General features: G+C 71.4%; 42 protein-coding genes and 1 riboswitch (1 of these 43 running past the window's edge). Of the genes, 26 read left to right on the top strand and 16 right to left on the bottom strand.

Features of this window, described 5'->3' with window-relative positions:
* Together guaB and ACFWV8_RS27250 are read left to right on the top strand one after the other, a co-directional pair.
* On the top strand, positions 1 to 718 hold the end of the coding sequence (gene guaB, locus ACFWV8_RS27255) for an IMP dehydrogenase (RefSeq protein WP_384209018.1). It extends 785 nt beyond the left edge of the window; 718 of the gene's 1,503 nt are visible here — the last part of the coding sequence; the start codon falls outside the window, past its left edge; the stop codon is at positions 716 to 718.
* A gap of 139 nt (positions 719 to 857) precedes the next feature.
* Positions 858 to 1,982: a GuaB3 family IMP dehydrogenase-related protein gene (locus tag ACFWV8_RS27250; protein ID WP_329382954.1), complete on the top strand. Its 1,125-nt coding sequence runs from the start codon at positions 858 to 860 to the stop codon at positions 1,980 to 1,982.
* A 74-nt stretch (positions 1,983 to 2,056) separates the two neighbouring features.
* Here the strand turns inward: ACFWV8_RS27250 and ACFWV8_RS27245 are convergent, their stop codons facing one another.
* Both ACFWV8_RS27245 and ACFWV8_RS27240 read right to left on the bottom strand, forming a co-directional pair.
* Positions 2,057 to 2,545: a hypothetical protein gene (locus tag ACFWV8_RS27245; protein ID WP_384209015.1), complete on the bottom strand. Its 489-nt coding sequence runs from the start codon at positions 2,543 to 2,545 to the stop codon at positions 2,057 to 2,059.
* A 115-nt stretch (positions 2,546 to 2,660) separates the two neighbouring features.
* On the bottom strand, positions 2,661 to 3,923 hold the full coding sequence (locus tag ACFWV8_RS27240) for a nucleotide sugar dehydrogenase (RefSeq protein WP_384209010.1): 1,263 nt from the start codon (positions 3,921 to 3,923) through the stop codon (positions 2,661 to 2,663).
* Between the two features lie 256 nt (positions 3,924 to 4,179).
* On the opposite strand from ACFWV8_RS27240, the gene ACFWV8_RS27235 reads away from it, so the two are divergent.
* From ACFWV8_RS27235 to ACFWV8_RS27205, 7 genes are all read left to right on the top strand, one after another.
* Positions 4,180 to 5,886 (top strand): glycerol-3-phosphate dehydrogenase/oxidase, encoded by a 1,707-nt coding sequence (locus ACFWV8_RS27235; RefSeq protein ID WP_384209005.1) that lies wholly within the window; start codon positions 4,180 to 4,182, stop codon positions 5,884 to 5,886.
* 445 nt (positions 5,887 to 6,331) lie between these two features.
* Entirely contained in the window at positions 6,332 to 8,329 is a 1,998-nt protein-coding gene (locus tag ACFWV8_RS27230; protein ID WP_384209001.1) for a serine/threonine-protein kinase, read from the top strand.
* A 340-nt stretch (positions 8,330 to 8,669) separates the two neighbouring features.
* A complete protein-coding gene (locus tag ACFWV8_RS27225) occupies positions 8,670 to 11,831 on the top strand; it encodes a protein kinase (protein ID WP_384209035.1) in 3,162 nt (1,053 codons plus the stop codon).
* A 179-nt stretch (positions 11,832 to 12,010) separates the two neighbouring features.
* Positions 12,011 to 13,801, top strand: a complete 1,791-nt coding sequence (locus ACFWV8_RS27220; RefSeq protein ID WP_384208996.1) for a serine/threonine-protein kinase — start codon at positions 12,011 to 12,013, stop codon at positions 13,799 to 13,801.
* 109 nt (positions 13,802 to 13,910) lie between these two features.
* Positions 13,911 to 15,635, top strand: a complete 1,725-nt coding sequence (locus tag ACFWV8_RS27215) for a serine/threonine-protein kinase (RefSeq protein WP_384208991.1) — start codon at positions 13,911 to 13,913, stop codon at positions 15,633 to 15,635.
* Between the two features lie 68 nt (positions 15,636 to 15,703).
* Complete coding sequence (locus ACFWV8_RS27210) at positions 15,704 to 17,308, top strand: succinic semialdehyde dehydrogenase (protein WP_384208987.1); 1,605 nt, start codon at positions 15,704 to 15,706, stop codon at positions 17,306 to 17,308.
* Positions 17,309 to 17,326: 18 nt separating this feature from the next.
* Positions 17,327 to 19,189 (top strand): GMC oxidoreductase, encoded by a 1,863-nt coding sequence (locus ACFWV8_RS27205; RefSeq protein WP_384208984.1) that lies wholly within the window; start codon positions 17,327 to 17,329, stop codon positions 19,187 to 19,189.
* 653 nt (positions 19,190 to 19,842) lie between these two features.
* Here ACFWV8_RS27205 and ACFWV8_RS27200 read toward each other — a convergent pair.
* Positions 19,843 to 20,139 carry a chorismate mutase gene (locus ACFWV8_RS27200; RefSeq protein ID WP_384208980.1) on the bottom strand — a complete coding sequence of 99 codons (297 nt, stop codon included), beginning with the start codon at positions 20,137 to 20,139 and terminating at the stop codon, positions 19,843 to 19,845.
* Positions 20,140 to 20,448: 309 nt separating this feature from the next.
* Here ACFWV8_RS27200 and guaA point away from each other — a divergent pair, with 309 nt between their 5' ends.
* The 6 genes from guaA to ACFWV8_RS27170 all read left to right on the top strand — a co-directional run bounded on the left by guaA (position 20,449) and on the right by ACFWV8_RS27170 (position 26,262).
* Entirely contained in the window at positions 20,449 to 22,029 is a 1,581-nt protein-coding gene (guaA, locus tag ACFWV8_RS27195; protein ID WP_384208977.1) for a glutamine-hydrolyzing GMP synthase, read from the top strand.
* Positions 22,030 to 22,143: 114 nt separating this feature from the next.
* A complete protein-coding gene (locus ACFWV8_RS27190; RefSeq protein ID WP_384208974.1) occupies positions 22,144 to 22,764 on the top strand; it encodes a Uma2 family endonuclease in 621 nt (206 codons plus the stop codon).
* Between the two features lie 55 nt (positions 22,765 to 22,819).
* The gene (locus ACFWV8_RS27185; RefSeq protein ID WP_384208970.1) at positions 22,820 to 23,416 is read left to right on the top strand and encodes a Uma2 family endonuclease; all 597 of its coding nucleotides are present in this window, start codon (positions 22,820 to 22,822) and stop codon (positions 23,414 to 23,416) included.
* A gap of 52 nt (positions 23,417 to 23,468) precedes the next feature.
* Entirely contained in the window at positions 23,469 to 24,227 is a 759-nt protein-coding gene (locus ACFWV8_RS27180; RefSeq protein ID WP_384208965.1) for an SAM-dependent methyltransferase, read from the top strand.
* A 93-nt stretch (positions 24,228 to 24,320) separates the two neighbouring features.
* On the top strand, positions 24,321 to 25,586 hold the full coding sequence (locus ACFWV8_RS27175) for a hypothetical protein (protein ID WP_384208962.1): 1,266 nt from the start codon (positions 24,321 to 24,323) through the stop codon (positions 25,584 to 25,586).
* Between the two features lie 157 nt (positions 25,587 to 25,743).
* Positions 25,744 to 26,262: a DoxX family protein gene (locus ACFWV8_RS27170; protein ID WP_384208959.1), complete on the top strand. Its 519-nt coding sequence runs from the start codon at positions 25,744 to 25,746 to the stop codon at positions 26,260 to 26,262.
* A gap of 156 nt (positions 26,263 to 26,418) precedes the next feature.
* Here the strand turns inward: ACFWV8_RS27170 and ACFWV8_RS27165 are convergent, their stop codons facing one another.
* Positions 26,419 to 27,729 carry a PspC domain-containing protein gene (locus tag ACFWV8_RS27165; RefSeq protein ID WP_384208956.1) on the bottom strand — a complete coding sequence of 437 codons (1,311 nt, stop codon included), beginning with the start codon at positions 27,727 to 27,729 and terminating at the stop codon, positions 26,419 to 26,421.
* 320 nt (positions 27,730 to 28,049) lie between these two features.
* Between ACFWV8_RS27165 and ACFWV8_RS27160 the strand changes: the two genes are divergently transcribed.
* Complete coding sequence (locus tag ACFWV8_RS27160; protein WP_384208953.1) at positions 28,050 to 29,294, top strand: PspC domain-containing protein; 1,245 nt, start codon at positions 28,050 to 28,052, stop codon at positions 29,292 to 29,294.
* A complete protein-coding gene (locus ACFWV8_RS27155; protein WP_384208950.1) occupies positions 29,291 to 30,004 on the top strand; it encodes a LuxR C-terminal-related transcriptional regulator in 714 nt (237 codons plus the stop codon). Before ACFWV8_RS27160 ends, ACFWV8_RS27155 begins: the two co-directional genes overlap by 4 nt.
* A 13-nt stretch (positions 30,005 to 30,017) precedes the next feature.
* Here the strand turns inward: ACFWV8_RS27155 and ACFWV8_RS27150 are convergent, their stop codons facing one another.
* From ACFWV8_RS27150 to ACFWV8_RS27140, 3 genes are all read right to left on the bottom strand, one after another.
* Positions 30,018 to 30,410, bottom strand: a complete 393-nt coding sequence (locus ACFWV8_RS27150; protein ID WP_384208948.1) for a hypothetical protein — start codon at positions 30,408 to 30,410, stop codon at positions 30,018 to 30,020.
* A gap of 81 nt (positions 30,411 to 30,491) precedes the next feature.
* Positions 30,492 to 30,956: a hypothetical protein gene (locus tag ACFWV8_RS27145; protein ID WP_384208945.1), complete on the bottom strand. Its 465-nt coding sequence runs from the start codon at positions 30,954 to 30,956 to the stop codon at positions 30,492 to 30,494.
* 44 nt (positions 30,957 to 31,000) lie between these two features.
* Positions 31,001 to 32,053 carry an NlpC/P60 family protein gene (locus tag ACFWV8_RS27140; protein ID WP_384208942.1) on the bottom strand — a complete coding sequence of 351 codons (1,053 nt, stop codon included), beginning with the start codon at positions 32,051 to 32,053 and terminating at the stop codon, positions 31,001 to 31,003.
* A 273-nt stretch (positions 32,054 to 32,326) separates the two neighbouring features.
* Between ACFWV8_RS27140 and ACFWV8_RS27135 the strand changes: the two genes are divergently transcribed.
* Positions 32,327 to 33,727: a hypothetical protein gene (locus ACFWV8_RS27135; RefSeq protein ID WP_384208937.1), complete on the top strand. Its 1,401-nt coding sequence runs from the start codon at positions 32,327 to 32,329 to the stop codon at positions 33,725 to 33,727.
* 15 nt (positions 33,728 to 33,742) lie between these two features.
* Here the strand turns inward: ACFWV8_RS27135 and ACFWV8_RS27130 are convergent, their stop codons facing one another.
* The 4 genes from ACFWV8_RS27130 to ACFWV8_RS27115 form a co-directional block, all read right to left on the bottom strand.
* A complete protein-coding gene (locus ACFWV8_RS27130; protein WP_384208934.1) occupies positions 33,743 to 34,534 on the bottom strand; it encodes a MerR family transcriptional regulator in 792 nt (263 codons plus the stop codon).
* Between the two features lie 15 nt (positions 34,535 to 34,549).
* On the bottom strand, positions 34,550 to 35,311 hold the full coding sequence (locus ACFWV8_RS27125) for an ABC transporter permease (protein ID WP_384208930.1): 762 nt from the start codon (positions 35,309 to 35,311) through the stop codon (positions 34,550 to 34,552).
* Positions 35,312 to 35,322: 11 nt separating this feature from the next.
* Positions 35,323 to 36,120, bottom strand: a complete 798-nt coding sequence (locus ACFWV8_RS27120) for an ABC transporter ATP-binding protein (RefSeq protein ID WP_384208927.1) — start codon at positions 36,118 to 36,120, stop codon at positions 35,323 to 35,325.
* 94 nt (positions 36,121 to 36,214) lie between these two features.
* Positions 36,215 to 37,396, bottom strand: coding sequence for an NlpC/P60 family protein (locus tag ACFWV8_RS27115; RefSeq protein ID WP_384208922.1), 1,182 nt, complete (start codon positions 37,394 to 37,396; stop codon positions 36,215 to 36,217).
* Positions 37,395 to 37,556: riboswitch (cyclic di-AMP (ydaO/yuaA leader) on the bottom strand. Its footprint overlaps the gene before it by 2 nt.
* A 214-nt stretch (positions 37,557 to 37,770) precedes the next feature.
* Between ACFWV8_RS27115 and ACFWV8_RS27110 the strand changes: the two genes are divergently transcribed.
* The gene (locus ACFWV8_RS27110; protein ID WP_384208916.1) at positions 37,771 to 40,296 is read left to right on the top strand and encodes an ATP-dependent DNA helicase; all 2,526 of its coding nucleotides are present in this window, start codon (positions 37,771 to 37,773) and stop codon (positions 40,294 to 40,296) included.
* Between the two features lie 67 nt (positions 40,297 to 40,363).
* On the opposite strand, the gene ACFWV8_RS27105 is transcribed toward ACFWV8_RS27110, so the two are convergent.
* Both ACFWV8_RS27105 and ACFWV8_RS27100 read right to left on the bottom strand, forming a co-directional pair.
* Entirely contained in the window at positions 40,364 to 41,953 is a 1,590-nt protein-coding gene (locus ACFWV8_RS27105) for a peptidoglycan DD-metalloendopeptidase family protein (protein ID WP_384208907.1), read from the bottom strand.
* Between the two features lie 316 nt (positions 41,954 to 42,269).
* Entirely contained in the window at positions 42,270 to 43,181 is a 912-nt protein-coding gene (locus ACFWV8_RS27100; RefSeq protein ID WP_384208900.1) for an esterase/lipase family protein, read from the bottom strand.
* A gap of 227 nt (positions 43,182 to 43,408) precedes the next feature.
* On the opposite strand from ACFWV8_RS27100, the gene ACFWV8_RS27095 reads away from it, so the two are divergent.
* Entirely contained in the window at positions 43,409 to 43,822 is a 414-nt protein-coding gene (locus ACFWV8_RS27095; RefSeq protein WP_384208894.1) for a cobalamin B12-binding domain-containing protein, read from the top strand.
* On the opposite strand, the gene ACFWV8_RS27090 is transcribed toward ACFWV8_RS27095, so the two are convergent.
* Both ACFWV8_RS27090 and ACFWV8_RS27085 read right to left on the bottom strand, forming a co-directional pair.
* The gene (locus ACFWV8_RS27090; protein ID WP_384208888.1) at positions 43,819 to 45,450 is read right to left on the bottom strand and encodes a DUF5691 domain-containing protein; all 1,632 of its coding nucleotides are present in this window, start codon (positions 45,448 to 45,450) and stop codon (positions 43,819 to 43,821) included. The genes ACFWV8_RS27095 and ACFWV8_RS27090 overlap by 4 nt on opposite strands.
* Positions 45,451 to 45,529: 79 nt before the next feature.
* Entirely contained in the window at positions 45,530 to 46,912 is a 1,383-nt protein-coding gene (locus ACFWV8_RS27085) for an SWIM zinc finger family protein (protein WP_384208886.1), read from the bottom strand.
* A gap of 118 nt (positions 46,913 to 47,030) precedes the next feature.
* Between ACFWV8_RS27085 and ACFWV8_RS27080 the strand changes: the two genes are divergently transcribed.
* From ACFWV8_RS27080 to sucD, 5 genes are all read left to right on the top strand, one after another.
* Positions 47,031 to 48,179, top strand: coding sequence for an AAA family ATPase (locus ACFWV8_RS27080; RefSeq protein ID WP_384208883.1), 1,149 nt, complete (start codon positions 47,031 to 47,033; stop codon positions 48,177 to 48,179).
* Positions 48,176 to 50,626: a DUF5682 family protein gene (locus tag ACFWV8_RS27075; RefSeq protein ID WP_384208881.1), complete on the top strand. Its 2,451-nt coding sequence runs from the start codon at positions 48,176 to 48,178 to the stop codon at positions 50,624 to 50,626. Before ACFWV8_RS27080 ends, ACFWV8_RS27075 begins: the two co-directional genes overlap by 4 nt.
* Before the next feature lie 74 nt (positions 50,627 to 50,700).
* Positions 50,701 to 51,882, top strand: coding sequence for a VWA domain-containing protein (locus ACFWV8_RS27070; protein ID WP_384209032.1), 1,182 nt, complete (start codon positions 50,701 to 50,703; stop codon positions 51,880 to 51,882).
* Between the two features lie 251 nt (positions 51,883 to 52,133).
* A complete protein-coding gene (gene sucC / locus ACFWV8_RS27065; protein WP_384208878.1) occupies positions 52,134 to 53,309 on the top strand; it encodes an ADP-forming succinate--CoA ligase subunit beta in 1,176 nt (391 codons plus the stop codon).
* 20 nt (positions 53,310 to 53,329) lie between these two features.
* The gene (gene sucD / locus ACFWV8_RS27060; RefSeq protein WP_384208874.1) at positions 53,330 to 54,214 is read left to right on the top strand and encodes a succinate--CoA ligase subunit alpha; all 885 of its coding nucleotides are present in this window, start codon (positions 53,330 to 53,332) and stop codon (positions 54,212 to 54,214) included.
* Between the two features lie 120 nt (positions 54,215 to 54,334).
* Here the strand turns inward: sucD and ACFWV8_RS27055 are convergent, their stop codons facing one another.
* The gene (locus tag ACFWV8_RS27055) at positions 54,335 to 55,684 is read right to left on the bottom strand and encodes a helix-turn-helix domain-containing protein (RefSeq protein WP_384208872.1); all 1,350 of its coding nucleotides are present in this window, start codon (positions 55,682 to 55,684) and stop codon (positions 54,335 to 54,337) included.
* 116 nt (positions 55,685 to 55,800) lie between these two features.
* Here ACFWV8_RS27055 and ACFWV8_RS27050 point away from each other — a divergent pair, with 116 nt between their 5' ends.
* Complete coding sequence (locus ACFWV8_RS27050) at positions 55,801 to 57,573, top strand: DUF6350 family protein (protein ID WP_384208868.1); 1,773 nt, start codon at positions 55,801 to 55,803, stop codon at positions 57,571 to 57,573.
* Positions 57,574 to 57,671 lie beyond the last annotated feature (98 nt).

Raw genomic sequence — 57,671 nt, 5'->3', positions numbered from 1 at the left:
CAACGCGCTGAGCTGGATGTCCAAGATCAAGTCGAGCGTTCCGGTGGATGTCATCGGCGGGAACGTGGCCACCCGTGACGGCGCCCAGGCACTGATCGACGCGGGCGTGGACGGTGTGAAGGTCGGTGTCGGCCCCGGCTCGATCTGTACGACGCGTGTCGTCGCCGGCATCGGCGTCCCCCAGGTCACGGCGATCTACGAGGCCGCGGTGGTCTGCCAGGCGGCGGGCGTCCCGGTCATCGGCGACGGCGGCCTCCAGTACTCGGGCGACATCGGCAAGGCTCTCGCGGCCGGCGCGTCCACGGTGATGCTCGGCAGCCTGCTCGCGGGCTGCGAGGAGTCGCCGGGTGAGCTCCAGTTCATCAACGGCAAGCAGTTCAAGTCGTACCGCGGCATGGGGTCACTGGGTGCGATGCAGTCGCGCGGTCAGGGCCGTTCGTATTCGAAGGACCGCTACTTCCAGGGCGAGGTGTCCGCGGACGACAAGCTGGTCCCCGAGGGCATCGAGGGCCAGGTGCCGTACCGCGGCCCGCTGAGTGCCGTGCTGCACCAACTGATCGGTGGTCTGCGGCAGACCATGGGGTATGTGGGCGCGGCCTCCATCGACGAGATGGAGCGCAAGGGCCGGTTCGTCCGGATCACGGCCGCGGGTCTCAAGGAGAGCCACCCGCACGACATCCAGATGACGGTCGAGGCGCCGAACTACACCAGGCGCTGACGTCCGGCCCGTCGATGAGGGGCGGCCCCCGCTCGATCAAGTCCTGTCAGCCGGACAGGGCCCGGGGCCGCCCCTCACGGGTGCGCCGGGGCGGGTCGGGGATACTGAAGCCGCAGACGCAGAGGAAAGGCCATACATCGTGACTGAGATCGAGATCGGCCGCGGCAAGCGCGGACGCCGCGCGTACGCCTTCGACGACATCGCCGTCGTCCCCAGCCGGCGCACCCGCGACCCGAAGGAGGTCTCGATCGCCTGGCAGATCGACGCCTACCGCTTCGAGCTGCCGTTCCTGGCCGCCCCCATGGACTCCGTGGTCTCGCCGAGCACGGCGATCCGCATCGGTGAGCTGGGCGGTCTCGGCGTGCTCAACCTCGAAGGTCTGTGGACCCGTTACGAGGACCCGCAGCCGCTGCTGGACGAGATCGCCGAGCTGGACCGGGCGACCGCCAACCGCAGGCTCCAGGAGATCTACGCCGCGCCGATCCAGGAGGAGCTGATCGGCCGGCGCATCAAGGAGGTGCGCGACTCGGGCGTGGTCACGGCCGCCGCGCTGTCGCCGCAGCGAACCGCCCAGTTCTCCAAGGCGGTTGTCGACGCCGGGGTGGACATCTTCGTCATCCGGGGGACCACGGTCTCCGCCGAGCACGTCTCTGGCGCGGCCGAGCCGCTGAACCTGAAGCAGTTCATCTACGAGCTGGACGTCCCGGTCATCGTCGGCGGCTGCGCGACCTACACCGCCTCGCTGCACCTGATGCGGACCGGCGCGGCCGGTGTGCTCGTGGGCTTCGGCGGCGGGGCCGCGCACACCACACGTAACGTGCTGGGCATCCAGGTGCCGATGGCGACCGCCGTCGCCGACGTGGCCGCGGCGCGGCGCGACTACATGGACGAGTCCGGCGGGCGGTACGTGCACGTGATCGCCGACGGCGGCGTGGGCTGGTCCGGAGACCTGCCCAAGGCCGTCGCGTGCGGCGCGGACGCGGTGATGATGGGCTCCCCGCTGGCGCGCGCGAGCGACGCGCCGGGCAAGGGGCGCCACTGGGGCATGGAGGCGGTCCACGAGGACGTGCCGCGCGGCAAGCTGGTGGATCTGGGCGTCGTCGGCACGACGGAGGAGGTCCTGACCGGCCCGTCGCACAGTCCGGACGGCTCGATGAACTTCTTCGGCGCGCTCAAGAGGGCGATGGCGACGACCGGTTACAGCGAGCTCAAGGAGTTCCAGCGAGTCGAGGTGACGGTCGCGGACTCGCAGCACAGCCGCTGAAGTCACGAAGGGTGCCCCGGACCGTACGCGGTCCGGGGCACCTTCGTGTGCGCGGGGCGGCAACCGCCCCGCGATCAGGCCTTCTTGGCTGCCGAGACGGCCGCGAACGCGGCGAGGGCGAAGAAGAGGAACGTCATCGCTTCCTTGCCCTGGTTCCACGCCTCGGTGAGGAGGCTGAAGTGGTCGAAGAGCATCTCCGTCGTCGACAGACCCAGCTCCTCGGCCCCGATGATCGCGATGCCGAAGATCTGGCCGAGGTAGACGGCGGCCAGGGCGAACACGGCGCTGGCGACGGCGAGGATCGGGTTGCGGCCACCGACCTTGCCCGCGACCAGACCGATGACGAAGCCGACAGCGATGGCGGCGAAGCCGATCTCGCTCTCGATCGCACCGGCGATGCCGCCGTAGATCGCGGCGGCGGCGATCGCGGTGACGGCCGCCGCCCCGAGCCCGAGGCCCACGTTGTCGCGGACCGGCGGGGCCGGCGCGAAGGGGTTGCCGGGGCCGGGCGGGACGGGGCCGCCGCCGAACGGGTTTCCGGGCGGCTGGAATGACTGGCTCATGAAGAATCCCCCAAGGAAAGCTCGCACCGTTGTGCGAGCGCCCTGGACCATAGCAGGCCGGTACGACACCGCCCCAGGCAATTGCCCGGCTGCGGACGGGGGGTGGGCCGACGTCTCAGAGCCGGTGCGCCGCGCCCGCCGGGCTCGCTCCCCGGGTGTCGAGCAGCAACTGCGCCTTCACGGCGAGCCCTTGGAGGTCGTACGTACGGTGGTGCTGGAGCAGCACCGTCAGATCGGCCTGCGCCGCGGCCTCGTAAAGAGAGTCGGCGCGCGGGACGGGCAGATCGCGTACGCGCCAGTCGTGGACGTACGGGTCGTGGTAGCTGACGGTCGCGCCCAGGTCCATCAGCCGGCAGGCGATCTCGGTGGCCGGTGAGCTCTCCTGGTCGGCGTGGTCCTGCTTGTAGGTGACGCCGAGCAGCAGGACGCGGGCGCCCCGCGCGGACTTGCCGTGCTCGTTGAGGAGCGTGGCGCAGCGCTGGATGACGTACTGCGGCATGCGCGTGTTGATCTCCTGGGCGAGGCCGACCATGCGCAGCGGGTGGCCGGGGGTGCGGCCCGCGTGCGGCAGATAGCTGGGGTCCATGGGGACGCCGTGGCCGCCCACGCCGGGGCCTGGGCGGAAGGCCTGGAAGCCGAACGGCTTGGTCTCGGCACATCGGATGACGTCCCACAGGTCGACGCCGAGGTCGTGGCAGAGCACGGCCATCTCGTTGACCAGGGCGATGTTGACGTGTCTGAAGTTGGTTTCGAGGAGCTTGACGGTCTCGGCCTCGCGCGGCCCGCGCGCGCGGACCACCTTGTCGGTGAGGCGTCCGTAGAAGGCGGCGGCCGATTCGGTGCAGGCGGGGGTGAGTCCGCCGATCACCTTGGGGGTGTTGGTGAGGCCGTGGGTGCGGTGGCCGGGGTCGAGACGGCCGGGGGAGTACGCGAGGTGGAAGTCGCGTCCGGCGCGCAGGCCCGAGCCCTCTTCCAGGATCGTGCGCAGGAACCCCTCCGTGGTGCCGGGGCCCGCCGGTGATTCGAGGAGCACGGTGGTGTGCGGGCGCAGCCGGGCGGCCAGGGCGCGCGCGGCCTCGCCGACGGCGGTGAGGTCCAGCGTGCGGTCGGGCCCGAGAGGGGTGGGCGCGCAGATGACGGCGGTACGGACCCGGCCCAGTTCGGTCGGGTTGGTGGTGGGCCGGAAGCCGCCGGAGAGCATACGGCGCACGTCGGAGGCGGTGAGCGAGCCGTCGACCGGGGTGCGGCCCGCCGCCAGTTCGGCGACGGGCCGTGGATCGGAGTCGTAGCCGATGGTCTCGATGCCGGCGGCCACGGCGGCCTGGGCGAGGGGGAGGCCGAGATGGCCGAGTCCGATGACGGCGAGGTCTGCGGGCATGTGAGCCGTCCTTTCCCTTAACCGGAGGAGACAGAGGGCGCAACCCCTGTGGACAGAACGAGCGAGTGCAATGTCAGACTAGGCGTAAATATGACCGATATGCGTCATTACATGGCCGGACAATGAGTGACATGTCTGGCGATTTATCAGGTCCGATCCGATCTTCAGCCGGTGTTGTCCACAGGCGGTGGCTGAAGTCGGTGAGGGCGGACAGAATCGAAGAGCCCGAACAACACGGGGGGCGAGGGAGGCAGCGGTGAGGACAGCGACACTGGGACCGGAGGAGCGCGCCACGGCTCTGGCGGAGATGGCCGAGCGTGAACTGGACGTGTTGGTCGTGGGCGCGGGTGTGGTCGGTGCCGGGACCGCGCTCGACGCCGTCACGCGGGGGCTCTCGACCGGGCTCGTCGAGGCGCGTGACTGGGCTTCGGGCACGTCGAGCCGGTCGAGCAAGCTGATCCACGGGGGCCTGCGCTATCTGGAGATGCTCGACTTCGGCCTCGTCAGGGAGGCTCTCAAGGAGCGCGGCCTGCTGCTGGAGCGGCTGGCCCCGCATCTGGTGAAGCCGGTGCCGTTCCTCTACCCGTTGCGGCACAAGGGGTGGGAGAGGTTCTACGCCGGATCGGGCGTCGCGCTGTACGACGCGATGTCGTTCTCCTCGGGCCACGGCAGGGGTCTGCCGACGCACCGCCATCTCTCCCGCCGCCGCGCGCTGCGCGTGGCGCCCGCGCTCAAGAAGGACGCGCTGGTGGGCGCGTTGCAGTACTACGACGCGCAGATGGACGACGCGCGCTATGTGGCCACCCTGGTGCGTACGGCCGCGAGCTACGGCGCGCATCCCGCGAGCAGGGCCCGCGTGGTCGGCTTCCTGCGCGAGGGCGAGCGGGTCGTCGGGGCCCGGGTGCGGGACGTGGACGGGGCAGGGGAGTACGAGATCCGGGCGAAGCAGATCGTCAACGCGACCGGGGTGTGGACCGACGACACCCAGGCGCTGATCGGCGAGCGCGGACAGTTCCACGTGCGGGCGTCGAAGGGCATCCATCTGGTCGTCCCCAAGGACCGCATCCACTCCTCGACCGGGCTGATCCTGCGGACCGAGAAGTCGGTGCTGTTCGTCATCCCGTGGGGCAGACACTGGATCGTGGGCACCACCGACACCGACTGGGACCTCGACAAGGCGCACCCGGCCGCCTCCAGCGCGGACATCGACTATCTCCTCGAACACGTCAACTCGGTCCTCGCCGTACCGCTGACGCGTGACGACGTGGAAGGGGTGTACGCGGGGCTGCGCCCGCTGCTGGCAGGCGAGTCCGACGCGACGAGCAAGCTGTCGCGCGAGCACACGGTCGCGCACCCGGTGCCGGGGATGGTCGTCGTCGCCGGCGGCAAGTACACGACCTACCGGGTCATGGCCAAGGACGCGGTGGACGAGGCGGTGCACGGCCTCGACCAGCGGGTGGCGGGCTGCGTGACGGAGGACATCCCGCTGCTCGGCGCCGAGGGCTACCGCGCTCTGTGGAACGCGCGGGCGGGGATCGCCGCGCGGACCGGCCTCCATGTGGTGCGCGTGGAGCATCTGCTGAACCGGTACGGGGCGCTGGTCGAGGAGCTGCTGGAGCTGATCGCGGCCGACCCGGGGCTCGGCGAGCCGCTCGGCGCCGCCGAGGACTATCTGCGGGCCGAGATCGTGTACGCGGCGTCGCACGAGGGGGCACGCCATCTGGACGACGTCCTGACGAGGCGGACGCGTATCTCGATCGAGACGTTCGACCGGGGGACGCGCTCCGCGCGGGAGTGCGCGGAGCTGATGGCGCCGGTCCTCGGCTGGGACACGGACCAGATCGACAAGGAGGTCGAGCACTACCGCAAGCGGGTGGAGGCGGAGCGCGAGTCGCAGCGGCAGCCGGACGACCTGACGGCGGACGCGGCGAGGCTCGGGGCGCCGGACATCGTGCCGCTGTGAGATGCCCGGCTGCCCGGGGTTGTTCGGGTGCTCGCGTGTCCGGGTGCCCCGGGTCCCCCGGGTGACTTCCGGAGTGGGGCGCCCGGGGTGGGCCGGGGTGTCCGGGGGGAGTTGAGGCTGGTGGGGCGCCTGTGGCGGCCCTGAGACAGATGTCTCAGAGCGGCTTGTTCGAGCCTCGAACAGGGGCATGACCAGCGACGCCGTCCGCCGGGCCCCGCCCAACGGCCCCGCGCCGGAGTCCGCTTGGGACCTGGGCCCGGCCGACCTCGGACCCGGGAGCATCGCATGCGCCGGAGTGAGGGACAATGGGGGCTCTGTCAGGGCGCGTTACCGCGCCGCGCGCGGGCAGGCGCCAGGGGGATGTCTTCGAACTGGCCCCGCCCGCAGGGCCGACGGACGACAGCCCTCGGGCGCGGGCGGACACCAGGGATCGCAGAGGGGACGCATGGCGGAGGCGGAGCAGTCGCGGGACACGGCGCGGGACCCCGGGAACGACACGGACGACACGGAGCGCGAGACCGAATCGACCCCCGAGGCCGGATCGACCTCTGACGCCAAGGCGGTCTCCGAAGGGCGCCTGCTCTCCGGGCGGTACCGGCTCGGTGAGGTGCTCGGCCGCGGTGGAATGGGCACGGTCTGGCGGGCCGTCGACGAGACGCTGGGCCGTACGGTCGCCGTCAAGGAGCTGCGCTTCCCCAGCAGCATCGACGAGGACGAGAAGCGCCGCCTCATCACGCGCACCCTGCGCGAGGCCAAGGCGATCGCCCGTATCCGCAGCAACGGGGCGGTCACGGTCTACGACGTCGTGGACGAGGACGACCGGCCGTGGATCGTCATGGAACTCATCGAGGGCAAGTCCCTCGCCGACGTCGTCCGCGAGGACGGGATCCTCACCCCGAGGCGCGCCGCCGAGGTCGGGCTCGCGGTCCTGGACGTGCTGCGCTCGGCCCACCTCCAGGGCATCCTGCACCGGGACGTGAAGCCGTCCAACGTGCTGATCTCCGACGACGGACGCGTCGTCCTCACCGACTTCGGCATCGCACAGGTGGAGGGCGACCCGTCGGTCACCTCCACCGGCATGCTCGTCGGCGCCCCCTCGTACATCTCGCCCGAGCGCGCCCGTGGCAAGAAGCCAGGCCCCGCCGCCGACCTGTGGTCGCTGGGCGGACTGCTCTACGCGTCGGTCGAGGGCTGCCCGCCGTACGACAAGGGGTCGGCCATCGCGACCCTCACCGCCGTCATGACCGAGCCGCTCGACCCGCCGAAGAACGCGGGCGCGCTGGAAGAGGTCATCTACGGCCTGCTGGCCAAGGATCCGGCGCTACGGCTCGACGAGCCCGGCGCGCGGGCCCTGCTCCAGGACGTCATCGACGCCCCCGACCCCGCGGAGCAGCCAGAGCCGGCCGCCGACGCGACCCGGGTCGTGCCGCTGCCACCGCTCCCCCTGGTGCCCGAGCCCCGGTCGAAGGGCAAGGCCAAGGAACCTGCCCGCGGCGCAAGCACCGCCGGGGCCGGCGCCGCAGGTACAGGCGGGGCGGGCACGGCAGCCGCGTCGCCGTCCGCACCCGCCACACCCGCACCGGGCGGCAACGCCGCGTACACCCCGGTCACGCGGGCGTCCCTCACCGATGTCGTCCCGCGCCGCACGCTGGCGATCATCGCGGGCGTCGTCGTGCTGGCGATCCTCGCCGTCGTCCTGGCCGTCGCCCTGAGCGACGACTCGGACAAGACGGCCGGGGGCGGCACGGGCAAGGACGACACCGCCGCGTCGGCCGGGGCCACCGCCGGTGACGACGCCAAGGGCGGCGCCGACGACACGGCGGGCAAGGACAAGCAGCAGGATTCGGCCAAGGCGGACGCTGAAGGCAACGCGTCGGACGACCCGGCCTCGAACGGCTCAGGCACGGACAACTCGGGGCCGGGCTCCGGCGATTCCGACTCCGATTCGGATTCCGGCTCCGACTCCGGTTCGGACGGCAAGGGACTGCCCGACGACTTCAAGACGATCACGGACAAGCAGTTCCGCTTCTCCATGGCGATGCCCGACGACTTCCGGCGCACCGGTACGGCGGGCCAGAGTTCGGGCGGGATCTACAGCGAGAACGGCGGATTCCCGCGTATCCAGGTCGACTTCAACGCGAAGCCGACCGACGACGCGAAGCGCGCCTGGGAGCAGCTCGAAGCCCAGATCAAGGGCACCCTCGGCAACTACAAGCGCCTGGGCCTCAAGTCGGTGGAGTTCAACGGCTATCCGACCACCGCCGACTGGGAGTTCGAGCGCGACCAGAACGGCGAACGGGTGCGCGTGCTGAACCGCGGCTTCAAGGCCGACGCCACACACGGCTACGCGATCATGATCACCTGTGAGGCGGGCGAGTGGGACGACGACGAGTGCCGGACGCTCCGTGAGACGGCGTACAGCACTTTCAAGCCGTCGGACTGACGGCGGAGCGCGGCGTGAACGCGTCGCGATGGCGTGAACTCGTGGGCGATACCACCCGTTCCGGTGATTGATGCGACCGTCTGTGGAGCGGCGCGCAAGATGACCGGAACGGGCCACGGCGGTCAGTGGCACGGTGCGCCGGGGCGTACGGGCGCAGGTTGCCGGGAAGGTTAAGACCTGTGTTGCGGCGACCCGGCGGCATATTTCTGTGCGGCCACGTATCGTGAGAGCTCGCGGACCGTACGCAGTCACAATGGGCCGGTAAACGACCGGAATTGGCGGTTTCGCGGGGTCTCCGACGATCCGGAGGCCGAGGGACAGCGCGGGTGTGGGAGGCGTCGTGGACGACTACGCGGGACGGGTACTCGCCGACCGCTACCGCCTTCCCCTGCCCCCGTCCGACGAGTTCGACCTCGTCGAGACGCGTGCGTTCGACACCTACAGCGCGCAGGAAGTCCTCGTCAGGCAAGTGCCGTTGCCTGAGGTCGTGGACGCCGAGATGGTCGACCCGGACGGCGCAGCCGCCACCCGGCGGGTCTCGGGCCGTACGACACGCAGACCCACCGACCCCGCGGTGCGCCGCGCCATCGAGGCCGCGCAGAGCGCCGCGCAGATCCCCGACCACCCCCGGCTCGACCAGGTCTTCGACGTCTTCGCCGAGGGCGGCTCGCTGTGGATAGTGAGTGAACTCGTCGCGGCCAGACCGCTGGCCGCCCTGCTCGCCGAGAAGCCCCTCAACCCTTACCGCGCCGCCGAGATCGCCTCGGACGTGCTCACCGCCGTGCGGGTGCTGCACGCCCACGGCTGGACCCACCGGAACATCACCATCCGCACGGTGCTCGTCTGCGACGACGGGCGCGTGGTGCTCACCGGCCTCGCCGCCGGCGCGGCCGAGGAGGCGCTCTGCGGCTACATGCCGGTGCCCGCTTCGCCCGAGGAGGGCGGTTTCGAAGCCGGTCACCGGCCCGTCGGCGAGATTCCGGGGCCCGTTCCGGGCACCGAACAGGCAGCCGCCGGCATCCCCGCGGGCCGTACGGGCACCTCCGAGGCGCTGCCGCCCGGCACGTCCGCCCTGGGCGTCCCCGTCGGGCCCGCGTCCCCCGGACGCGCGGCGCTGGAGACGGCCCGCTCGGCCGACGGTCCGTACGGCGAGGCGACCTACGGTGACGGTTCGTACGGCGGCCGGTCCTTCGGCGAAGTCCCGTACGGCCAGGGCCCGTACGGAAGCGACGCGTACCGGACCGATCCCTCCGGCCGCCCCGTCGCCCAGGGCGACGCCGACGGCCCTGACAGCCCCGGCGGTACGGGCACGGGCGCCGACAGCGGTACGGGAGCGGCCCCCGTCCTCCCCTACACCGGCAGGCCCGCCCTGCCCGCCAACCCCTCGCGCGGCGGCCCGGCGGACACCCGCGCCGCGCGCGCCGGAGCCATCGCCGCCTACCGCGCGGGAGCGCGCGCCGCCGCCCGGGTCACCGAGGACCAGCAGCGCGACAGTGGCACCGTGCCCGCACAGCGTCCCGTGCCCCTGTCGGACCCCTCGGCCCCCGCAGGCCGCGGCGGCTCCCCGGAGGGCCCATCGGGCGCTGCCGGAGCGGCCGGGCCTTCGCAGAGCGACAACCGCGACCCCGACTGGTGGGCCATGCCGCCCCGCGAGATCGACACCGGGCGCGGACGGTACGAGGACGACGGCGACGACCCCGGCACGGACGACGACGAGCCAGGCCCGCCCCGCCGCGTCCAGTTGGCCGGCACCTGGCACGACGGTCCCTCGGCCCCCGGTGACGGCTCCGCCCCGCTGCCCGCGGGCGGTGGCGACCCGTACCACCAGACGCCAGGCACACGCGGCGTACCGGCGCTGCCCCCGGCCGGCGGCTCGTCCCCGTACCTGCCGCAGCAGAGCGCGGGCAGCACCGGCGGCGGCACCACCAGCGGTGGCAGCGGCGGCAGTTGGCACGGTTCGGGCACCAGCGACGCCATGCGCGCCGACGCCCGGCGGCAGTCGGCGAACCTGCCCGCCGTCCCCGGCTCCACCGCGCCGGCCGGACGCTGGGACGATGTCGTCGCGGGCGGCACGACCCCCGCGTACCGGGGCCCCGCCACCCCGCTCGCCGCCGAACGCGCGCGCCAGGCACGGATAGCCGTCGTCGGCGCCGTCACCGAACGGTGGGCACCCGAACAGGCAGGGCCGGTCCACGAGAACTGGCAACTCGCCCCGCCCATCGGCCCGTCCACCGACCTGTGGGCGCTGGGCGCGCTGCTCTACCGCGCCGTCCAGGGCCACGCCCCGTATCCGGAGGAGAACGCGGCCGAACTGGTCCAGCTCGTCTGCGCCGAACCGCCCGCGTTCGCCGAGGAGTGCGGCCCGCTGCGCCCCGTCGTGGAGTCCCTGCTCCGCCAGGACCCCACGGAGCGCCCGGACTTCGAGGAGCTGCGCGGCTGGCTGCGTTCGCTGGTGCGCTCCGCGCCCGAGCCCGACGCCGGTCTCGATGTCGTCGCCGTGCCCTCCGTGGACGAGCGGCTGCCCATCGTGCGCCGCAGGGGTGAGCTGGTCCGCAAGCGCCGTGGCCGCGGCCGTGGCGGCGACGCCGGCCGGCACCGCCACAAGAAGGTCAAGGAGCGCAAGGAGAAGGGCGGCAGATCCTCCGAGCGGCGCGGCCTGGCACAGGCGTCGCACGGCGAGGCGTACGTCGAGCCGCGGCGCGAGCCGGACCGCTCGTACGCCGAACGGGACCACCGGGACGACGACTTCGGCGACAGGGAGTACCGCGAGCCCGGACGGCGGACGGCGGGCGGCGGCGGGTCGCCGCGTTCCCTCGGCCGCGTCCTGCTCGCCGTGATCCTCGTGCTGATGGTCGCGGCCATCGCCTTCGCCGTGATGTTCCTGCCGAAGGCCGACGAGACGGGGTCGGGGACCGGGGCGGGTGCGAATCCGAGCGCTCCGGCGACGCCAGGGGAGCAGAACCCGGACACGACCCCGGACAACGGCGCCGACCAGCCGGCGGACCCCAACTCCTCGACCCCGCAGACCTCCGGGTCCCCGGCCGACCTCGCGGACGGGTACGTCCTGCGCAAGGACACCGAGGGCTTCGAGATCGGCGTGGACAAGAGCTGGGAGCGCCGCCCGATCAACGACAGCGGCCAAGTCCGTTACGTACGGGGCGACTACACGCTCATCGTGGTGCCGGGACGCGACACCGTGGCCGACAACGGCGCCGACCCGATGGCCTACCAGCGGGACAAGCAACGGGAGTTGCAGCCCTACCGGGACTCTTCCTGGGCCACCTCATCGGGTCTGCGCCGGATCGACGTCGGACAACAGCCCATGGCCGAGGGGCAGTTCACCTGGCAGAGCAGCACCGGACAAGAGGTCTACGTCCGGAATCTCGTCATGATCGTCAAGGACAGCTACCACATCATCCAGGTCATCGGGCCGGAGAACGAGCGCGACAAGGTCTCCGAGATCTACCAGCAGGCGACCGGCTCCTACCGGATCACCCGCTGACCCGCCGCCGAGTCCGCCGAATCCTCACCGGCCCTGCCCTGAAAGCCCGCTGACGGTCCGTCCGGTCGCATCGGTCGTGTCACGGTGCGGTTTCATGGGCGGGCCCAGGTTCCGTGTCCGCGCCTCCGCTCCGTAATCTGTCACTCCGAGGAGCAGGCGGGGGCACCAGGCGGGGGCACGTGGAAGATTCTGAGGTAACGCGCGAGGGTCAGATGCTCGCCGGGCGCTACAAGCTCGGCGAGGCCATCGGCAGAGGCGGCATGGGCCAGGTGTGGCGCGCCTACGACGAACTCCTCAACAGGACAGTCGCCGTCAAGGAGTTGACGGCCGCGCTGTACGTCACGGCGGCCGACCGCACGGTGCTGCACGCCCGCACGCAGAAAGAGGCCAGAGCCGCGGCCCGGATCAGCCACCCCGCCGTGGTGACGGTCCACGACGTGCTCGACCACGGCGGGCGGCCGTGGATCGTCATGCAGTACGTGGACGGTCCCTCGCTCGCGGACGCGCTCAAGTCCGACCCAATCGTGGTACGGGAAGCGGCCCGGATCGGCCTCCAGGTGCTCGGCGCGCTGCGTGCCGCGCACGCCGCCGGGGTGCTGCACCGCGACGTCAAGCCCGGCAACGTCCTGCTCGCGCGGGACGGCGGTGTGCTGCTGACGGACTTCGGGATCGCCGCCATCGAGGGCGACTCGGCCATCACGCGGACCGGTGAACTCGTCGGCTCCATCGACTATCTGGCACCCGAGCGGGTGCGCGGCAGCGATCCCGGACCGGCCTCCGACCTGTGGTCGCTGGGCGCGACGCTGCACACGGCGGTGGAGGGAACGTCACCGTTCCGCCGTACGTCGGCGGTCGCCACCATGCAGGCGGTGATCACCGACGAACCGCCGGCTCCCGTACGCGCGGGGCCGCTCGCGCCCGTGATCACCGCGCTGCTCCACAAGGACCCGGAGGCCCGCCCGGACGCCGCCGAGACGGAGCGGATGCTGCGGGAGGTGCTGGAGGGGCGGGAGCCGCGGGCGGTGCGGCAGGAGGCCGTCACGGCCCCGGTGCCGCCGTACACACCGCACCCGGGGGACCAGCAGTCGCAGGCCCAGCAGCCCCAGCAGCCCCAGCAGCCCCAGCACACCGCGACGCCGTACCCCTCCCCGTACGGGCACACACCGCCGCACGCCTACCCGCAGGCGACCGGTCCGCATACCGCCCCCACGCCTGCCAACACGCCCGCAGGGAAAAGCCGTTGGCCCGCGATAGTCGTCGCGATAGTCGTCGCCGCACTCGTCGGCGGCGTGGCCGGCTACTTCGCCATGGAGGCCGGCAAGAACGACGACCCGGGCACAAGCGCGGGCACGAGCGGCGGAGCGAACCCGGAGCCCAGCGGCGACTCCTCCGACGACGGCAAGGACACCAGCGCGAACGGCGATACGGGCGGCGGCGGGAAGGACAACGGCGGCCAGGACAGCACCGACGGCGAGCGCACCGACGACGCCGTCCCGGACGGCTGGGTACGGGTGAACGATCCCGCGGGCTTCAGCCTCATCGTCCCCGAGGGCTGGCAGCGCCAGCAGGACGGCGACCAGATCGACTACACCCCCGACAACGGCGTCCACCTGCTGCGTATCGCCGTCGACACCTCGCCGGACTTCCCCGATCCCTACCACCACATGCAGGACATGGAGAAGGACGTCGGCCGCCTGCCCCAGTACGACCGGGTCAAGCTGCGCCCCAACACCTTCCGCGGCCAGACGAAGGCCGCGCTCTGGGAGTTCACCTGGACCGAGGAACAGGGGCACAAGGGGGAGCGCCGCGCGATCGACCAGATGTACTACTCGGCCGACGACTCGACCGAGTACGCGCTCTACATGTCCGGTCCCGTCGACGACTGGTCCACCACCCAGACGCAGTTCGACATCATGCTCGGCGGCTGGCAGCCGGACGGCGCGGGCGGTTCGGACGGCGCGGGCGGGTGAGCGCGGGAGCCCGTCGCGAGGTACGCGAGTGAAACCGTGATGTCACGGCTCTGCACCCGCTGCCGCCCCCCGGTGGCCTTCGAGATGTGCTTTCCGTAAGGATGTGGTCATGACGAACGACGGGGGACGGGCGAACGAGCCCACCAGCTACGGCCTTCGACCGCCTCAGCCGCAGTCGCAGGCGTATCCGCCGCACCAGGGACAGCCGCCGCAGGTGCCGCCCCAGGCTCCCCAGAGCCCGCAGGGTTCCCCGTACCAGCCGACACAGCAGACGCCGCAGGGCCTCGGGACCCCGCAGGGCCCCACCGCGCCCGACCCGTCGGCCGGACGTCTGCTCGGTGGCCGCTACCGCCTCGTCTCGCGGCTCGGCCACGGCGGCATGGGCACGGTCTGGCTGGCGCACGACGAGGTCGTGGACCGCGACGTCGCGGTCAAGGAACCCCGGGTGCCCGAGCATCTGAGCGCCCAGGAACGCGACACCGTCCACCGGCGGATGCAGCGCGAGGCGACCTCCGCGGCGCGGATCGACCATCCCTCGGTCGTCACGATGCACGACGTGGTCGTCGAGGACGCCAAACCGTGGATCGTCATGGAGCTGGTGCGCGGCCAGTCGCTCGCCGACCGTCTCCAGGAAGGCACGCTCGACCCGCGCGAGGCCGCCAGGATCGGGCTCGACGTACTGAACGCGCTGAACGCCGCCCACGAGGCCGGTGTGCTGCACCGCGACGTGAAGCCCGACAACGTCCTGCTCGGGCGCGGCGACCGCGTCGTGCTCAGCGACTTCGGCATCGCCCAGGTCGAGGGCCAGCAGGGGCTGACGGAGACCGGGGCGTTCGTCGGCTCACCGGAGTTCATCTCGCCCGAGCGGGTGCTCGGCCAGCGCCCCGGGCCCGAGTCGGACCTGTGGTCGCTGGGCGTCGTGCTGTACGCGGCGGTCGAGGGGATGTCCCCGTACCGCCGCTCGAACATCCCCGCGACGCTCCAGGCCGTGCTCTCCGCCGAGCCGCAGATGCCGGCCCGCGGGTCGGGCGCCTTCGGCACGGTCGTGATGCAGCTCCTGCGGAAGGACCCGGCGGCGCGTCCCACCGCGGCCGAGGTGCGGGCGGTGCTGGAGTCGGTGGCGCGTCCGCCGCAGCTCTCCCCGGAGGCGACGAGGCTCTACCGGAGCGCGGGCACCGGCGGCGGCGCGGGCGGCAGCAAGTGGGTCCCGCCCGTACTGCACCGCAACCGCCCGGCGCAGTACGGCCTCGGCGGCGGCGTGCTCGCGGTGGCCATCGTGCTGGGGCTGGTCTTCTTCAACCCGTTCGCCGGCGACGAACTGCCGGAGGGCTGGGAGGTCCGCTCCGAGGTCGAGATCCTCGACGCCAAGATCGCTGTCCCGGAGGACTACCGGCGGTCCCAGGAGAGTCTGACCGAGGACAGCCGTGTCACCTTCCGGGATCCGAGCGGTGTCTTCACCGTCTCCATGGACCAGGTCCAGAAGAAGCCGGACAACGAGGTTCTGCCGGCCGAGAAGGCGGACTGGCAGAAGTACTACGAGGGCGGCGGCGACAACGGTTCGGAGATCAAGGACGCGGAGTACAAGAGCCAGGATTCGTCGTTCGGCGGCTCGGACAAGGCGTTCGACAACATCGTCGACTTCGTGGCGTACGGAGACTCGTCCGAGGACCCGATCCGTTACCGCTACCACGAGCTGATCGTCCCGGGCAGCGACGAGGTGCACTGGCGGCTGCGGGTGGCGATGCCGGCCGAGGGGGACGCCGTGACGGACGGGGAGGAACTCTTCTCGAACGTGGTCGAGCATCTGGAGATCGAGAGCAAGTACCTGCCCTGAGCAGGTGCGGTGAAAAGGGTGTTACCGGCGGGTACCCAAAGTCCTGGATGCGGCATACCCTCGCCCTCATGACGGACTCACAGGCCCCCACGACCAATCCCGTGGCTCCGGTGCCCGCCGGCGTGCGCACCGCCGCCGACGTGGTCACTCCCGAGGTGCTCGCCCAGCTCATCAGGGGCGTCGTGGGTTCCGGACAGACCGCGAACCACACCCCGGCCACCGGCGAGAAGCTCGCCGACCTGCCCGAGTCCACCCCCGATGACGTCGCCGATGCCTTCGCGCGCGCCCGCGTCGCGCAGCCCGTCTGGGCGGCGACCTCCGTACGGAAGCGTGCCGCCGTCCTGCTCCGCTTCCACGACCTCCTGCTGGAGCGCCAGGCCGAGGTGCTCGACCTCATCCAGCTGGAGACCGGCAAGGCGAGGCTGCACGCGCACGAAGAGGTCCAGTCCGTGGCCGTCGCCGCCCGCCACTACGGGCGCAAGGCCCCGGCGTATCTGCGGCCGAAACGGCACACCGGCGCCGTACCCCTGCTGACCACGGTGACCGTGCAGCGCCACCCGCGCGGTGTCGTCGGCCAGATCGTGCCCTGGAACTACCCCCTCGAACTCTCCGTCGGTGATGCCCTGCCCGCCTTCGCGGCGGGCAACGCCGTGGTGATGAAGCCCGACACCGAGACCGCGCTCACCGCCCTGTGGGCACGTGACCTGCTGGTCGAGGCCGGGCTGCCGGCCGGGCTGTTCCAGGTGGTGATCGGCGAGGGCGCGGTCGTCGGACCGGAGGTCGTCGAGCGCGGCGACTACATCTCGTTCACCGGCTCCACCCGCACCGGCCGCGAGGTGGCGCGGCGTGCGGCGAGCCGGCTCGTCGGCGCCTCCCTCGAACTCGGCGGCAAGAACGCCATGCTGGTCCTGCGTGACGCCGACATCGAGAAGGCGGCGGCCGGCGCGGTGCGCGCCTGCTTCTCCACGGCGGGCCAACTCTGCGTCTCCATCGAGCGGTTGTATGTCCACGAGTCGGTCGCCGACGCGTTCGTGGAGCGGTTCGTCGCCCGTACGAAGGCGATGCGGCTGGGGTCCGCGCTCGCGTACGGCGCCGACATGGGCTCGCTCGTCGGCGAGCGCCAGCTCAAGACCGTGACCGGCCATGTCGATGAGGCCGTCGCCAAGGGCGCCACGGTCCTCGCGGGCGGTGTCGCGCGCCCCGACATCGGGCCGTACTTCTACGAGCCCACCATCCTGGAGGGCGTCGAGGCGCCGATGTCGGTCTGCACCGAGGAGACCTTCGGGCCGGTCGTGTCCATCTACCGGTTCCGCGACGAGGACGAGGCCGTCGAGCTGGCCAACTCCACGCCGTACGGGCTCAATTCGAGCGTATGGACACGTGACGCCCGGCGTGGGCACGCGGTCGCGACCCGGCTGCGCACCGGCACCGTCAACATCAACGAGGGGTACGCCTCCGCGTACGGCAGCGTCCAGGCGCCGATGGGCGGCATGAAGGAGTCGGGCCTCGGCCGCAGGCACGGCTCCGAAGGCATTCTCAAATTCACCGAGGTACAGACCGTCGCGCGGCAGCGCGTGCTGCCGATGGCTCCGTCGATGGGCATGGACGACGAGAAGTACGCGGCGTTCATGACCAGGAGCCTGCGCGCGCTCAAGGCCTTCCGGCTGCGCTGATGGGAAGAAGGAGAGCCGATGTCAGGGGACACCCATGCCCGGGGGCCGGAGGGCGACGAGCGCGAGGACCGCGACCGCGACGGCTATGAGGGCAACGACGGCTACGACTACGACGTCATCGTCGTCGGGTCGGGCTTCGGCGGCGCGGTCTCCGCGCTGCGGCTGACCGAGAAGGGCTACCGGGTCGGTGTCCTCGAAGCCGGCCGCCGCTTCACTCCCGGCACCCTCCCCAAGAACTCCTGGGACCTCAAGAACTATCTCTGGGCCCCGGCCCTCGGCCTCTTCGGCATCCAGCGGGTCCATCTGCTCGGCAATGTCATGGTCCTGGCCGGCGCCGGTGTCGGCGGCGGCTCGCTCAACTACGCGAACACGCTGTACGTGCCGCCGAAGGCGTTCTTCGAGGACAGGCAGTGGGCCGGCATCACCGACTGGCAGGCCGAACTCGCCCCGTACTACGACCAGGCCAAGCGGATGCTCGGCGTCAGGCTCAACCCGGTCATGACCCCCTCGGACGTCCATCTGAAGGCCACCGCGCAGGCGATGGGCGTGGGCGACACCTTCCACCTCGCACCGGTCGGGGTCTTCTTCGGCGACGGCAAGGACGCCGACGGTACGGAACGTGCCGAGCCCGGCGCGTCCGTCGGCGACCCGTACTTCGGCGGCGCCGGTCCCTCCCGCAAGGCCTGCACCCAGTGCGGCGAGTGCATGACCGGCTGCCGGCACGGCGCCAAGAACACGCTCAACGAGAACTACCTCCATCTCGCCGAACAGGCCGGGGCCGTCATCCGCCCGATGACGACCGTCGTCGACATCACAGAGGACCCGGCGGGCGGCCATCGCGTCGCGACCGTCCCCACCCACCGGCGCACGTCCGCGCCACGGGAGCTGCGCGCCCGCCAAGTCGTCGTCGCGGCGGGAACGTACGGAACACAGACCCTGCTGCACACGATGAAGGACCGGGGCCGGCTGCCCCGGCTGTCCGACCGGCTCGGTGAGCTGACCCGTACCAACTCCGAAGCCCTGGTGGGCGCCCAGACCACCGACCGGCGCTACCGGAAGAAGTACGGCGCCGCCGGTGGCGGTGCGGACTTCACCCGTGGTGTCGCCATCACCTCCTCCTTCCATCCCGACGCCGACACCCATGTGGAGCCGGTCCGTTACGGCAAGGGCTCCAACGCGATGGGCTCGCTCTCGATCCTCCAGGTCCCCTACAGCGAGAACGGCCGCCGGATAGCCGGCTGGCTCGGCAACATGGCCAAGCACCCCGTCCGCGCGGCCCGTTCGCTCTCCTACCGGCACTGGTCGGAGCGGACCATCATCGGTCTGGTCATGCAGTCCGTCGACAACTCGCTGACGACCTACCGCAAGCGAGGCGGCATCGGGAAGGGCCTGCTGACGGCACGTCAGGGCCATGGCGACCCCAACCCCAAGCAGATCGCGGAAGGTACGCGGATGGCGACCCTGCTGGCCGAAGAGATCAACGGCTTCGCCGGCTCGAACGTCGGTGAGCTGATGGGCACTCCGCTCACCGCGCACTTCCTCGGCGGCTGCCCGATCGGGTCGGACGCGGAGCACGGTGTCATCGACCCGTACCACCGGCTGTACGGCCACCCGGGCATCTCGGTGGTCGACGGCTCGGCGGTCTCGGCGAACCTCGGCGTCAATCCGTCGCTCACCATCACCGCGCAGGCCGAGCGCGCGATGTCCTTCTGGCCCAACAAGGGGGAGGAGGACCCGCGTCCGGAGCAGTCGGCGGGGACGGCGTACGTACGGCGGGAGGCGGTCGCGCCCAAGTCGCCGGCGGTCCCGGCGTCGGCATTCGGGGCGCTGAGGCTGCCGTTCCTCGGGCTGCCGGCGGTGCCGCCGATGACGGAGCCGTAGCGCTCCCTGAACCGGCCGGGCAGCAAGGAGGCGCTGCACCCCCCTCCGAGTGCAGCGCCTCCGGTGTGTCGCATGATGGACCTGTGACCTGGGCAAATGGTTGCCCACTTCCTCACGGAATCCTTATGTGACGGCCGTCACGTACCACCCCACGCGCGACAAGGGCCCCGCGGGCCCGGTCCGAAGCGAATCGGACGGGCGCCTGCGGGGCCCTTGCCGTCGGCACCGCGGCGTCAGGGCGGCGCGCGGTGCCGGATCGCGGCGCTGGGGGGGGAGCGCCGCGAGTTCGGGACGGTGGACGGGTGAGCGGAGAGCGGCTGGGCTGCTGAGCGGGAGGAGCGGTCGGAGACGGGGGGATCCGTATCCGTATGCGGTCGGCGCCGGGCGTCCCCGGTGCCGACCGCTCTTGGGGTGACCGGGCATGCTGTCCCCTGCCGACCGGTCACTCGGGCTGGAGCGAGGTCCCACGACGTACCAGCGGTACGTCACACGCCCCAGCGAAGCCACGCGTGGTTTGTTCGTGCCCGCCCCTGGCTGGCACGGACATCGGGACCAACGAAGGCCCGGCGCGTCCGGTCACGCGCCGTACGGGTGAGGACGCGCCCGAACCCATGTCCGTACGGCCACCGCCCTCGTACCGCATCCGTACCCGCTCAGATCCGGCCGCGTGAGAGCTCCAGCAGCGTCATCGCGAGCGCGGTGCCCGGTGTGCCGAGCGCGTCGCTGAAGCGGGCCAGGATCTCGTTCTCGCGCGAGAGGTTGACCCGGCGCCCGCCGGAGGCGATACGGGCGTCCTGGATGACGGCGGAGACGGCCATCCGTTCCTGTACGAGACCGATGATCCGGTCGTCCAGCGCGTCGATGCGCTCGCGCGCGCCGTCGATCACCGCCGCGGCGTCGTCGGTACGGGCGCCGGTGCGGTCGGTGACAGCGGGGTCGGTGGCAGTCATGAAGGGCTCCTCTGTACGAAGGGGGAGACCCCGAGCGACGAACATCCGGCCCGGACAACGCGGAACGCCCCGGGCCTGTCGGCCCGGGGCGCCTGGGAAGTCGCTTGTCAGCTCAAGCGGCACGACCATGGCAGCCGGACGGGCCGGTGCCATAGGTAAAGACGAAGGTCGAGTGCTCGCGCATGGGGGCCAGTATGCCCGAGGGCCGCCGGGAGCCCGCGTGGGGTTCGGATGCTGAGACGAAAAGCTGTGTTCGGCCCCCGTTAGAATCGGGGTACCGAACCCCTTCACCGCCGGAAGGCCGCGCCCGTGCCAGCAGTACCCCCCGCCGCCCCCGACGCCGTACTCGTCGTCGACTTCGGCGCGCAGTACGCCCAGCTCATCGCCCGCCGCGTCCGCGAGGCCCGGGTCTACAGCGAGATCGTGCCCTCCACGATGCCGGTGGCCGAGATGCTGGCCAAGAACCCCAAGGCGATCATCCTCTCCGGCGGCCCGTCCTCCGTGTACGCCGAGGGCGCCCCCACCCTCGACCGCGCGCTCTTCGAAGCCGGGGTCCCGGTCTTCGGCATGTGCTACGGCTTCCAGCTGATGGCGACGGCGCTCGGCGGGACGGTCGACAACACCGGCTCGCGCGAGTACGGCCGTACGGAACTGCACGTCTCCCAGTCCGGCTCCACGCTGTTCGGGGGCACCCCGGACGAGCAGCAGGTGTGGATGTCCCACGGGGACGCCTGTTCCGCCGCCCCCGAGGGCTTCACCGTCACCGCCTCCACGGACCTCGTGCCGGTCGCCGCCTTCGAGAACGACGAGAAGAAGCTGTACGGCGTCCAGCACCACCCCGAGGTCATGCACTCCACGCACGGCCAGCAGGTCCTGGAGCACTTCCTCTACCGAGGGGCCGGCATCGAGCCGACCTGGACCACCGGCAACGTCATCGAGGAGCAGGTCGCCGCGATCCGCGAGCGGGTCGGCTCCAGCCGGGCGATCTGCGGTCTCTCCGGCGGTGTGGACTCGGCCGTCGCCGCCGCCCTCGTACAGAAGGCGATCGGTTCGCAGCTGACCTGCGTGTACGTCGACCACGGGCTGATGCGCAAGGGCGAGACCGAGCAGGTCGAGAAGGACTTCGTCGCCGCGACCGGCGTACAGCTGAAGGTGGTCGACGCACAGGAGCGCTTCCTGGCCGCGCTGGCCGGGGTCTCCGACCCGGAGCAGAAGCGGAAGATCATCGGCCGCGAGTTCATCCGGGTCTTCGAGCAGGCCCAGGCGGAGATCGTCGCGGAGGCCGAGCCCGGCGAGCCGGTCGAGTTCCTCGTCCAGGGCACGCTCTACCCGGACGTGGTCGAGTCCGGCGGCGGCACCGGCACGGCGAACATCAAGTCGCACCACAACGTCGGCGGGCTCCCGGAGGACCTGGAGTTCGCCCTGGTCGAGCCGTTGCGCCAGCTCTTCAAGGACGAGGTCCGGATGGTCGGCCAGGAGCTGGGCCTGCCGGACGAGATTGTCCACCGCCAGCCCTTCCCGGGACCGGGACTCGGCATCCGTATCGTCGGCGACATCACGCGCGAACGCCTGGACCTGCTGCGCGAGGCGGACGCCATCGCCCGCGAGGAGCTGACGGCGGCCGGCCTCGACCGTGACATCTGGCAGTGCCCGGTGGTGCTGCTCGCGGACGTCCGGTCCGTGGGCGTGCAGGGCGACGGCCGTACGTACGGCCACCCGATCGTGCTGCGCCCGGTCTCATCGGAGGACGCGATGACGGCGGACTGGACACGGATGCCGTACGACGTACTGGCGAAGATCTCCACCCGCATCACGAACGAGGTGGCGGACGTGAACCGCGTGGTCCTGGACGTGACGAGCAAGCCGCCGGGCACGATCGAGTGGGAGTGACCCTTTCTCCCAGGTCAACGCCGGTGCCGTCGCTCATTCGTTTGAGTGGCGGCATTGGCATATGCCCTGGGTAGGCTGATTGGAGAGGTCAGACTCCGTCGCATGGGAGTAATCATGAGCGCCGCACCTGAACACGGTCTCGAACCGCGCTACCAGTGGCCGATCCCGCCCGCCCAGGGCTGGACAGCGGACGATCTCGACCGGATTCCGGACCTCCCGCCGCACAGTGAGCTGATCGACGGGAGCCTTGTCCTGATGAGTCCGCAGACCGCATTCCACGCCCGCACCATGCGGTTGCTGGAGAATGCGCTGCTGGATCTGGCGCCGCCGGAGCTGGATGTCATGCGGGAGATGACGATCAGACTCGACGCCAAGAATCGCCCGGAGCCGGACATCCTGGTCTTCCGCGAAGAGGCCAACACGGGACCGGATCAGACCTGGTACGAGCCCGAGGACGTCGTGCTCGCCATCGAGGTCGTTTCGGCGGACTCGATCGAGCGGGACCGCGAGGTCAAACCACCCAAGTACGCGGCGGCGGGCGTGCGCCATTTCTGGCGTGTCGAGGAGGAGCACGGTCTCCCGCTCGTTTACAGCTACGAGCTCGACCCGGCCACGAACCTGTACAGCAGGCCTACGGTCCATCGCGAGCGCGTGGAACTGAAGGTCCCGTTCCCGATCGACATCGACCTGACCTCGATCGATCGCCGTCGTCGCTCCGACAGCTCCGCCGAATAACTCGCTCGCACCCGCACGATCGAGTGGGAGTGACCGTTCCGTCCATGGGAGAACCATGACCGCTGAGCCGCTGCCCACCACCCTGTGGCCGGTGCCGCCGCAGGACGGTTACACCGTGGACGATCTGCTGACGCTGCCCGGGCTCCCGCCGCACACAGAGTTGATCGACGGGAGCCTGGTTTTCGTCAGTCCGCAGCGCCATTTCCACAGCGTCGTGGTCGACCTGCTGGTCGAAGGGCTACGCCGTACCGTGACGCCGGAGCTGCGAATCCGGCGGCAGATGACCGTACAGCTCGACGAGCACAACGGCCCCGAGCCGGACATCTGCGTCGTCCGCGCCGAGGCGGTGACCAGCAGGCAGCAGACGTGCTTCCAGGCGTCGGACGTCTCGCTCGCCGTCGAGGTCGTCTCGCCGGACTCCGAGGCACGCGACCGCGACACCAAGCCGCACAAATACGCGCGGGCGGGTATCAAGCACTTCTGGTTGGTGGAGATGGCGAGCCCGAACGATCACCCGGTCGTCCAGGTCTACGAACTGGCGCAGGTGACGAAGTCGTACGGCTTGGTCGGTATCCATCACGAGCGGCTGAAGCTGACCGTCCCGTTCGACATCGACATCGACATCGATCTCGCTGACGTCGACAACCTGTAGCCGCCGCAATTCACTCGCAACCCACCGGCCACCTGTGCGAGTCTCACCCACCATGTCCGACGACGAACTTCACGCCATCCTCGCCGCCCCCAACAACCCCCTTCTGACCTGGAACGCACCCCTCTCCGAAGAGCACGCCCGCTCCCTCGTCGAGGCCTGCACCGTGCCCGACGGCGGGCGGGTCGTTGATCTTGGCTGTGGGTGGGGCGAGTTGCTGCTGCGGATCGTGGACGGCGTCCCCGGCAGCACCGGTGACGGTGTGGACAGCGATCCCGTCGCCGTCGCCCGCGGGCAGCGGCTCGCGCGGGAGCGGGGGCTCGACAGCCGGGTCGCGTTCCACGAGAGCTCCGCCGACGCGTGGGCGGGGACCGGATACGACCTCGCCGTCTCCATCGGCGCCGTCCACGCCTGGCCCGGTTCGACCCGCGAGGCACTGCGTGCCCTGCGCACGGCCGTGAAGCCCGGAGGGCAGGTTCTTTTCGGGGACGGATTCTGGACCACCCGGCCGACCGCCGACGCGCTCAAGGGACTTGGCGCCGAGGAGGACGAACTCGTCGGCTCGCTGGACGATTTGGTCCGGGCCGCCGCCGACGCGGGCTTCGCCCCGCTCCGTACGACCGTCGCCGACCAGCGCGAATGGGACGTCTTCGAGTCCAACGGCCGGGCCGGCTGGGGCGAACGCTGGGCCATCGACCACCCCGATCACCCGCTGCGCGACGCCGCCCGCGCCACCGCCGCCCGCCACCGCGCGGGCTATCTCGGCGGCTACCGGGGGTATCTCGGCTTCGCCTATCTGGTCCTGGGCGTCTGACCCCCTCCGGGATACGGCACAATTCCCAGTCACAGCAAGGAATTCACCCGGAGAGACAGCGACGGGTGCGGGGCGGGGAAGGCGGCATTCGGCGTGGCGGTGCAAGTGACGGGGCGAGGCACGCACGGCGGGGGCTGTACCTGCGGGAACTGCCCGAACGGGGCTCATGAGGGGCACCGGCGAGCGGTCGCGGCGTTCATCGAGAAGCGTGAGGAGTTCGCCGCCGGCCAGGGCCTGCCGGCCGCGCTCGCGCACTCGCCGAGCGCCTCCAGGCAGTGGGTGTCCGACGAACTCACCCAGTCCGCGCGCGCCGTCGCCGACCGCAGCCGCGAGGCGGGCGACGCCTGGCTGCACTCCGTCTGGCGGCACACACTGCTCCTGGTGTGGGGCGCCGTCGTGGTCTTCGTACTGGGGCTGTCCATCACCGCGATCGGCGCGGGCTGGACCGGCGCCCGTACGGCGGGGCTGATCGCCTCCCTCGTCGTGGCCGGGCTGCTCACCTGCGCCGCCACGCTGCACCGTGCGCGTGGCGGCCTCCTCGCCCCGCTCGTCGGCGAGGACAACCGGCTGTCGACCTCCCGCACCGTCGCCTCCGCGTGGGTGCTGCTCGCCGTCTTCGCCGTGCTGGTGCTCGCGCTCCAACTCGCCGGGGCGTCGAACAGCCACGCGCGCGACGCGCTGATCGAGGGGCTCGAACTCGCCCGTGGCGTGGGCCTGCTGACCGTACTGACCGTGGTGTGCGCGACCGCCGTCGTCGTACGCCGCGTGGTGGGCGTACGTGTCGGGGACCGGCGGCTCCAGAAGGTACGGGCCGAGCGTCCGCGCCTCGCGGACCTGCTCTGCGACGACGGCGGGCGCGGCAGCTTCGCCGACGTGCAGTACGCGCTGCTGACGGCCGTCGCCGTGATCTTCTCGGCGGTACGGCTGGCGCGCCGCCCCGAGCAACTGCCCGATCTGCCCTGGGCGCTCGCCCTGCTGGTGATCGTCTCCGCCGCGACGTACTTCGCCGCGAAGTGGGCCGAGGGCGGTCGCCCGGTGGTGCTGTCCGTCGTCAGGGCCAGGGAGGCCGGGGATCTGGACGCGCCGATCCGCACCGGTGACGACGTGGAGATCAGGGGGACGGGTTTCGTGCCGCCGGGCGCGGGCACGCCGGACCGGCTGGCCGGCATGGTCGTACGGATCGGGCCGGTCCATATCCATGTACCGCTGGTCCCGGTTCCCGGCGGCTTCCAGAACCCGTCGGACACCGTGCTCGTCGTGCCCGTCCCGGTCGACGTGGAGCCTGGGCGCCTCGACGTACAGGTGGTGACGGCGGCCGGGGTCGAGACGAACCGGGTGCCGATCGACGTCGTGGACTAATTCCGGGCCAGGCCCGGACCGGTACACCGCGGGCGGACGGCGACAAAGCGGGCGGACCGCTGAGCGCGGGGTCCGTCACATCCGTATGCATGCACGAGGCACGCGGGGACAATCGAGCCCTGCGAGCGACGTGGGCAGCGGAAAGGCAGGACGCGCTATGGCGCACGGATACCGGACAGACACCTACGGAACGATCGGCGGTGAACAGCGGGGCTGGAAGGACTCGGCGACGAAGTACGCCCTGCTGCCGCTGCGGATCTTCCTCGGAGTGACCTTCATCTACGCCGGACTCGACAAACTCACCGACAGCGCCTTCATGTCGGCGGACGGGCCCGGTTCCGTCGGCGACCTGATGCGGAGCGTGCGGGACAGCTCCGCCATCCCCGCGCTCGTCGACCTCTCCCTCAAGAACCCCGAGGGCTTCGGCTACGCGATAGCCATCGGCGAGATCGCCGTCGGCCTCGGCACCCTGGTCGGGCTGCTGGCCCGGCTCGCCGCCTTCGGCGGGGCGCTGATCTCCCTGAGCCTGTGGCTGACGATGAGCTGGCAGTCGGACCCGTACTACTACGGCAACGACCTCGCCTACCTCATGGCCTGGCTGCCACTCGTGCTCGCCGGCGCCTCCGTCTTCTCCCTGGACGCGGCCCTGGCCGACAGGCGGCGGCGAATGCTGTAGTCGGCCATCGACACGGCCGAGGCCAGGAAGAGGCCACCGCAGACGATCGGGAACATCACGAACCAGGGGGAGTCCCACCAGCCCCCCGCGTCTCCGGCGAACACGGTGGCCGCGCTCAGCACGGCGAGGCCGGCCACCAGCTTGCCCGGCTTGAACTCATGCCGCAGCACGGGTCACCTCCACCTGTCCGACACCGACTTCGAGCCGGAGATCCAGTGTGCCCGCCGGCTTCACGCCCTTGGGCGGAGCCACCGTACGCGTCCGTTTCTGGGCCGGCGAGAGGTCGATGTCGTTCGGGAGCTCACCGGGGAGCCGGAGGTCGCCGAGCCCCACTTCCGCGCGCACCTTCAAGGTCACGTCGCGCGGTACGACGACCCTCAGCTGCCCCGCGCCGACCTCCGCCTCCGTACGGAGGGTCTCGCCGGCGGCGACGTCGACCTTGGTCAGGTCGAGCGTCCCGACGCCGGTGCCGAGCTTGTACGTGGGCGCCACCGAAGCGACGGTCGCCGGGCGCCAGGTCGTACGGACCCAGTCCGTGCCGATGTCCTTCGGGATGGTCGCCGAGCCCGCGAGCAGCCCGGCGGTGAGGACCGTGAGGAAGAGCGTGCCGAAGCCCGTACGTCCTGTGAAGGCGCTCACGGCGAGGCCGAGACCGAAGACCCCGAGCGCGGCGGCGAAGGCGATCTGCAGGCTCGTACCGAGCGGCTGGGTGTCCCACGACAGCCCCAGGCCGAGACCGCCCGCGCCCAGCGCCAGCAGGAAGAGGAGGCCGCCGATCCCGCGCGGGCGGCCCTGGCGTCCGCCCGACGTCCCAGACCCCTTCCGCTTCCCCTTCCCCTTCCCCCGGCCCGACGGATCGGCCTCCGCCTCGTCGTCAGGGCCCCACAGATAGTCGGGCGGCGACGCCGGACCCGTCGTGCCGTCCTTGACGATCGGGTCACGCCACCACGACGGACTGCCCGGGGTCGGCGGTGCCTTCGTCTCCGGGGGAGCCTCCGCGACGGCCGCCGCCGTACCCGGGTCGAGCGGGCCGCCCTCCTGCAGGGTGGCGCTGCGCCGCTGTGACCACATCGCCGCGCCGATCGTGGCGATGGACAGCATCGTGGCGAAGCCGAGCGTGCCGCCGTTGTTGAGCATCGACAGGAACAGACCGCAGCCCACGAGCGTGAGGAGCACGGCGATCAGGGACGCGCCGTCCACGCGGCCCGACAGCAGTCGGCGCAGCTCGTTCTCGTCCTCGCCGTCGACCGGCACGAGCAGCCAGGCGAGGCCGTAGAAGATGAGGCCGATACCACCGGTCAGCGTGAGCACGACGACGACGATCCGGAAGATGACCGGGTCGAGGTCGCAGTACCGCCCCAGCCCGCCGCAGACGCCCGCGACGAGCTTCTGCCGAGGCGCGCGCACCAGCTGTGGGGGCTGCGGCTGCGGCGGCTGCGTCGAGGTGTACGGCACGGACTGCGTCATACGACCATGGTGCCCGCCCCGCCCGCCCGGTCTCCACCCGTCCCGACCCTGGCCGGTCCCTGATATTCCGCGGCGGCCAGCCGGGCGGTGTCAGGGTCGTTCTCGGGGCAGCTCTCAGGGCGCAGCCCTGATGCCACGGCGCACCCGGCCGTGTGACCATCAATGGCATGCCGGTCGCCACGCCTACCCCGCCCCCGTCGTCCTCCTCGTCGTCATCGGCCTCGGGGCCGGCCGCCGCGGGGTCGCCTTCGGGACCGTCGGGCGCGTCCCGGAGCCGCAGCCGGGCGTCGGGGACGGCCCCAGGGTCCGACGAGCCGCCCTTGCGCAAGCTCTACCGGAGCGCCGACGGCAGGCTGCTGGGCGGCGTCGCACGTGGCCTCGCGGGCCATCTGGGGCTGCCGGTCGGCTGGGTGCGGCTGGTGTTCCTCGGTCTGTTCCTGGCCCAGGGGCTCGGCGCGCTGCTGTACGCCATCTTCTGGATCGTCGTCCCGCTCGGTTTCGGCGGCATGCCCACCGCGGCGCGCCCGCTCTTCGAGACGACGGGCGACGGACGGCGAAAGCTCCGAAAACCCGACAGGGGACAGACCTTCGCGATCATCGCGCTGTTCGTCGTCGGGTCCGTCTTCATCGGCAGCGCCGACCTCGGCCGCGGGGGCGCGGGCCACTACATCTGGCCGACGCTGCTCATCGGCGCCGGTGTCGTCCTGGTCTGGCGCCAGGCCGACAACGCGCGCCGCGCGCAGTGGGCGTCCCTCTCCACGGACAGCAGGCGGCGCAGGGTCTTCCAACTGGCGCGCGGACTCACAGGCGTGGCCCTGGTCGGCCTGGGCCTGACACTCTTCATGGTCGTACGCGGCTCGGCAGCCCAGCTCGGCAACGTCCTGACGGCGGCCATCGCCGTCGTGGCCGGAGTCGCCCTGCTCGCCGGACCCTGGCTCGTACGGATGACGCAGGACCTGTCCGACGAGCGCCTGATGCGTATCCGCGCCCAGGAACGCGCCGAGGTCGCAGCGCACGTCCACGACTCCGTCCTGCACACGCTCACACTGATCCAGCGCAACGCCGACGACGGCGGCGAGGTCCGCCGGCTGGCCCGCGCGCAGGAGCGCGAGCTGCGGGCCTGGCTCTACAAGCCGGAGGGCACCGGCAAGGACGAGGAGAACGAACCCGACACCCTCGCCGAGGCCGTCAAGGCGACCGCCGCCGAGGTGGAGGACTACCACGGCGTACCGATCGAGGTCGTCGTGGTCGGCGACTGCCCGCTCGACGAGAAACTGACCGCACAGACGCAGGCAGCACGCGAGGCGATGGTCAACGCCGCCAAGTACGGTGGCGAGGGAGGCGCCGTGCAGGTATACGCGGAGGTCGAGGGCCGGACGGTCTTCATCTCCGTACGGGACCGCGGGCCCGGGTTCGATCTGGACTCGGTGCCCGACGACCGGATGGGCGTACGGGAATCGATCTTCGGCCGGATGGAACGCAACGGCGGTACGGCGAGGGTGCGTTCGGCGCCCGACGGGGGCACGGAAGTGGAGCTTGAGATGGAGAGGGCGGCGGACGAATGACCGGCACCAGCGGGACGGGCGGCGACGGCGGCGGGGGAGAGGCCGGGACCAGGCGGGTGCGCGTGGTGCTGGTCGACGACCACCGGATGTTCCGCACCGGCGTACAGGCCGAGATCGGGCAGACCGCGACGACGGGCGTGGAGGTCGTCGGCGAGGCCGCCGACGTCGACCAGGCCGTCACGGTCATCACGGCGACCCGCCCCGAGGTCGTCCTGCTCGACGTCCACCTGCCAGGCGGTGGCGGCGTGGAGGTCCTGCGCCGCTGCGCCCCGCTGATGGCGGCGGCCGACGACCCGGTGCGCTTCCTCGCGCTCTCGGTGTCCGACGCGGCGGAGGACGTCATCGGCGTGATCCGCGGCGGCGCGCGCGGCTATGTCACCAAAACGATCACCGGCACGGACCTGGTGGACTCGATCTTCCGTGTCCAGGACGGCGACGCGGTCTTCTCGCCACGGCTGGCGGGCTTCGTGCTTGACGCTTTCGCGTCGACGGACGCGCCGCCGGTGGACGAGGACATGGACCGTCTCACGCAGCGCGAGCGCGAGGTGCTGCGGCTGATCGCGCGCGGTTACGCGTACAAGGAGATCGCGAAGCAGCTCTTCATCTCGGTGAAGACGGTCGAGTCGCACGTCTCGGCGGTGCTGCGCAAGCTCCAGCTCTCCAACCGGCATGAACTCACGCGGTGGGCGACGGCGCGCAGGCTGGTGTGAGCCCCGTCGGTTCTCAGCCTCGCGGGCAGAGCCACTCGGTCACGTAGTCCCGGCCGTTGTGGTGCAGCAGGCCGCGGACGCATTCGCCGGGGGCCGTGTCGAGCGTGCCTGACAGCGCGGCCGAGCCGTCCTCCGTACGGAGGGTGCCGAACCAGCCGGGGAACGCGGTGATCCGGGCGTTCCTGCGCTGGTAGCCGAGCCGCAGCCGCAGGGTGGGCGCGGGTTTCGTGGCGTTCGTATGTCGTACGTAACGCGTGGTGAAGGCCCCCTTGCCGCCCACCGGGCCCTCTACGCAGAGCCGGCCGCCGGTGAGGTCGCCGCAGCCCTCGGGGGTGACACCGACCGGGGCCAGGACGAGCACCGCGCCGACGGTGAGGACGGTCGCGTGGACCCGCCTGTGTCTCATGGCGTTCATCGTCGTGCGGCGAGTGCGGCATCGCACCCCGGCTTGGGCCGGGTGGGTACCGCCGCTGACATCTTGCGGCGGTCAGGCCGACTTGGTGGTCCGATTGCGGCGCAGCATCAGGAACAGGCCCGTCGCGATCGCCAGGCCCACGGCGCCGAGGACAGCGCCCTTCACGACCGGTCCGTGCCAGTTGTAGTCGGAGGTGTAGGCGGTCCGGCCGTTCTCCGCGAGCCGTACGCCGCCGATCGCGCTCGGCACGGCGTCGGAGCTGCGGACCCGGACGGCGTCCTCCAGCTTGACGTCCCGCTCGGTGACGGTGCCGTCGGCGCTGGTGAACGTGCCGATCCAGCCGCATTGCTCTTTGTTGCACACGCGGTCGGCAGGAGCCAGGGTGCCGACCGGGCCGTCCCGCAGGGTGGTGCGGCCTTCATATCCCTCGGCCGCCAGGCTCAGACCGCCGCCGAGGGAGATGAACAGGGCGAAGCCGATGCCTATGCGGACCAACACCCGCTCGCGGGTGGTCAGTGGTCGCTTTTTGGTGGTCATGGAACGGTGATCGTAGCCGGACGGCCGAAGCCGCCTCCCAGGGGCTACGCGGGGCGGGTGGCGCCCGCGAACGGCATCTGGTCGATCGGGGCCAGCCGCACCCCGGTGCCAGGCCGGGGGGCGTGGATCATCTGCCCGCCGCCGACATAGAGCCCGACATGGGAGATCCCGGAGTAGAAGAAGACCAGGTCACCGGGGGCGAGCTGGGAGCGGGCGACCCGTCGGCCCGCGTTGATCTGGGTGTAGGTGGTACGCGGGAGGGCGACCCCGGCCGCACGCCAGGCGGCCTGCGTCAGACCGGAGCAGTCGAACCCGTCGGGCCCGGTCGCGCCCCACACGTACGGCTTGCCGAGCGCTCCGCGCGCGTAGGCGATCGCGGCGGCGGCGCGGCCGTTGGGCGCCGGTACGGCCCCGGCGCGGCTCTGGGCGCGGTCGGCGCGTGGATCGGCCGGCCCGGTGTTTCCTGCATACCGCGCGCGTTCGGCGGCGGTGAGCCGGGCGAGGAGTTTCTCGGCGTCCGCGAGCTTCTTCTTGACCGTCGACTTGTGTGTGGCCAGGGCGGCTTGGCGGTTCTTGAGTTCGTCGGCCTTCGTGTCGGCCTTCTTACGTAAGCGGCCGAGTTCACCGAGCTGGGCGCGCATTCTGTTGACGGCCTGGGCCTGCTGGAAGCCGGAGCGTTCGGCGAGCGCTGCCCCGCGCAGGTATTCGTCGGGGTCGGAGCTGAGGGCGAGCTGTACGGCGGGGTCGAGGCCGCCCGCGCGGTACTGCGCGGTGGCGATCGAGCCGAGCGCGTTGCGCGAGACGTTGAGGCGGGCCGTACGCCGGGCGGCCTCGTCGCGCAGCTTCTCCAGCGAGGCGCTCGCCTCGGCGGCCTTCTCCTTGGCGCCGTTGTACTTCTCGGTGGCGGTCTCGGCCTCGTGGTAGAGCTTGTCGACCTTCGCCTTCACCTGGGCCTGGGTGAGCTGCGGTTCGGCCTGTGCGGTCCCTTCGAGCCCGGTCGCCGTCGCGGCTCCCGCGAGGGCGAGAGTGGCCGCCGTACGGCCGTAAGGCCCGCTGAACGGTCTGGAGTTGAATCGGGGTCGGCGGTGCGCTGCCACGGGGGCGTCCACATCCTTCGTTCCGGCTCGGCTCGGTGCGGCTGTTGTCGGGGAGGACGCTAGGCGCGGCGGTCACGGGAGCGCGGCGGCATGCCCGCTATTGCCCGCGGACGGCAGGTCTGCGGCGGATTGTGGCCGTCGGGGATATGGCGAATTCGACGATTCCGGACGGAAGTTGACCGATCCGATGACTTCAGAGCGGGGAGCGGGCGGCGGTGGTACGGGGCCGTCGGCCCGGTTGGACTGTCAGTGGTGGCGCGTAGCTTTTTTCTCATGACCACTCTCGGGGAAATGCTGAAGGGGCCCTCTTCCCGGTCGCTTTGGGAGCGGCTCTGCCCGCTGCTCGAAGGGCTGGACGAGACGGAGCTGGCCGCCGCCGCCACGATTCTGCGGAGCTGGCCGCCCGAGCGGCGGCCGATGCCGGACAGCTGGTGGAGCGAGCTGCTGGCGGGCGGGAGGCGGCCGTACCACGCGTCGGCGGGGACGCGCAGGCTCGGCCGGCTGGTCGACGTGGAGGCGGCCCGGGTGCCGGCGGAGCCGGACGCGGACCGGGACGAGTACGAGGAGGCGAACGGCGCTGCCGACGAGCCGTACGAGCCGGATGAGCCAGTGGCCTTCCCGTACGGTGCCGCGGCGGTGGCGGTCCCTTCCGATCTGCGGCGGCCGGTGTTCGGCGCGGTGGCCGAGTGGCATCACAACGGCGGGGACATCGTCGGCTGGAGCACGGTCGCGAGCGCCCCGCCGACCATGTATCTCGGCGGCGCCGACTACCACGACAATCCGCTCGACATCCAGATATCGCCGGACGGCGGGATCGTCGCGGCGTCGGTGGAGTGCCGCTGGCACGCCTGGTCGTCCGATGGCGAGGAGCTGTGGTCGCTCGACCCGGCGGACCTCTGGCCGGGGGCGGTGGCTGACGACGACGGCGACGAGGGCGGGGACGACCTCGTGGGCATCGACGTCCCGGTGCGGTTCTCGTTCGACGCGGACGGGCGGCGCGTGGCCGTCGGGCGGCTGCGGGGCGGCCCCGTGGCCGTCCTGGACGCGCGGACCGGGCACGTCCTGGCGCCCGGCCCGGAAGCGGGGCCGTGGGACGGCGAGGGGCCCGTCGCCCTGGACGCGGCCGGGCGGCTGCTGGCACACGCCCGCGGCAGCCGGGTGGTCGTACGGGACGTGGACGTGGACGGCGGCGCGGTGCTCGCCGACGCGGACACCGGGCTGGTCACGATCCACGCGCTGGCGATGGCACCGGACGGCGGCGGGCTCCTCGCCGTAGGGGCTGACGGCAAGGACAACCCGGCGGTGTGCTCCCTGACCCTGTCCCGGTCCCTGTCTCCCTCACGTACGGCGGCAGGGGCGGCGATCCTCACCGCGGCTGAGCCGGTACGGGCCGGGCGGGCGCCCGACGGCATGGTCGCCACCGACCCGCTGTCGGTGGTCACCGCGCGGGCGGTCTGGACCGCCGACGGACCGCTCGCCTTCATGTCGTCCGACGTCGGGGACGTCCTCTTCGGCGCCGACGGCCGGGTGCTGCGGGTGACGGCGGGGGCGAGCGTCGCCGCCTTCACCCCCGACGGCCGGGCCCTGATCACCGTCGGGTGCGCGGACCAGGACGAGATGGACCCGATCGACGTCTGGTTCCTCGACGCCATGGACCCGGCGGACAGGCCATAGGGGGCGGGCAGTTTCTCAAGATGGCGGCAGCTCGGTGTTGAGCCTGTCGGCAGGCACTCGCGCGATGCGGGTCCAGCCGCTCCAGCCACGCTCCTGCAGAATCGCCAGCACCAGTTCGGCGCCCGGGGCGGACTCCACCATGGCTGAGTCCATCAGGGCGACGAACTGATCGTCGAAGCCGTCGGTCCCCACCTCGCCGGCCTCCACGGCGCGAATCATCAGGCGCTCCAAGATGTCGGCGACCTCGACGATCCGCGGGTCGCCGGCCCGCCAGTCGGGCTCCCCGGTGAAGAAGCTGTAGAGCCTCACCATGTCGGGGTCGTCCAGCTCCTCGTGCTTCTTGGCGATCACGGCGTCGATCAGGTCCGGCACCTGCGCGGCGATCATGATCCAGGCATCCCGCTCCAGCTCGATGTACCGCTCCCCGACGCCGAGACCCCGCAACCGGTCGAGGTAGTACACGGCGCTCTGCGGGAGCGCCAGGTGCTCTCCGGCGGCGAGCCGGGCGAGCCGGCTGCGGGTGCCCCGCAGCCGCCGGATCTCGGCGCGCAGATCCTTGTCGATCTCCTGGACACCGCCGACGAACTCCTCCGGGCTGGCGTCGAGGAGTTCCTGCACCCTGGCCAGCGGCACGCCGGCGTCGGCCAGGGTGCGGATCAGGATCAGTCGCACGACCGCGGCGGCATCGTAGGTCCGGTACCCGGACCGGTCGCGCTCGGGCTCGGGCAGCAGCCCGATCTTGTGGTAGTGGCGTACCGCCCGCACCGTCACCCCGGCGTACGCCGCAAGCTGGCTGATGGTGAGCATGGGTCCCAGACTGCCTCAGGCGATCTTCCGGCGATAGGTGGCCATCGCGAAGACGTACGCCACGACGAGGATGCCGACGCACCAGGCGAGGGCGGTCCAGATGTCGTCGCCGACCGGCTGCCCCGTCAACAGAGCCCGGATCGTGTTGACGATCGACGTCACCGGCTGGTGCTCGGCGAACCAGCGCACCGGGCCGGGCATCGTCTTGGTGGGCACGAACGCCGAGCTGACGAACGGCAGGAAGATGAGCGGGTAGGCGAACGCGCCCGCCCCCTCGACCGACGACGCGGAGAGCCCGGGGATCACGGCGAGCCAGGTCAGCGCCAGGGTGAACAAGAGCAGGATGCCGGCGACCGCGAGCCATGCCGCCAGTCCCGCCCCCGAGCGGAAGCCCATGAGCAGCGCGACGCCCACGACGATCACGAGCGAGATCAGGTTGGCCATCAGAGAGGTGAAGACGTGTGCCCACAGCACACCCGACCGTGCGATCGGCATGGACTGGAATCGCTCGAAGATGCCGCTCTTCATGTCGGTGAACAGCCGGTAGGCGGTGTAGGAGATGCCCGATGCGATGGTGATGAGCAGGATGCCGGGCAGCATGTAGTTCACGTACGAAGCCGATCCTGTATCGATCGCGCCGCCGAATACGTAGACGAACATCAGCATCATGGCGACCGGCGTGATGACGGTCGTGATGATGGTGTCCACACTGCGGGTGACATGGCGGAGGGTCCGCCCCGTGAGAACGGCGGTGTCGGCGAAGAAGTACGAGGTCATCCTTGTCCCCCCTACTTCTTCGTGCCGGAGGCGTCGGTCTTGTCGCCGCCGGCGATGATCGCGAGGAAGATCTCCTCCAGGGTCGGCTGCTTCTCGACGTACTCGACCGTGGCGGGCGGGAAGAGCTGCTTCAGCTCGGCGAGGGTGCCGTTCACGATGATCCGACCCTGGTGAAGGATCGCGATCCGGTCGGCGAGCTGTTCGGCCTCGTCCAGGTACTGCGTGGTGAGCAGGACGGTCGTGCCGTACTCGGCGAGCTCCTTGACGGCGTGCCACACCTCGATACGCGCCTCGGGGTCGAGCCCGGCCGTCGGCTCGTCCAGGAAGATCACCGGCGGATTCCCGATGAGGCTCATCGCGATGTCCAGCCGACGGCGCATCCCGCCTGAATACGTGGACACCTGCCGCGTGCCGGCGTCGGTCAGCGAGAAGCGCCTCAGCAAGTCGTCCGCGATGGCGCCCGGGTCCTTGAGGTGGCGCAGCCTGGCGACGAGTACGAGGTTCTCCCGACCGCTGAGGATCTCGTCGACGGCCGCGAACTGCCCGGTAAGGCTGATGGACGCCCGCACATCCGCCGATTGCACGGCGACGTCGAAGCCATGGACGCCGGCTGTCCCCGCGTCGGCCTTCAGGAGCGTGGCGAGGATCCTCACGGTCGTGGTCTTGCCCGCCCCGTTGGAGCCGAGCAGGGCGAAGATGTCGCCCCGCGCCACGTCGAAGTCCACGCCGCGCAGCACTTCGAGCTTCCCGAACGACTTCTCCAGACCCCGCACGCGAATCGCCGGACCGGCGATCGATTGGGTCACCATGGTCATCTGCCTCCTTCGCGGAGCCTTCCGGTCGGCTGTGAGGAGGCTCCTGAAGGGAGGATGGAGGGTTGACCCAGCGTCAAGGTCAAGCCGGTCAGGCCGGGCGCACGCTGCCGTAGATCGGCATGTAGTAGATCGACTCCTCGCGGACGTTCGCGCCCGGTTTCGGCGCGTGGATCATCTTGCCGTCGCCCTTGTAGATGCCGACGTGGCTGATGTCGTCGTAGAAGAACACCAGGTCGCCGGGGAGCAGGTCCGCCGTGGCGACGCGCTTGCCGACATTCACCTGGTCCCAGGTCGTACGCGGCAGCTGCACGCCCGCCTCCTTCCAGGCGGCGGCCGTCAGCCCCGAGCAGTCGTACGAGCTGGGGCCGGTGGCGCCCCACACGTACGGCTTGCCGATCTGGGCGCGGGCGAAGGCGAGGACCTTCTCGGCCTTGGCCGCGTACGTACCGTCCGTGGTGCCGGAGCCGGTGCCGGTCCCCGTACCGGTGCCCGTGCCCGTGTCGCCGCCGGTCGCGGGCGCCTCCTCCTGCCGCGCCTCCTCCTGGCGCTTGCGCTCCGCGGCCTCCTCCTTGGCCTTCGCCTCGGCCTTGCGGCGCGCCTCCTGCTCCTTCTCCCGCTCCAGGGCGGCGAGCCGCGCCTTCTCCTCGGCCGTCAGCTCGGAGAGCAGCGACCGCGCCGCCGCGAGCTTGTTCTGGACCTTCTGCTTGCCCTCCTTGAGGGAGGCCTGCGACTCCGTCAGCGTCTCCAGGCTCTTCGTCGCCTTGGCGCGCTGCTTGGCCGCGGACCGCTGCTCCTTCTGGAAGTCCTCGACCGCCCCCTGCTGGCGCTCGGTCAGCCGGTCCATCAGCTGGGTCTGCTCGAAGTACGACTCGGGGCTGTCGGCGAACATCAGGGCGGCCGTCGGACCGACGGCGCCCGCGCGGTACTGCGCCGCGGCATACGTACCGAGGGCGCGCCGCGCCTCGTTCACCTTGTCGGCGCTCTTGGCGACGTCGTCCAGGACCCGGTCGACCGACTTGCGCTGGGTGTCGGTCGCTTCCTTCGCCTTGTTGTACTGCTGCGTCGCCGTACCGGCCTGCCGGTACAGGTCGTCGACCTTCTTCTGCACTTCTTCGATCGAGGGCTTGGGCTCGGCCGGCGCGGCGGTGGCGCTCTGCGTCGAGAGCAGCGTCACCGAGGCGAGGGCGGCCGTCGTGAAACCGACGGCGGGGGTGTTCGCCCGTATTCCGGTGCGAGCGCGCGTCTTACGATGCGATGCCAAGGCCGGCATCTCCTTCCGTGGACCGCCTACCGGGTTAGCTGTCGGGTTCGGGCGGAACGGAAGGCTGCCCTACGGGCCTGGTGAGCGGCCCGATTCACCCCGGTGGAACGTGGTGGGTCCCCGGTTCCGAACTCCCTTGCGGGAAGCCCGGATTCGGCGGAGGCCGTCCGCTCGGCGCCGATCACCGATGGAGTACGGACCACCTCGGCGTGCACGCTAGCCAATGCGTGGTGCCGCTGTGAAGGTTGATGGCCGATATGCCCGATACATTTTCGTGACCTTTCGCATAAACACCCTCGGAGACCCCCCTGAGGCCATCCCGGCGCCCCCGCCAAGTCATGTGGCAGTCCGCTGTCAGTGCGGCACCCTAGACTCAGGAAGCGATGAGCAGCCTCTTTGACGACAGCTTCCTGGCGGACCTCCAGCCCTCGGCCGAGGAGCCCCCGCCGCCACCCGAGGACACCGCTCCGGAACAGGTGCCCGACGATCTCTTCGGAGGGAAGTTCGACGTGCCCCCGCCCCGGGATCCGCACCACCGCGACGGCGCCCCGCGCACCGTCGTGGACCCGGCGGCGCTGCTCGAAGGGCTGAACGAGGAGCAGCGCGCCGCCGTCGTGCACACCGGATCGCCGCTGCTCATCGTGGCCGGCGCCGGCTCGGGCAAGACCCGTGTGCTGACCCACCGGATCGCGCATCTGCTGGGGACCCGCCGGGTGCATCCGGGCGAAATACTGGCGATCACGTTCACCAACAAGGCCGCCGGCGAGATGAAGGAGCGTGTCGAGCAGCTCGTCGGCCCGCGCGCCGCCGCCATGTGGGTGATGACGTTCCACAGTGCCTGCGTGCGGATCCTGCGCCGCGAGTCGAAGCGGCTCGGCTTCACGTCGTCGTTCTCGATCTACGACGCGGCCGACTCCAAGCGGCTCATGGCTCTGGTCTGCCGCGATCTGGACCTCGACCCCAAGCGGCACCCCCCGAAGTCCTTCAGCGCCAAGATCTCGAACCTGAAGAACGAGCTGATCGACGAGGAGACCTTCGCCGGTCAGGCGAGTGACCCCTTCGAGAAGACGCTGGCCGAGGCGTACCGGATGTACCAGGGGCGGCTGCGCGAGGCCAACGCCCTGGACTTCGACGACATCATCATGACGACGGTCCATCTGCTCCAGGCGTTCCCGGACGTCGCCGAGCACTACCGCCGCCGCTTCCGCCATGTCCTGGTGGACGAGTACCAGGACACCAACCACGCGCAGTACACCCTCGTACGTGAGCTGGTCGGCCCCTCGGGCGAGGGGCACGACCCGGCGGAGCTGTGCGTCGTCGGTGACGCGGACCAGTCCATCTACGCGTTCCGGGGCGCCACGATCCGCAACATCCTCCAGTTCGAGGAGGACTACCCGGACGCCACGACGATCCTGCTGGAGCAGAACTACCGCTCCACGCAGACGATCCTCAGCGCGGCCAACGCCGTCATCGAGCGCAACGAGAGCCGGCGGCCCAAGAATCTCTGGACGAACGCGGGAGCGGGCGCCCTGATCACGGGGTACGTGGCGGACACCGAGCACGACGAGGCACAGTTCGTCGCCGACGAGATCGACCGTATGACGGACGCGTCGGAGGCCAAGGCGGGCGACGTCGCCGTCTTCTACCGGACGAACGCGCAGTCACGTGTCTTCGAAGAGATCTTCATCCGCGTCGGCCTCCCGTACAAGGTCGTCGGCGGCGTGCGCTTCTACGAGCGCAAGGAGGTCCGCGATGTGCTGGCCTATCTGCGCGTGCTCGCCAACCCCGAGGACAGCGTCCCGCTGCGCCGGATCCTGAACGTGCCCAAGCGCGGCATCGGCGACCGCGCCGAGGCGATGATCGACGCGCTCTCGGCGCGGGAGAGGATCTCCTTCGCGCAGGCGCTGCGCCGGGTCGACGAGGCGTACGGCATGGCGGCCCGTTCGTCGAACGCCGTGAAGCGCTTCAACACGCTGATGGAGGAGTTGCGTACGGTCGTCGAGTCCGGCGCCGGTCCTGCGACGGTCCTGGAGGCCGTGCTCGAACGGACCGGCTATCTGGCGGAGTTGCAGGCGTCGACCGACCCGCAGGACGAGACGCGGATCGAGAACTTGCAGGAACTGGCCGCCGTGGCACTGGAGTTCGAGCAGGAGAGGGCCCAGGCGGCGGGGACGGACGCGACGGCGCCCGCCGCGGACGCGACGGCAGCAGACGAGCCCGCCCCGGATGCCCCGGCCCCGGACGCGCCCGCCGCGGGGACGTCCGGCACGCTCGCCGAGTTCCTGGAGCGGGTCGCGCTCGTCGCCGACTCCGACCAGATCCCCGACGAGGACGAGGAAGGCTCCGGTGTCATCACGCTGATGACGCTGCACACGGCGAAGGGGCTCGAATTCCCGGTCGTCTTCCTGACAGGCCTGGAGGACGGCGTCTTCCCGCACATGCGCGCGCTCGGCCAGGCGAAGGAGCTGGAGGAGGAGCGCAGGCTGGCGTACGTCGGCATCACGCGCGCCCGTGAGCGGCTCTATCTGACGCGGTCATCGATGCGCAGCGCGTGGGGCCAGCCTTCGTACAATCCGCCGTCCCGCTTCCTGGAGGAGATCCCGGGCGAGCATCTGGAGTGGAAGCGCACCGGGCCGATGGCCGCTCCGGCGGGACCGACGTCGGGGATCACGTCCTCGCTGTCCACCTCCCGCACCCGGTCGGGCCCGGCGGGCTTCGCCACACGGCGCGCGACCGAGAAGCCGGTCATCTCGCTCGCGGTGGGGGACCGGGTCACGCACGACCAGTTCGGCCTCGGGACGGTCGTCACGGTGACGGGGTCGGGCGCCGACGCGCAGGCGACGATCGACTTCGGGGACTCCAAGCCGAAGCGGCTGCTGCTGCGGTACGCGCCGGTCGACAAGCTGTAACGCGTAACGCGCGGGTGTGGGCGGGCGCGGAGACGCGCCCGCGCCCGGTCGGTCGTGGCGTCGGATGTCAGATGTTGAGGCCGTGGCCCCGGAGCCAGGGGAGCGGGTCGATCGCCGCGCCGCCGCCGGGCCGTACCTCGAAGTGCAGGTGCGGACCGGTGGAGTTGCCCGAGTTCCCGGAGTACGCGATCTCGTCACCGGCCTTGACCGAGCCGGAGCGGATCTTCGTGCTGCTGAGGTGGCAGTACCAGGTCTCGGTGCCGTCGGGGGCCGTGACGATCGCCATGTTGCCGTAGGCGCTGTTCCACTGCGTACGGACGGTGCCGTCCGTCGCCGCCATCACCGGCGTGCCGTACGCGACGGGGAAGTCGATGCCCGTGTGCATCGACATCCAGTTGACGCCGGCCTGGCCGTAGTACGCGCTGAGGGCGTGATTCGCCACGGGGATGGCGAACTTGGGGCGGGCGGCCTCGCGGGCCGCGGCCAGTTCCTCGCGCTTCTTCTTCTCCGCCGCCTGACGCTCTTTGAGGTCGATGCGCTCCTGGGTGCGGCTGGCGCGGTCCCCGAAGTCACGTGCGTCGGCGTCGAGAGCGGCGAGTTGGGTGTCGAGCTTGTTGTTGACCGCGGCCGGTTTGATCGCCGTCGCGTCCGACGCGGTGAGGGCGGTGGTCGAGTCGTCCTTGGTCTCGTCGGCGGCGCCCAGTCCGCCGACCGAGGCGGCGGCGATACCGGCGACACCCATCACACAGGCGGAGGGGACCGCGACGGTCAGCAGGGCCGAACGCTTCGCCGGTGAACGGCGCCTGCTGCGGCTGCCTCCGGCCGCCCGGCGGACGGGGCGCGGGGTGATGGTCGCGGCTGCGGCCCCGACAATTCGGTCCGCGTGCTCGGAATGTTCGGAGTAGTCCGGATCGAACTCCGCCTCCGATTCCGACGCCTGTTCAGGCTCCGGACCGGGCGTGTCGTACTCGTGCTCGTCGCTCTGGGCGGGCGCCTCGTACGTGGGCTGCTCGTACTCCGGCGTCTCGTACTCGGACTGCGCGAATTCCGCCGGCGTGAACTCCGCCTGCGTGTACTCGGTTTCCTGCTGGTGCTCGATCTCGGGCTCGTACGCGGCCGGTTCGTAGGCGGCGGGCTCGTACGGCGCCGACTCGTAGGACTCGTACGCCGCGTTGTCGCCGTAGTACGGAGTCTCGGCCTGGAACGGTACGTCCGGCTGCGCCGCCGGTGCGCCCGAGTTCCAGGCGGTGGCGTCGTACGCGCCGGTGTCGGCGACGGGCGCCGCCCACTGGTCGGCCTGGACGCCCTGGCCGGTCGCGTCGTAGCCGTAACTGGCCGCCTGGTTCGCCTCGTTCCAGGCGTTCGCGTCCCACTGACCCGTCGTGTCGTACGACGGCTGGGGCTGCTGGGGCTGTGCCGCGTACGCGTCGTACGCCTCGTACTGAACCTGGGGTGCCTGCGGTGCCTGCGTCGCGTAGGGGTCGTAACCCGCGTTCCACTGCGCCGAGTCGTACTGACCGCTCTGGTCCGCGTCGTAAGTGACCGTGCCCGTCGGGCTCGTGCCAGGAAGCGCGCCGAAGAGCGGGTCGCTGTCGAAACTGCCTGAGGAGTAGCCGTCGTGGGCGGCGTATCCGGCGTGGGGGTGCTGGTCGTTCACCAACTTCTCTCTCGCCTCGGCAGCAGAACCAGGCTTCTGGGGCCGCCTTGACGAACGGAGGGACCCAGAAGGGAAAGCAGTGGCCGCGACTGTACCCGGCGGTATGCGACGGCGACAATCTTCGGCGGCTTCCGGACGCTCTGGAAACGGGCATTCGGCCGTCTTTCGGCGGACTGCGGGCACACCTTTGGCCGTACGTTCGATGAGCGTTCGATTTCAAAGGGTCTCGGCGAGGTGTCGAAGCGACATCGAATCGGCTCTGGCCGCAACCACTTCCGGTGGCCGGCGTTTGGAACGCCGAGGTGCCTTCAGGCGCTCAGGCGACCGATATCGCGCCGTCGGCCTGGTCCCCGGCGCTCTCCGCCGCACTTCCCGCCCATTCGGCCCATTCGATGAGCTCCGCGAGCCCGTCGCTGTCGTCGTGCTCCAGGACATAGCGGATGCCCGCGGCGACGGCCGGGTGTACCGGCAGGGCGAGGTGGCCGATACCGGTCACGCCCACGTTCTGCGTGTCGAGATCGGGGTGCTCGATGCGGGCGCCCTCCACCGGTGACATGACCTGGTCGAGATCGCTCCAGAAGCTGACGAACCGGGTTTGGCAGCCGGGCGCCGGCTCCCGCAGCTCCTCGATGAGGTCCGAGCCGGGCCGCATCTGCCGGACGACGGGGTGCGCGCTGGCGAACGGGATGGCGCCGGTACCCGCGTGGGGTGTGCCCATGGTGACCAGGGTCCGTACCCGTACGTCCCCGCCCAGTCGCTGTACGTAGTACCGGGCGATCAGGCCGCCGAGGCTGTGGCCGACGATGTCGACCTCGCGGTGCCCCGTACGGGCACAGATCTCTTCGATGTGCCGGCCGAGCACTTCGGCGGCCAGCCGGATGTCGCTGGTCAGCGGCGAGAAATTGAGCGATTCGAGGTGGCGCCAGCCGTGCCGGGCCAGGGAGCGGCGCAGCAGGACGAAGACGGAGCGATTGTCCACGAAACCGTGCAGAAGTAGGACCGGGCGCTTGGAGCGGCCCTCCGTGGGCAGTGTGGTGGCCTCGGGCGGCAGGTCGGGTGCCGGGCGTTCATTGGCGATACCACCCGGATAGAGGACCAGGTGTCCCGCGAGGATCGCCATCTCCAGGATCGATGCCCGCAGGAGCGTGACGGGCAGTTCCCAGGCCGCGGGCCGCCGGACGACAGACGGGAAGGGCGAGAAGAGCTCGGAGAAAGGCGGGATCTTCATTGACCTACCTCCCTACACCACACAGGGAGCGATTCCCTTGTGGCTCCCGTGCCGGGTGGGGCCGACACGAAGCAGAGTGAACATATCCCCATGTGTGATTTCCCCCTCCCCGGCCGTCGCGAAACAGCAGCGTGCGAGATGCTGGAGATAACGTTCGTTCACTCTCCGTCCCTCGCCGGTACGGGGACCCGTGCCAATGACGACGAAGTCGGTATGTGGAGGCAGTGATGGGTGTGACCGGTCCGATCCGTGTGGTGGTGGCGAAGCCGGGTCTCGACGGCCACGATCGCGGGGCCAAGGTCATCGCGCGAGCGTTGCGGGATGCTGGTATGGAGGTCATCTACACGGGGCTGCACCAGACGCCCGAGCAGATCGTGGACACCGCGATCCAGGAGGACGCCGACGCGATCGGTCTCTCGATCCTCTCCGGTGCGCACAACACGCTCTTCGCGAAGGTCATCGACCTGCTGGCACAGCACGACGCGCTGGACATCAAGGTCTTCGGCGGCGGCATCATCCCGGAGGCGGACATCGCGCCGCTGAAGCAACTGGGCGTGGCGGAGATCTTCACGCCCGGCGCGACGACGACGTCGATCGTGGACTGGGTGAACGCGAACGTGTCCCAGCCGGCCGGAGCCTAAGTTATGTCGGGGCGTTCCGGGCCCGGGTCGCCCGTCAGTTCCGACAGCATCGCGGCGCGCAGACGCAGCGTGGAGACGAGCCGCTGGAACGCCTCCGACCAGTAGCCGCCCGCGCCCGGTGACGCGCCTTCGGCCTCGTCCGGGGTAGCGGTGAGTATCTCCAGGTGGGAGGCTTCCGCCGGGTCCAGGCAGCGCTCGGCGAGGCCCATCACACCGCTGAAGCTCCAGGGGTAACTCCCGCCGTCCCGCGCGATGTCGAGCGCGTCGACGACCGCCCGGCCCAGCGGCCCGGACCAGGGCACCGCGCAGACACCGAGCAGCTGGAACGCCTCCGAGAGACCGTGCGCCGCTATGAACTCGGCCACCCAGGAGGCCCGTTCCGCAACCGGCAGGGTGCTGAGCAGCTTTGCCCGCTCGGCGAGGGACGAGGCTCCCGGGCCGGCGACCGGGGACACCGCCGGCGGGCCCAGCAAGGCGCGGGCCCAGCGGGCGTCGCGCTGACGGACGGCGGCCCGGCACCACGCGGCGTGCAGTTCGTCCGTCCAGTCGTCCAGGACGGGCAGCGTCACGATGTCCTCGGGCGTACGGCCCCCGAGCCGCTCCGGCCAGATCGACAGCGGCGACGCCTCCACGAGCTGGCCCAGCCACCAGGACCGTTCGCCCCGGCCGCTCGGCGGTGTCGGGCTCACCCCGTCGCGCTGCATGTCCGCGTCGCACTCGTGTGGCGCCTCGACGATGACGGTGGGGCTCGTGGGGCCGGTGCGGTCCAGGCTCACGCATGTCGCAGCGCGCGCCGCCATCCGCGCGGCCAGCGCGGAGTTCGGCAGCGCGGACAGCAACTCGGAGGCGGTCGCCCGGACATTGCGGCTGCGGTCGGAGAGCGCCTCCTCAAAGAAGGGCTCGTCGAGGTCGGAGAGCCCGGCGCGCAGCGAGTCGAGGAACATCAGCCGGTCCTCGGCGCGCTCCGTCGACCAGGTCGTGGCCAGCAGCGCCCGCGCCGCGTTCGCGTCCTGCGCACGGACGGCGGCGAGCAGCGCGACCCGCTCCGCGAACAGCCCCTGCTCCCACAACTGCCGTACCGCTTCGGAGTCCTGGACGCCCGGCAGGACGGCGCCACCGGAGGCACCGCGCAGGGCGAACTTCCAGTCCGGGTTGAAGCGCGCGAGCCAGAGCCCGCGCGGCCCGGCGAACGCGAGAGCGTGCGGCCGCAGGTCGTTGCGCCCGCGCGCGGCGTCCAGCAGCGCGGGCAGGGCGGCGGCGGGGGCGCGGTAGCCGTGGTCGTTGGCTGCGGTGAGCCACTGGGGGAGCAGTTCGGTGAGATCGGGGGCCGTACCGCGCCTGCCTCCCGTACCGGCCGGGGCCGAGCGGTCGGCCAGCAACTGCGCCAGGCGCCGGCGCGCCGGCTCCGGCAGTTCGCGGCGGTCGTCCTCGGGTGCCGGCTCCGGCCGGGCGGCGGCGCGGGCCGGGAGCAGGCCCGCGCGGCGCCGGAGCGTGTGCAGCGCGGCGGCGTCCAGCAGCGCGACGGGCGCGTCCTGGCCGGGGGCCATGACGTCCGCGGGCGGTGTGCGGCGGTCCGTGCCGAGAAGGGCCGAGGTGACGAGCTCTTCCCAGGAAGTGGTGCCGGTCATCGGGTGCCTCCGTACGTATGGAGAGAGACGTATAGATAGAGGACGGGCGCCCGGCGCGGGGCGACCTGTCCGACTCGGATCACGTCAGCTGGACCGTCTCCGACGAGCCCGCCGACCAGACCGCCAGCGGGGTGAAGCCGCGGTGCCCGCACTCGCCGAAGACCGTGACCGGGCCGCCGCCCGACAGCGCCACGAGCTTCCACAGACCCGGCCTGCCGAGCGCGGCCGGCGCGATCGGCAGGGCCGAATCCCCGTCGGCGTCGGCCAGTTGCCACCCGTCCCCCTCCCCTCCGCCGGGGACGGGTATGACGTCGGTCAGCGTCACGGGCCAGGACTCCAGCCACGGATCCTCCCGCAGCGCCGATCCGTACGCCTCCACCGCCGCCGTGGTCGTCCCGCCCGGCGGGGCCGTCCCGGTCGCCTCGGGAACGCCCACCTCCTCCCCGAGATCCGCCCGCAACTGCCCCGCCCCGGCGTGCGGCGTCAGCTCCGCCTCGATCACCAGGCCCACCGGCAGCGCCGGTTGCGGCGAGCGGCCCGCCGCGCCGAACCCCAGCACCAGAGCCGTACGCCCCGACTCCCGTCCGTACAGCCAGATCCGGCGCGTGGTGATCTTGCCGTCCGACGTGTCGTACTGAGCGAGCACCAGCCAGTGGTCCCTGACCGGCGGTCCGTCGGCGGGCGAGGGAAGACCGACCCGCGTACGGACCGTTGTCGCCAGCGGCGCGGGCAGCCGCTCGATCCCCAGCCAGCCCTGATCCAGCAGATGCAGGAGCGCCGACTCTTCGAGCAGCCGCACCGGCCAGCCCGCCCCCGAGCCCGGGATCGAGCCCAACTCCCGCACCCGCGCCGCCAGTCCGGGCGCCTGCGCGTCCACCATGCGCGCGGCCGTCTCCTCCCAGAGCCCGTAACCGGACTGCTCGGCCGCCGCGAGACCGCCGCGCAGCAGATCGGTCAGCCGCTGCTCAAGCTCCTGCGCCCCGCCGGTGATCCGCGCCGCCCTGCGCTCCGCCCGGCGCCTGGCCGCCTCCGGATCGGCCTGCCCTGCCGTCCCTTCGGCCTCCGCCTTCGCTCTCTCCTCCTGCTCCTCGCTCCGCTTCCTGCGGCCCCCCAGCCACTCCTCGGCCCAGTCGGGCGCGGGCCCGTCCCCCACATCCACGACGGTCCTGACGGCGGCCGTCCCCTCGGCCGCCCAGAGCAGCAACAGCCCCAGCGCGTGCTTGCACGGAAACTTCCGGCTCGGGCAACTGCACTTGTACGCGGGGCCTTTCGTGTCTATCACCGTCTGATACGGCTTCTTGCCGCTCCCCTTGCACAGCCCCCACACGGCCCCCTCGCCGCTGCTGCCCGCGTCCGACCAGGGCCCGGCCGCGCTCAGCCTGGCCCCCGCCCTGCGTGACGCATCGTCAGGCGCCAGGGCCAGCACCTGCTCCGTCGTCCAGCGCACCCCCGCGATATCCATGTCCAAGACGTTAGGCCGCCCCACTGACAATCGGCTCCGACCTGCGGAAACGGCCGATTGTCAGTGGCATGGTGCACGGTGGAACCCATACCCGGTCGAACGATCTGGAGGGGGAGCCATGACCATGCCCGAAACGAGTGCGACGACCGCGGGGACGGTCGGCGGGAGCGTCGGCGGGGCGGCCGGTGCCGAGGTCCTGCGACCGCACGCCGAGGACGCCTTCGCCGATGAACTGGCGGCGCTCGCCGCCGCCGACGACCGCCCCCGGCCGCCCAGGTGGCGGCTGTCGCCGTGGGCGGTCGCGACCTATCTCCTCGGCGGCACGCTCCCGGACGGCACGGTCGTCACGCCGAAGTACGTGGGCCCGCGCAGGATCATCGAGGTCGCCGTCACCACCCTCGCCACCGACCGCGCGCTGCTGCTCCTCGGCGTTCCCGGCACCGCGAAGACCTGGGTGTCCGAGCATCTGGCCGCCGCCGTCAGCGGTGATTCGACGCTGCTCGTACAGGGGACGGCGGGGACGCCCGAGGAGGCCATCCGGTACGGGTGGAACTACGCGCAGTTGCTCGCCAACGGCCCGAGCCGGGACGCGCTCGTGTCCAGCCCGGTCATGCGGGCCATGGCCGAGGGCATGACCGCCCGGGTCGAGGAGCTCACCCGTATCCCGGCCGACGTGCAGGACTCGCTCATCACGATCCTGTCCGAGAAGACCCTGCCTGTCCCGGAGTTGGGGCAGGAGATCCAGGCCGTCCGCGGCTTCAACGTGATCGCCACCGCCAACGACCGCGACCGGGGGATCAACGATCTGTCGAGCGCGCTGCGCCGCCGGTTCAACACCGTCGTCCTGCCGCTGCCCGCCACCGCCGACGCGGAGGTCGACATCGTCTCGCGGCGCGTGGACCAGATCGGGCGCTCGCTCGACCTGCCCGGCGGCCTCGAAGGCATCGCCGAGATCCGCCGGGTCGTCACGGTCTTCCGCGAGTTGCGCGACGGCGTCACGGCCGACGGCCGCACGAAGCTCAAGTCCCCGTCCGGAACGCTCTCCACGGCCGAGGCGATCTCCGTCGTCACCAACGGCCTCGCGCTCGCCGCGCACTTCGGCGACGGGGTGCTGCGGCCCGGGGACGTCGCCTCCGGCATCCTCGGCGCCGTCGTGCGCGACCCGGCGGCCGACCGGGTGATCTGGCAGGAGTATGTGGAGACGGTCGTGCGTGAGCGGGACGGGTGGAAGGACTTCTACCGCGCCTGCCGAGAGGTCAGCGCATGACGACCCCCGCAAGGGACGCGTCCCCCGCCCAGGACGGGTCCGCCGCCCAACACTGGTCCGCCGTCCCGGCGCGGCCCGCCGGGAGCGGGCCGCTGTTCCTCGGCGTCCGGCACCACGGGCCCGGTTCCGCCCGCGCCGTCGGGGCCGCCCTCGACGCCGCGTCGCCGCTCGCCGTCCTGATCGAAGGCCCGCCCGAGGGCGACGCGTTGGTTGCCCTCGCGGGCGATCCTCAGATGCGCCCGCCCGTCGCGCTGCTCGCCCACGCCGTGGACGATCCAGGGCGCGCGGCCTTCTGGCCGCTTGCCGACTTCTCCCCGGAGTGGGTCGCGATCCGCTGGGCGCTGGCCCGCGGTGTCCCGGTCCGCTTCATTGACCTTCCCGCGACGCACTCCCTGGCCATCACGGACGCGGACGCGGAGGCGGACGGGCACACGGAAGCGGACGGGGCGCCGGACGGCGAGAGCGCACCCGGTCCCGACGGCCGTGCCGAAGCCCTGCGGATCGACCCGCTCGCCGTTCTCGCCGAAGCCGCCGGATACGACGACGCCGAGCGGTGGTGGGAGGACGTCGTGGAGCACCGCGCCGCCGCCGACGACCCGTTCGCGCCGTTCGCCGCCGTCGGCGAGGCGATGGGAGCCCTGCGCGAGGAGTACGGGGACGGCGGCCACCGCCGTGACCTGGTCCGCGAGGCCTATATGCGGCTCCAACTCCGAGCCGCGCGCAAGGAGTTCGGGGACGACCGGGTCGCCGTCGTCTGCGGTGCCTGGCATGTGCCCGCGCTCGGCGCGCGCACCACGGCAACCGCCGACCGCGCGCTTCTCAAGGGACTGCCCAAGGTCAAGACCGAGATGACCTGGGTGCCGTGGACGCATCACCGGCTGGCCAGGCACAGCGGTTACGGCGCGGGCATCGACTCCCCGGGTTGGTACGGACACCTCTTCGCCTCCCCCGACCGCCCCGTGGAGCGATGGATGACCAAGGTCGCCGGTCTGCTCCGCGAGGAGGACCGGCCCATCTCCTCCGCCCATGTCATCGAGGCCGTCCGGCTCGCCGAGACCCTGGCGACCATGCGCGGCCGGCCCCTCGCGGGACTGACCGAGACGACCGACGCGATCCGTGCCGTCATGTGCGACGGGTCGGATGTGCCGCTCGGGCTCATCAGGGACCGGCTCATCGTCGGCGACGTCCTGGGCGAGGTCCCCGACTCCGCGCCCGCCGTGCCGCTCCAGCGCGATCTGACCCGGTCGCAGCGCTCGCTGCGGCTGAAGCCGGAAGCGCTGGAGCGTGAGCTGGAGCTCGACCTCCGCAAGGAGACCGACGCCGGACGCAGCAGGATGCTGCACCGGCTGCGACTCCTCGGTATCGGCTGGGGCGAACCGTCGGCGGGCCGCGGCAGCACGGGCACGTTCCGGGAGAGCTGGCGCCTGCGCTGGGAGCCCGAGCTGTACGTACGGGTCGCCGAGGCCGGGGTCTGGGGCACCACGGTCCTCTCGGCGGCCACAGCCAAGGCCGAGTCCGGGGCGGTGTCGGCGACCGCGCTCTCCGAGGTCACGGCCCTGGCCGAGCAGTGCCTCCTGGCCGAACTGACCGACGCCCTGCCCGTGGTGATGAAGGCCCTGGCGGACCGCGCCGCGCTCGACGCGGACGTCGCCCATCTCGCCCAGGCCCTGCCCGCGCTCGCCCGCTCACTGCGCTACGGAGACGTCCGGTCCACCGACACGGCGGCGCTCGGCGAGGTCGCCGCCGGGCTCGCGGAGCGGATCTGCGTCGGACTGCCGCCCGCCTGCGCCGCGCTGGACGCGGACGGCGCGGCCGAGATGAGAGGCCACATCGACAGCGTCCACACCGCGATCGGCCTCCTGCCCGACACCCCCGGTCGGCCCGCCGGGGACCTGGCCGGGCGCTGGGACGCGGTGCTGCGGAAACTGGCCGCGCGGGACAGCGTGCCCGGTGTCGTCCGGGGCCGGTCCGCGCGGCTGCTCCTGGACGAAGGGCGCCTCCCGGAGGACGAGGCCGCACGCCTCATGGGCCTCGCCCTCTCGCCCGGCACCCCGCCGGCCGACGCGGCGGCCTGGATCGAGGGGTTCGTCGGAGGAGCCTCCGGCGGCGGAATGCTCCTGGTCCACGACGAACGGCTGCTCGCCCTGGTGGACACCTGGCTGACCGGGGTGCCCGCCGGGTCGTTCACGGACGTGCTGCCCCTTCTGCGCCGTACGTTCTCCGCGTACGAGCCCGGAGTGCGCCGCATGCTCGGCGAGTTGGTCCGGCGCGGCCCGGCCGGCGGCGGGGCGCGGCCCGACCGTTCCGACGCGGGGATCCCCGGCTTCGGAGCCGGCGTCGACGAGACCCGCGCGGACGCCGTTCTCCCGGTGCTGCGCCTGCTTCTCGGCGGCCCCGCGCCAGTTGGGCACGACAACGACAACGACCTCGCGGGGGTGGCCCGATGACCACGGCCGGACAGACGGACGACGTGACCAGCGACGTGGTCGGCGACAGGACCGGCGACGTGACGGACGACGCGATGGGCAGCGTGACGGGCGCCGCCGCCGACGAGCGGCTGCGGCGCTGGCGGCTAGTGCTCGGCGGTGACTCTGCCGACGGCACCGGCCGCGCGCTCACCGGCCAGGACGCCGCGATGGACGGTGCGCTGACCGCTCTGTACGGAGGAGGGGACAGCGGCACGTCCCGGCGGAGCGGCGGCAACCGCTCCGCGGGGCTCGGCGCCTCCGCCCCCTCGGTCGCCCGCTGGCTCGGCGACATCCGGACGTACTTCCCCACCTCCGTCGTCCAGGTCATGCAGCGCGACGCGATCCAGCGGCTCGGGCTCTCCGCGCTCCTGCTCGAACCGGAGATGCTGGAGGCCGTCGAGGCGGACGTCCATCTCGTGGGCACGCTCCTCTCCCTCAACAAGGCCATGCCCGAGACGACCAAGGAGACGGCGCGCGCCGTCGTAAGGAAAGTCGTCGCCGACATCGAGAAGCGGCTCGCGACCCGTACCAGAGCCACGCTCACCGGCGCCCTCGACCGTTCCGCGCGGGTCAGCCGGCCGCGCCACCGGGACATCGACTGGGACCGCACGATCCGCGCGAACCTCAAGAACTACCTGCCGGAGTACGGGACGGTCGTCCCCGAGCGCCTCATCGGATACGGCCGCGCCTCGCAGTCCGTGAAGAAAGAGGTCGTCCTCTGCATCGACCAGTCCGGATCGATGGCCGCTTCCGTCGTCTACGCCTCCGTCTTCGGCGCCGTCCTCGCCTCGATGCGCTCCCTCTCCACCCGGCTCGTCGTCTTCGACACCGCGGTCGTCGACCTCACCGACCAGTTGGACGACCCGGTCGACGTCCTGTTCGGTACCCAGCTCGGTGGCGGCACGGACATCAACCGCGCGCTCGCCTACTGCCAGTCGCGGATCACCCGGCCCGCGGACACCGTCGTCGTGCTGATCAGTGATCTCTACGAGGGCGGAATCCGCGACGAGATGCTGAAGCGCGTCGCCGCGATGAAGGCGTCGGGCGTGCAGTTCGTGGCGCTCCTCGCACTGTCCGACGAGGGCGCGCCCGCCTACGACCGCGACCACGCGGCGGCCCTCGCCGCCCTCGGCGCCCCCGCGTTCGCCTGCACCCCCGACCTGTTCCCGGAGGTGATGGCGGCGGCGATCGAGAAACGCCCCCTGCCGATACCGGACACGACGGCCAACCCCTAAAACCGGATCCGGGGGCGGTCCGTATCCCGTGGACTCGGTGGTTGTGACAGGTATCACCGCTCAGGGGTGATCTGTGATTTAGGGGTCCACGGCCCACGGGGATAACCTGCGAGACGGACATGCCGCGCTCCGGGACTCCGTCTGCGCCTTCCTTGTGACAAGTGCAGTCACGTTGCCCACAGCGGCACGCCCACGCGGATTACGAACCGCGATACTGCGAATTTTGGAAGACAGACAAGGGACGGACGCGCGTGGACCTGTTCGAGTACCAGGCGAGGGATCTCTTCGCCAAGCACGGTGTACCGGTGCTGGCCGGTGAAGTCATCGACACGCCTGAGGCGGCGCGCGAGGTGACCGAGCGTCTCGGCGGCAAGGCTGTCGTCAAGGCGCAGGTCAAGGTCGGCGGCCGGGGCAAGGCCGGCGGTGTGAAGCTGGCCTCCGACCCCGCCGACGCGGTCGCCAAGGCCGACGCCATTCTGGGCATGGACATCAAGGGCCACACGGTCCACAAGGTGATGCTGGCCGAGACGGCCGACATCGCGGAGGAGTACTACGTCTCCTTCCTCCTCGACCGCACCAACCGCACCTTCCTGGCCATGGCCTCCGTCGAGGGTGGCGTGGAGATCGAGGTCGTCGCCGAGGAGAACCCCGACGCGCTCGCCAAGATCCCCGTCGACGCCAACGAGGGCTGCACCCCCGAGAAGGCCGCCGAGATCGTCGCCGCCGCCAAGTTCCCGGCCGACATCGCAGGGCAGGTCGCCGACGTCCTCCAGCAGCTGTGGACCGTCTTCATCAAGGAAGACGCCCTTCTGGTCGAGGTCAACCCGCTGATCAAGTCCGGTGACGGCAAGATCATCGCGCTGGACGGCAAGGTCTCGCTCGACGAGAACGCCGATTTCCGTCAGCCCGACCACGAGGCCCTTGAGGACAAGGCCGCGGCCAACCCCCTCGAAGCCGCCGCCAAGGCCAAGAACCTCAACTACGTCAAGCTCGACGGCGAGGTCGGCATCATCGGCAACGGCGCCGGGCTCGTGATGAGCACCCTCGACGTCGTCGCGTACGCGGGCGAGGCCCACGGCGGCGTGAAGCCCGCCAACTTCCTCGACATCGGCGGCGGCGCTTCGGCCGAGGTCATGGCCAACGGCCTGGAGATCATCCTTGGCGACCCGGACGTCAAGTCCGTCTTCGTCAACGTCTTCGGCGGCATCACCGCGTGCGACGAGGTCGCCAACGGCATCGTGCAGGCCCTGGAGCTGCTCAAGTCCAAGGGCGAGACCGTCAGCAAGCCCCTGGTCGTTCGCCTCGACGGCAACAACGCGGAGCTGGGTCGCAAGATCCTGTCCGACGCCAACCACCCGCTCGTACAGCGCGTGGACACCATGGACGGCGCGGCCGACAAGGCCGCCGAGCTCGCGGCTGCGAAGTAAAGGTAAAGGTCACCAACACCATGGCTATTTTCCTGACCAAGGAAAGCAAGGTCATCGTCCAGGGGATGACCGGTGCCACCGGCATGAAGCACACCAGGCTCATGCTCGCTGACGGCACCAACATCGTCGGCGGGGTCAACCCGCGCAAGGCCGGTACGTCCGTCGACTTCGACGGCGTGGACGTACCCGTCTTCGGCTCCGTCAAGGAGGCGATCGAGAAGACCGGCGCCGACGTCTCCGTCCTCTTCGTGCCCCCGGCCTTCGCCAAGGCCGCCGTCGTCGAGGCCATCGACGCCGAGATCGGTCTCGCCGTCGTCATCACCGAGGGCATCGCGGTGCACGACTCCGCCGCCTTCTGGGCGTACGCGTCGAGCAAGGGCAACAAGACCCGGATCATCGGCCCGAACTGCCCCGGTCTCATCACCCCCGGCCAGTCCAACGCCGGCATCATCCCGGGCGACATCACCAAGCCCGGCCGGATCGGTCTCGTGTCCAAGTCCGGCACGCTGACCTACCAGATGATGTACGAGCTGCGTGACATCGGCTTCTCGTCCGCCATCGGCATCGGCGGCGACCCGGTCATCGGTACGACGCACATCGACGCCCTCAAGGCGTTCGAGGCCGACCCCGACACCGACCTCATCGTGATGATCGGCGAGATCGGCGGCGACGCCGAGGAGCGCGCGGCCGACTTCATCTCGCAGCACGTGACCAAGCCGGTCGTCGGCTATGTCGCGGGCTTCACCGCGCCCGAGGGCAAGACGATGGGCCACGCCGGCGCCATCGTCTCCGGCTCGTCGGGCACGGCCGCCGCCAAGAAGGAGGCCCTTGAGGCCGCGGGCGTCAAGGTCGGCAAGACGCCGACCGAGACGGCCGGTCTCGCCCGCGCCATTCTCGCGGGCTGATTGTTGCCTGTACGGTCTTACGGAGTACAGCAGTTGTCCTGCTGAACAACGCGCGTGGGCCCGCACCTTTCAGGTGGTGCGGGCCCACGCGCGTTCTCGTTCCCCGGCGGGGGCGCGGTGTCAGGGGATACGGGGCACCAGCCGCCCCGGCCCGTTCAGCGGTACGGCGCGGAGCTTGGCGCGCAGCTTCAGGTCCTGCTCGCTGAGCTTCTGCGGCCCGTGCGGTGGCGGGATGCCGCCGACCCGCTGACCCGGCGCGGGCGTCGGCTCGTACCGCGTCGGCGCCGTGACGACCGTGAAGGCCGTCGCCCCGATGATCAGCACGGTCACCGCGATCGCGACCCGCGTCCAGAACGTGGCGCGCCGCTCGCTGCCGATCCGCACGGTCGACGCGGGCGCGACGGCGGGAGCCGACACGGTCTCCGCCAGTTCGCGCAGACTCTCGTGCAGGACGGCCGGGTCCTCAAGGTCGGGCAGCCGCTCGGCTACGGCCTCGCGCGCGTGCAGCAGCCGGTTGGCCGTGGCCGGGGAGGTGGCCTCGGTCTCGGCGGCGGCCTCGGGCAGGTCGATGCCCAGGCCGTCGTAGAGCAGCAGCGTGCGCCGGTACACCGGCGGCAGGTCGAGCAGCGCCCGGCGCAGCGGGCGGCCGTCGCGGTCGCCGTTGGCCGGGTCCGGGTGCCGGTGGGCGCGGCGGAACCGGTGCCAGGGCGAGGTCGCGTAGTCGTGCGCCGCGGCCCGTACCCAGCCCGCGGGGTCGCGGTCGACGGCGACCTCGGGCCATCGCTGCCAGGCGAGTTGGAAGGCACGCTCGACGGACTCCTGCGCGAGGGTGCGGCGCCCGGTGAGCAGATACGTCTGGCGTGCGAGAGCGGGGGATGAGTGCGCGTACAGCTCGTCGAAGGCCTGGGCGGGGGTGAGTTTGGCGGCCTCGGCAGCCGCCGCTCCCGCCAGGGTCTCGGCTTTCTCCTTGCGGCGCTGGGCGTCCTGCTGGGACCGGCTGTCGGCCTTGACCGTACGGACCGGGCGGCGGTTGAGCGGCCTCTTGAGGGAGGGGGAGGGCGCGGCGACGGGAGCCTTCCGGGCGGCGGCCGGAGCCGGTGCCGGAGCGGGGGCGGGACTTGGGGTTGCTTCCGGAGTCGGGGCGGGGTTCGCGGGCGCGGGCTCCGGCTGCTTCGCGGGCCCCTGCCCGGCACCGGAACTCCCTGCCCCCTTCGGCCGCCGCTTCCGCTTCGCCGGCTTCTTCGTGTCGGTCTCCGCCGCGAACGCCGCGAGCAGCCTGGCGTACGCCTCCCGTCTGCGTCCCTGCGGTGTCGTACGCCCGGTCTCCCAGGATCTGATCGTCGCTCCGGTGACTCCCAGCGCGACCGCCATGTCCTTCTCGGTCACGGCCTTCGCCTCACGCAGTCTGCGCCGCTCCTTGGGGGAGGGAAGGGGAGGCACCGAAGAGGTACGAGTGGTGCTCTGCGTCATGGAGAACTCCCCGCGGCGCTGTACGGGCCGAAAAAGTACATAAACGTATATTGAGCGACACAGCGGTTATCCGCCCGTTACGCGGTTTAAGCGCGTGTCGTTGGCAGCATGGCGCCGTGACTCAAGTGAGCGGGCGCAACACCACGTTGTCCTCGGCCTCGGCGACCGAACGGGGCCGGGCCGCGGCGCTGACCGCGGCGTTCCTCCGGGGCGGGCTCGCCGCGGGCCTCGGTCTCGGCGGTCTGGCCGTGCTGGTCATCGCGGCGTGGATCAGCTCCCCGTACCCCGACAGCGGCGCAGGGGGAGCCCTCCACATCGCGGCGGCGCTCTGGCTGCTCGCCCACGGCGCGGAGCTCGTACGGCCCGACACGCTGTCAGGGGTGCCCGCCCCCATCGGACTCGTACCCCTGCTGGTCGTGGCGCTGCCGGTGTGGCTGGTCTACCGGTCCTCGCGCGACGCGCTGGAACCGGAAGAGGGCCGGCCGCAGCTCACGGCCCTCGGCGGGGTGTGTACGGTCGCGGGCGGATATCTGCTGGTCGGCGCCGCCGTCGTGGTCTACGCACGGGGCGGAGCGCTCGCGACGGACTCGTTCGCCACGGCGCTCCGGCTGCCTCTGGTGCCGGTGCTGGCGTCCGTGGCCGGAGTGTGGGTGGGGAGCGGAAAGCCGCTCCACAGGCTGCTCGACCGGCTGCCCGGCCTCAAGAGGGAGGGCCTCGGCGCGGACGCGTCGGACACGGAGGTCAGGGCCGCCGCGGTGAGCGATGCCGGGCGGCGCCGCCGGGCTGTCGTCGTGCTGCGGTCGGCGACCGCCGGGGCGGCGGTCCTGCTGGGCGGCGGGTTTCTCCTGGTCGCCTGTTCGCTGACATGGCACGCGGGCGCGGCACAGGAATCGTTCCTGAACCTGGCGGCGGCCTGGTCAGGACGGATCGCCGTCCTGCTGCTGTCCGTCGCGCTGCTCCCGAACGCGGCGGTCTGGGGCGCGTCGTACGCCCTCGGCCCCGGCTTCGCGCTCGGTACGTCGGCGACGGTCACCCCGCTCGCCGTCACGGGCAGCCCCGCGCTGCCGCCCTTCCCGCTGCTGGCCGCCGTGCCCGCCGAGGGGCCCGGCATGGCCGTGACCTGGGCGGCGGGGGTCGTGCCCTTCGCGGCCGGGCTGATGATCGCCCGGTTCACGGTACGGGTCGCAGCCCCGCCCTACGCCGAACGGGACGAGGCCTGGAGCGCACGCGACACCGCCCTCGCGGCGGCACTCGCCGGCGCCGGATGCGCGGTGCTGATGGCGGCTCTTGCCGCCGTCGCGGGCGGGCCGCTGGGGACGGGGCGGCTGGTGGAGTTCGGGCCTGTGTGGTGGCTGACCGGGGCGGCGGCGCTGGTCTGGACGGTGGGGATCGGCGTACCGGCGGCGCTGTTGGTACGGGTCTGGCGGCTGCGCGAGCGGCGCGGGACGGACGATGCCGATGAGTTCGACGCGCTCGACGCCGAGGCCGAGGACGAGGGTGAGGCGGACGTGGTGAGCGGGCCGGAGACGGCGGACAGGAGCGCGGCGGTGGTGGAGGAGCCGCCGGACCCGCCGGACGCTGCCGCCTCGTCGAAGGGCTCCTGGTGGCGACGGATCCCGTGGCGGCGCGGAGAGGAGGCCCCGGACGACGGGCCGGTGAAGCCCGGGAACGGAAACGGTGACGGGAACGGTGACGGTGCGGCCGGGGGCGCGGAGGACCGTCTGCCCACCCTGGACGGCGCCGGACCGGGGGACGATCCGTACGACTTCCTGCCGACGGACGCCTTGCACGACCGGGACAAGAAGGACTCCCAGGAGGCGTCCGGCGGTCTGGAGCAGGCATCCAAGACCGGGCCCGCGCCGGAGCCGGAAGCGAAGGCCGCCGACTGATCCGCACCACTCGAACGAGCGGCGGGCCCCCGCCAACCCCGGACGGCGAAGGCCGGGCGCCCCCCACGGGGGATATGGGGATGTGAAAAAAAAAACCG

The sequence above is a fragment of the Streptomyces sp. NPDC058665 genome (genome assembly GCF_042714995.1).
In the GTDB taxonomy this organism is placed as follows: Bacteria; Actinomycetota; Actinomycetes; order Streptomycetales; family Streptomycetaceae; genus Streptomyces.
This window is presented reverse-complemented; position numbering and strand designations above follow the sequence as displayed.

Excerpts from the sequence above, each read along its gene's own strand:
- ACFWV8_RS27110 (WP_384208916.1), top strand. The coding sequence starts at position 37,771 with ATGAGCAGCCTCTTTGACGACAGCTTCCTGGCGGACCTCCAGCCCTCG.
- ACFWV8_RS27230 (WP_384209001.1), top strand. The coding sequence starts at position 6,332 with ATGGCGGAGGCGGAGCAGTCGCGGGACACGGCGCGGGACCCCGGGAAC.
- ACFWV8_RS27055 (WP_384208872.1), bottom strand. The coding sequence starts at position 55,684 with ATGACGCAGAGCACCACTCGTACCTCTTCGGTGCCTCCCCTTCCCTCC.
- ACFWV8_RS27200 (WP_384208980.1), bottom strand. The coding sequence starts at position 20,139 with ATGACTGCCACCGACCCCGCTGTCACCGACCGCACCGGCGCCCGTACC.
- ACFWV8_RS27210 (WP_384208987.1), top strand. The coding sequence starts at position 15,704 with ATGACGGACTCACAGGCCCCCACGACCAATCCCGTGGCTCCGGTGCCC.
- ACFWV8_RS27070 (WP_384209032.1), top strand. The coding sequence starts at position 50,701 with ATGGGCAGCGTGACGGGCGCCGCCGCCGACGAGCGGCTGCGGCGCTGG.
- ACFWV8_RS27185 (WP_384208970.1), top strand. The coding sequence starts at position 22,820 with ATGACCGCTGAGCCGCTGCCCACCACCCTGTGGCCGGTGCCGCCGCAG.
- ACFWV8_RS27145 (WP_384208945.1), bottom strand. The coding sequence starts at position 30,956 with ATGACCACCAAAAAGCGACCACTGACCACCCGCGAGCGGGTGTTGGTC.
- ACFWV8_RS27165 (WP_384208956.1), bottom strand. The coding sequence starts at position 27,729 with ATGACGCAGTCCGTGCCGTACACCTCGACGCAGCCGCCGCAGCCGCAG.
- ACFWV8_RS27155 (WP_384208950.1), top strand. The coding sequence starts at position 29,291 with ATGACCGGCACCAGCGGGACGGGCGGCGACGGCGGCGGGGGAGAGGCC.
- ACFWV8_RS27100 (WP_384208900.1), bottom strand. The coding sequence starts at position 43,181 with ATGAAGATCCCGCCTTTCTCCGAGCTCTTCTCGCCCTTCCCGTCTGTC.
- ACFWV8_RS27120 (WP_384208927.1), bottom strand. The coding sequence starts at position 36,120 with ATGGTGACCCAATCGATCGCCGGTCCGGCGATTCGCGTGCGGGGTCTG.
- ACFWV8_RS27125 (WP_384208930.1), bottom strand. The coding sequence starts at position 35,311 with ATGACCTCGTACTTCTTCGCCGACACCGCCGTTCTCACGGGGCGGACC.
- ACFWV8_RS27205 (WP_384208984.1), top strand. The coding sequence starts at position 17,327 with ATGTCAGGGGACACCCATGCCCGGGGGCCGGAGGGCGACGAGCGCGAG.
- ACFWV8_RS27075 (WP_384208881.1), top strand. The coding sequence starts at position 48,176 with ATGACGACCCCCGCAAGGGACGCGTCCCCCGCCCAGGACGGGTCCGCC.
- ACFWV8_RS27115 (WP_384208922.1), bottom strand. The coding sequence starts at position 37,396 with ATGCCGGCCTTGGCATCGCATCGTAAGACGCGCGCTCGCACCGGAATA.
- ACFWV8_RS27090 (WP_384208888.1), bottom strand. The coding sequence starts at position 45,450 with ATGACCGGCACCACTTCCTGGGAAGAGCTCGTCACCTCGGCCCTTCTC.
- ACFWV8_RS27240 (WP_384209010.1), bottom strand. The coding sequence starts at position 3,923 with ATGCCCGCAGACCTCGCCGTCATCGGACTCGGCCATCTCGGCCTCCCC.
- ACFWV8_RS27130 (WP_384208934.1), bottom strand. The coding sequence starts at position 34,534 with ATGCTCACCATCAGCCAGCTTGCGGCGTACGCCGGGGTGACGGTGCGG.
- ACFWV8_RS27170 (WP_384208959.1), top strand. The coding sequence starts at position 25,744 with ATGGCGCACGGATACCGGACAGACACCTACGGAACGATCGGCGGTGAA.
- ACFWV8_RS27135 (WP_384208937.1), top strand. The coding sequence starts at position 32,327 with ATGACCACTCTCGGGGAAATGCTGAAGGGGCCCTCTTCCCGGTCGCTT.
- ACFWV8_RS27190 (WP_384208974.1), top strand. The coding sequence starts at position 22,144 with ATGAGCGCCGCACCTGAACACGGTCTCGAACCGCGCTACCAGTGGCCG.
- ACFWV8_RS27085 (WP_384208886.1), bottom strand. The coding sequence starts at position 46,912 with ATGGATATCGCGGGGGTGCGCTGGACGACGGAGCAGGTGCTGGCCCTG.
- ACFWV8_RS27095 (WP_384208894.1), top strand. The coding sequence starts at position 43,409 with ATGGGTGTGACCGGTCCGATCCGTGTGGTGGTGGCGAAGCCGGGTCTC.
- ACFWV8_RS27215 (WP_384208991.1), top strand. The coding sequence starts at position 13,911 with ATGACGAACGACGGGGGACGGGCGAACGAGCCCACCAGCTACGGCCTT.
- ACFWV8_RS27080 (WP_384208883.1), top strand. The coding sequence starts at position 47,031 with ATGACCATGCCCGAAACGAGTGCGACGACCGCGGGGACGGTCGGCGGG.
- ACFWV8_RS27245 (WP_384209015.1), bottom strand. The coding sequence starts at position 2,545 with ATGAGCCAGTCATTCCAGCCGCCCGGAAACCCGTTCGGCGGCGGCCCC.
- sucD (WP_384208874.1), top strand. The coding sequence starts at position 53,330 with ATGGCTATTTTCCTGACCAAGGAAAGCAAGGTCATCGTCCAGGGGATG.
- ACFWV8_RS27150 (WP_384208948.1), bottom strand. The coding sequence starts at position 30,410 with ATGAGACACAGGCGGGTCCACGCGACCGTCCTCACCGTCGGCGCGGTG.
- ACFWV8_RS27180 (WP_384208965.1), top strand. The coding sequence starts at position 23,469 with ATGTCCGACGACGAACTTCACGCCATCCTCGCCGCCCCCAACAACCCC.